Consider the following 57,671-nt stretch of genomic DNA (forward strand, 5'->3'; position numbering starts at 1 on the left):
CCCCCCCCCCCCCCCCCCCCCCCCCCCCCCCCCCCCCCCCCCCCCCCCCCCCCCCCCCCCCCCCCCCCCCCCCCCCCCCCCCCCCCCCCCCCACCTCTCGGCGGGGCGGCCGACGGAACACCGGCGCTCAGGCCGGTGATGGCGGGATGTCGGCCGCCTGGAGGAGGACGCTAAGCCTGGGCGTCACGGGGGTGAGTCCGGTTGGCTGGCATTGTTCGCTTTCGACCGCGGCCGGTGCGCGGGTGACCGCACCGCCGCCGCCTGCACACCGGGACCGGTCTGCCGTGACCGAAGCGGCGATTGCGGACGCCCTGCCTGAAGGGGCGTGCTATACGGCGGCTACGATCCAGCACTATGGACGTAGTAATCAATGTCTTCGTCGGCCTGCACATCATCGGCATCGCCTCCCTGCTGGGCGGCTTCCTGACCCAGATGAAGGCGATGGGCGCGGGTACCGCCCGCTTCGTGCCGGCCATGCTGCACGGCGCGCTGACGATGCTGGTCACCGGCATCGTGCTGGTCGGCCTCAACCAGGCCCAGGACCACTCCGTCAACAACATCAAGATCGCCGTCAAGATGGCCGTACTGGTGGTGATCCTGGCGCTGGTCTACGTCAAGCGGGACGAGGAGAAGGTCCCCGCGCCGCTGTTCGGCGCGGTGGGCGGGCTCACGATCGCCAACATCTTCATCGCGGTGCTCTGGACCTGACGGCGGCACCCGCTACTACGGCACACCGCGCGGTCACCGTGCTCCGGAATCCGGAGCCGATGGCCGCGCGGTGGCGTGTGGGGGGTTGCCGTGGGGGGTGGCCTTGCCGGCGCCCTGGGGCGCCTCGGGGGGGAGTGGTCCGCGGGGAGGCGGGGCCTGCCTCAGGCCGGGCGGACGCTCCCGTAGATCGGCATGTAGTAGATCGACTCCTCCCGGACGCTGGCGCCGGGCTTGGGAGCGTGGATCATCTTGCCGCCGCCGATGTACATGCCGACGTGGCTGATGTCGTCGTAGAAGAACACCAGGTCACCGGGCTGCAGATCCTTGGTCGCCACCCGCTGGCCGACCTTGACCTGGTCCCAGGTCGTCCGCGGCAGATCGACCCCGGCCGCCTTCCACGCCGCCTGCGTCAGCCCCGAGCAGTCATAGGAGTTGGGCCCGGTGGCGCCCCAGACGTACGGCTTGCCCATCTGGGCGCGGGCGAAGGCCAGGGCCTTCTCCGCCTTGGTGGCGTACGAGTCCCCGGTGGAGCCGCCGTCGCTGGTGCCGCCACCGGTCTGCCCGCCGGTCTCGCCGCCGGTCTGTCCGCCTGTCGAGCCGCCGTCCTGCTGCCGCTGGCGCTCCTGCTGCCGGCGCGCCTCCTCCTCGGCCTTGCGCCGGGCCGCCTCCTCCTTCTGGCGCTCCAGCTCCGCGAGCCGCGCCTTCTCCTGGGCGGTGAGCCGGGACAGCAGCTGCCGGGCCTCGGCCAGCTTCTCCTGGACGGACTGCTTGGACTCCTTCAGCGCGGCCTGCGACTTCTGCAGCTTCTCCAGGCTGCGGGTGGCCTCGGCCCGCTGCCGCGCCGCGGCCGCCGCCTGCTCCTGGTAGTCGGTGACCGCCTGCTTCTGGCGGCTGGTCAGCCGCTCCATGAGGTGGCTGCGGTCGACGAACTGCTGCGGGTCCTTGGCGAGCATCAGCTGCGCCGTCGGGTTCATGCCGCCGGTGCGGTACTGCGCCGAGGCGAAGGTGCCCAGTTCGCGCCGGGACTCGTTCATCCGCTGCGCGCGCTTGGCGGCGGCGTCGAGCAGACCGTCGACGGTGGCGCTCTGGTGGTCGGCGCGCTCCTTGGCGGCGTTGTACTTCTGGGTGGCCACCTCGGCCTGGTGGTAGAGGCCGTCGACCTTCTGCTTGACCTCTTCGATGGAGGGCCTGGGCGCCCTGGGGGCGGCGTCGGCGGACTGCGAGAGCAGGGTGACCGAGGCGAGCGCGGCGGTGGTGAGCCCGGCCGCCGTACGCCGGCTCCCGGGCGATATGAGAACGCTGGTGCGCGGCTTGCGATGGGACGCCAAGGCCGGCAACTCCTTCCGTGGACCGCCTACCGGGTTAGCTGTCGGGTTCGGGCGGTGTCGCTGACGGAAGGCTTGCCCTACGGTCCGTGCGGTCGCCGACGGCGGCTGCTGGATCGATTCACCCCGGTGGTGCTGGTGGGTCCCCGGCTCCGGGTGCCTGGTGGCAGGGCCGGACTCGGCGCGGGCGGCCCGTGCGGAAGCTGTCGACCGCGGGGAGGCGGGCTGCCCGAGCGAGGACGTTAGCCAATTCGTGTGGCTCCTGTGAAGGCTGATGTTCGATATGCCCGAAACCTTTTCGTGACCTGAACGCGCTGCGGGGGGTGTTGCGTCAGATGTCGGGTTCGGGTAGGCGTCCGGCACCCGTCGGTTCCGCCTCCGGCCGCCTGACCTGCCCCGGCGCGGACAATCGCGTACTCCCCGGCGCGCTGTCAGTGCGGCGGCCTAGACTCGGTGGGCGATGAGCAGCCTCTTTGACGACAGCTTTCTGGCGGACCTCGGCCCCAAGGGCGAGGAGGAGCACCCCCCGCCCCCCGAGGACGAGCACGAGCCGGTCCCGGAGGAGGTCCCCGCCGACCTCTTCGGCGGGCGGTTCGACGCGCCCGTGCACACCGAGGCGTACTACCGCGACGGTGCCGCCCGCCCGCCCGTCGACCCGGCCGCGCTGCTGGAGGGGCTCAACGACGAGCAGAAGGCCGCCGTGGTGCACGCCGGAGGCCCGCTGCTGATCGTCGCGGGCGCCGGCTCCGGCAAGACCAGGGTGCTCACCCACCGCATCGCGCATCTGCTCGCCGAGCGCCATGTCCACCCCGGCCAGATCCTCGCGATCACGTTCACCAACAAGGCCGCGGGCGAGATGAAGGAGCGCGTGGAGCAGCTGGTCGGCCCGCGGGCCAACGCCATGTGGGTCTCCACCTTCCACAGCGCCTGCGTGCGCATCCTGCGCCGCGAGTCCAAGAAGCTCGGCTTCACCTCCTCCTTCTCGATCTACGACGCGGCCGACTCCAAGCGCCTGATGGCGCTGGTCTGCCGCGATCTGGACCTGGACCCCAAGCGCTTCCCGCCCAAGTCCTTCAGCGCGAAGATCTCCAACCTCAAGAACGAGCTCATCGACGAGGAGACCTTCGCCCAGACGGCGGCCGACGGGTTCGAGAAGTCGCTGGCCGAGGCGTACGCGATGTATCAGGCGCGGCTGCGCGAGGCCAACGCCCTGGACTTCGACGACATCATCATGACGACGGTCCATCTGCTGCAGGCCTTCCCGGACGTCGCCGAGCACTACCGCCGCCGCTTCCGCCATGTGCTCGTCGACGAGTACCAGGACACCAACCACGCCCAGTACACCCTGGTGCGCGAGCTGGTCGGCAGGGGAACGGCCGACATCCCCGCGGCCGAACTGTGCGTCGTCGGTGACGCCGACCAGTCGATCTACGCCTTCCGCGGCGCCACGATCCGCAACATCCTCCAGTTCGAGGAGGACTACCCGGACGCCACGACGATCCTGCTGGAGCAGAACTACCGCTCCAGCCAGACGATCCTGTCCGCCGCCAACGCCGTCATCGAGCGCAACGAGAACCGCCGCCCCAAGAACCTCTGGACGGACGCCGGCGCCGGCCCCAAGATCACCGGCTATGTCGCCGACACCGAGCACGACGAGGCGCAGTTCGTCTCCGACGAGATCGACCGCCTGACCGACGCCGGCGACGCCAAGGCCGGCGACGTCGCCGTCTTCTACCGCACCAACGCCCAGTCCCGGGTCTTCGAAGAGATCTTCATCCGGGTCGGTCTGCCCTACAAGGTCGTCGGCGGGGTGCGCTTCTACGAGCGCAAGGAGGTCCGCGACGTCCTGGCGTACCTGCGGGTGCTCGCCAACCCCGAGGACACCGTCCCGCTGCGCCGCATCCTCAACGTCCCCAAGCGCGGCATCGGCGAGCGCGCCGAAGCGATGATCGACGCCCTGTCGTCACGCGAGAAGATCACCTTCCCGCAGGCGCTGCGCCGGGTCGACGAGGCGTACGGCATGGCGGCCCGCTCCGCCAACGCCGTCAAGCGCTTCAACGTCCTGATGGAGGAGCTGCGCACGATCGTGGAGTCCGGCGCCGGGCCCGCCACGATCCTGGAAGCCGTCCTGGAGCGCACGGGCTATCTCGCCGAGCTCCAGGCCTCCACCGACCCGCAGGACGAGACCCGGATCGAGAACCTCCAGGAACTCGCCGCCGTGGCCCTGGAGTTCGAGCAGGACCGCGGCGAGGGCAACCCGGGCACGCTCTCCGACTTCCTGGAGCAGGTCGCGCTGGTCGCCGACTCCGACCAGATCCCGGACGAGGAAGAGGAGGGCAGCGGCGTGATCACCCTCATGACGCTGCACACCGCGAAGGGCCTGGAATTCCCGGTCGTCTTCCTGACCGGCATGGAGGACGGCGTCTTCCCGCACATGCGGGCGCTGGGCCAGACCAAGGAACTGGAGGAGGAGCGCCGGCTGGCCTATGTCGGCATCACCCGCGCCCGCGAGCGGCTCTACGTCACCCGCTCGACGATGCGCAGCGCCTGGGGCCAGCCGTCGTACAACCCGCCCTCCCGGTTCCTGGAGGAGATCCCGGACGACTACGTGCAATGGCGCCGGACCGGTCCGGCGACGCCTTCGGCGTCCATGGGCGGCCTGACGTCGAGGAGCGGCGGATCCGGCGGCTTCGGCGGGGGCGTCGGCGCCACGCTCTCGTCGGCCCGCGCCAAGGGCCCGAGCGGCTTCGCGACCCGGCGCACAAAGGACCGCGAGGTGGTCTCGCTGGCCGTCGGCGACCGCGTCACCCACGACAGCTTCGGGCTCGGCACGGTCGTCGGCGTCAAGGGCAGCGGCGACAACGCCGAGGCGACCATCGACTTCGGCGGCGAGAAGCCCAAGCGGCTGCTGCTGCGGTACGCGCCCGTCGAGAAGCTGTAGGCGGGCGGGACGGGGGCCGGCGCAGGACGGGGGAGCGGCGCCGGCCCGACGCTGCGGGAAGGGCACGCCTGACGTTGCAGGAACGGTACGGCAGCGGTCAGTTCGGGTCGAGCCCGTGGCTGCGCAGCCACGGCAGCGGGTCGATCGCCGAGCCCCCGCCGGGCCGCACCTCGAAGTGCAGATGCGGTCCCGTCGAGTTACCGGAGTTGCCCGAGTAGGCGATCTGGTCACCGGCCTTGATCGACCCGGAGCGGATCTTGGTGCTGCTCAGATGGCAGTACCAGGTCTCCGTGCCGTCGGGCGAGGTCACGATCGCCATGTTCCCGTAGGCGGAGTTCCACTGGGTGCGGACGGTGCCGTCGGTGGCGGACAGGACCGGGGTGCCGTAGTCGACCGGGAAGTCGATGCCGGTGTGCACGGACATCCAGTTCACACCGGCCTGGCCGAAGAGCGCGCTCAGCCCGTGCTGGTTGACCGGCAGCACGAACTTGGGCCGCATCGCCTCCTTGCGGGCCGCCTCCTCCGCCTTGCGCTTGCGCTCCAGCGCCTGGCGCTCCTTGAGGTCGATCCGCTCCTGGGTGCGGCTGGCACGGTCGCGGAAGTCGTCGGCGCCGGCGCTGAGCCCGGCGAGCTGGGTGTCGAGCTTCTTGTTGGCCGCGGAGGGCTTCACGGCCCCCGGGTCGACCGCGGCCTGGGTGGTCGTCTCGTCCTTGTCGTCCCCGCCGATACCGGCGACGGACGCGGCCGCCACACCGCACACTCCCATGGCGGCGACGGACGGAACGGCGACGGTCAGCAGCGCCGACCGCTTGGCCGGACGCCGCCGGCCCCGGCCGCGGACGGCCTTCCCGGCCGGGGGACCGGTGACCCGGCGGCCGGCGGGGGCGGGGTCAGCGGGGGTCACCGGCATCGCCTGCGTCATGGCGTCCGCCACGGCGGCGGCCTCGTCCAGGCGGGCGCTGCCGTCGTCGTCGATGCCGCCGTCGACGCCGGAGCCGGCGTCGTGCGGTTCGGCCGCTTCCCAAGTGGCGGTTTCCCACTGGTCGGTGTCGCCCGGCGGCGGGCCGGCCTGTGCGGGGATTCCGGCGATCAGTTCCTGGTCGGCCGCCGGCCAGATCGCCGTGGCCTCATAGCTCTGGGTCTCGAAGCCCGAGGTGTCGAAGGTCGCGGCCTCGAAGGCGGCGGTCTCCTCGACGGCGGTGGCCTGCCGGCCGATGGTGTCGTAGCCACCGGCCGTCTCGTATGCGCCTGTTGTCTCGTACGTCCCGGTCGACATCCCGGTCGGATAACTGCCGGTGTCGTACGCGCCGGTGGCCTGGCTGCCGGTGTCGTATCCGCCGTGTCCGTACGAGGTGGCCTCGTAGGCGGCCGCCTCGTAGGCGCCGGACTCGTGCGCCGCGGAGGCGTAGGCGGCCGCCCCCGGTGCCAGGGTGTCGTACGCGGTGTGCGCATACGGGTCGTAGCCCGCGCCGCCGGTCTCGTAGGCGCCGGTGTCCCACTGTGTCGAGGGGAAGCTGCCGGTGTCGTAGATGCCGGTGGCGTAGCCGCCGCCCGTGGCCGTGGGGTAGGCCCCCGTGTCGTACGCGCCGGTGTCGTAGCTGCCCGTGCCGTACGCGCCGGCGCCGTACGCGGCGGTGTCGTGGGTGCCGGTGTCGTAGGAACCGCTGCCGTGCGTCCCGGCGTCGTAGGTGACGGTGCCATAGGCGCCGGTCGCATAGGAGCCGGTGTCGTACGTCCCGGTGTCGTAGGAGCCGGGGAGCGAGCCGAAGAGGGGGTCGCCGTCGCCGTAACCGGCGCTGCCGGTCCCGGAGTGCTGCTGCCCGTAGGCGTCGTAGGCGGGATAGTGCGCATACGAGGCGTCGGAAGCGGAGCCGGTCGGAAGAGGGCCTTCCGATGGGTGACGGTCGTTCACCAACTTCTCTTTCGCCTCGGCAGCAGGAGAATTAGCGGCGACTGTACCCGGCGGTACGCGACGGCGACAATCTTCCACGGGAACCGGGCTCGGCAAGACCGGGCATTTGGCCGCCTTTCGGCAGCCCGCATGCGACTTCTTGGCGCCCCGTTCGACGGGTGTTCGACTCCGAGTCATGTCGGAGGAGGCGGTCAGGCCACCGAAACGGCGTCCGCACCCGCCTCCCCGGCCGCCTCCGTGGAGCTCAGCGCCTCACGTACTCCGGCGGCGACGGCGCCGTTGACCGGTAGCGCGAGATGCCCGACACCAAGGACCCGCACGTTCTGCGCGATCAGATCCGGGTGATCGATTCTGGCTGTCGCGGCCGGCACCATCACCTGGTCCTCCTCGCTCCAGAAAGCCACCCACCGCGTCCGGCAGTGCGGAGCCGGGAGCGACAACTCCGCTATCACCTCGGAATCGGGGCGCATCTGCCGGACGAGCGGGTGCGCCGACATCAGGGGCGCGACGCGGGTGCCGGAGTGCGGTGTGCCGAGCGTGACGAGCATGCGGACGCGGGCGTCGCCGCCGAGCCGCTGTACGTAGTACCGGGCGATGAGCCCGCCGAGGCTGTGGCCCACCAGGTCCACCCGGCTGTGGCCGGTCCGTACGCACGCCTCCTCCACATGGCGGCCCAGCAGCTCGGCGGCCCGGCGCAGATCGCAGGTCAGCGGGGAGTAGTTGAGCGCCTCGACATGGCGCCAGCCGTGCCGCCTGAGCGAGCGGCGCAGCAGCACGAAGACCGAGCGGTTGTCGATGAAGCCGTGCAGCAGCAGGACGGGCGGACGGGCCCGGCCCTCCGTCGGCAGCAGCATGGGGGCATCGGCGGCGGCGGTGGGGCGGGGCAGCGGGCGCTCACGGGGGATGCCGGTCGGATAGAGGAGGAGATGGCCGGCGAGGACCGCCAGCTCCACGACCGTGCTGCGGGCCGGCAGGCGCGCGGAGCGCACCGGGAGCAGACGCGCGCACCGCAGGGGTGCGCGCACGGCGCGCGCGATCAGAAGGGGTGTACCGAGCAAGGGCAGGACCTGCATGGCCGACCTCCCGAACGGCATGCGGGAGGCGCCTTCGTCCCCCGTATGCCCTCGCGGGAAGCCGTGAGCTGCGAAGGCGAGCATGCGGCGTACTCGCCCTGATGCGCGCCCCGTGGCGCGGTGGCCCTGCTGCGGCTCCCCGGGCGCCCGGCCCGCGCACACCGCACCACGTGGCCGTGGTGTGACGACACGCGGAACGCGGCGCGTAGCGAACGTGTCCCACGTGTGATTTCCCCCTCCCCGGATGTCACGAAACAGCTGGGTAAGCGATGCTGGAGATAACGTTCGTTCACGCTCGTGGCCGCCGGATCGCGGTCGCGCGATCGATTGTCGGCTCGGCGGCACCACAGTGCCGTGCATGGCTTGGAGGCAGTGATGAGTGTGGCTCGGCAGGACGGGGCGCAAGCGGGGAGCCAGGGCGCGGCGGGCAGGTCGGGGCCGATCCGCGTGGTGGTGGCCAAGCCGGGCCTGGACGGGCACGACCGGGGGGCCAAGGTCATCGCGCGGGCGCTGCGCGACGCCGGTATGGAGGTGATCTACACCGGGCTGCACCAGACCCCGGAGCAGATCGTCGACACCGCCATCCAGGAGGACGCCGACGCGATCGGGCTGTCCATCCTCTCCGGCGCGCACAACACCCTCTTCGCGAAGGTCATCGAACTCCTCCAGGAGCGCGACGCGGCCGACATCAAGGTCTTCGGCGGCGGCATCATCCCCGAGGCGGACATCCCCCCGCTCAAGGCGCAGGGCGTCGCGGAGATCTTCACCCCGGGCGCGACGACCGCCTCCATCGTGGAGTGGGTCAACGCCAACGTGCGCTCGCTGGCGGTCTGAGCCGCGGCGCGGCGCAGCAAGAAGGCGGCGGCCGGCGGCCGGGGGGCGGACGATCACCGCGCGCCCCGGCCCTCGTCGCCCGGGGACGGCGCCGGGGCCAGCTCGGCACGCATCGTGGCGCGCAGCCGCAGCGTGCCGACCAGCCGCACGAACGCCTCGGACCAGTAGCCGCCGGAGCCCGGCGAGGCGCCCTCCGGCTCGTCCGTGACCGCGGTGAGCATGTCGAGCCGGTCCGCCGCGGCCGGGTCCAGGCAGCGCTCGGCAAGGCCCATCACCCCGCTGAAGCTCCAGGGGTAGCTCCCCGCGTCCCGGGCGATGTCCAGGGCGTCGACGACGGCCCGGCCCAGCGGCTCGGCCCAGGGGACCGCGCACACGCCGAGCATCCGGAAGGCGTCCGACAGGCCGTGCGCGGCGATGAACTCCGCCACCCACCGGGCCCGTTCCTCCTCCGGCAGCACCGTCAGCAGCTTGGTCAGATCCCGCGACGAGCCGGCCGGGGCGACCTCGGCGGCCTGGGCCGGCGCGGCCGGCGCGCCCAGCAGCGCCCGCGCCCACTCGGCGTCGCGCTGGCGCACGGCGGCGCGGCACCAGGCGTCGTGCAGCTCGGTCCGCCAGTCGTCGGCCACCGGGAGCGCGACGATCGCCACCGGGTCGCGGCCATCGAACCGCGCCCGCCAGCCCTCCAGCGGTGTCGCCTCCACCAACTGGCCCAGCCACCAGGCCCGTTCGCCCCGACCGGAGGGCGGTGCGGGCGCGACGCCGTCCCGCAGCATGCCCGCATCGCACTCGTGCGGCGCCTCGACGGCGATCACCGCCGTGCCGGCCGTGCGGTCCAGTCCGACGCAGGTGCGGGAGCGCCGCGCCATACGGGCCGCGAGCGCGGAACCGGGCAGCGCGGAGAGCAGCTCGGCGGCCGTGGCGCGCACATTGCGGCTGCGGTCGGACAGCGCCTCTTCCAGGAAGGGCTCGTCGGGCGCCGACAGGCCCTCGCGCAGCGAGTCGAGGAACATCAACCGGTCCTCCGCCCGCTCCGTCGCCCACGTCCTGCGCAGCAGGTCCAGGCCCTCCCGCGGGTCGCGGCGGCGCAGCGCCGTCAGCAGGGCGACCCGCTCGGCGAACAGGCCCTCCTCCCAGCGCCGCCGCACGCTCTCGGCGTCGTCGTCCCCCGGCAGCGCGGCCGGGCCCCCGCTCCCGCGAAGCGCGAACCGCCAGGCGTCGTTGAGCCGCGCCAGCCACAGGGCGCGCGGTCCCGCCAGGGCGAGCGCGGCGGGCCGCAGGTCCGTACGGGCCCGGGCGGCGTCGAGCAGCGCGGGCAGCAGCGCGTCGGGGGCGCGGTAGCCATGGCCGCCGGCGGCGGCCAGCCACTGGGGCAGCAGCTCGGTGAGATCGGGGGCCGTGCCGCGGCGGCTGCCGGCTGCTCCGCCGCCGCGGTCCGCGAGCAGCAGTGACAGCCTGCGGCGCGCGGCGGGCGGCAGCGGGGGCCGTGGATCGGCCGGGGCCGGAACGGGCCGCTCACCGGCCGGTGCGGGGCGCAGCGCGGCGCGCCGGCGCACCGTGCTCACCGCGGCCGCGTCCAGCAGCGCGGCCGCGGCGGTCTGCCCGGCCCGCACCGCGACCGGCGGCCGGCGCCGCTCGGTCCCGAGCAGCGCCGCACCGACCAGATCGGGCCAGGGAGCCGGGGCGGTCGCGGTGGGCGCGGGGGCCGGGGGCCGGGCGGCCGCGGCGGGCGGGCCGGCGCCGGCGGTGTCCGGGCTGGTGGCCGTGTCCGGGCTGGTGGTGGTGTCAGGGCTGGTGGTGGTCGTCATGCCCTTCCTCCAGGCATCGGTGGTGGATGGGGGGTACGGACGGGCTGGTGCCACAACGGGCGCGGCCGGCGCGGCCGCGGGCCGGCGTCACAGGGCCACCGGGGTCGGGTCCCAGGCCGTCAGCGGCAGAAAGCCGCGGTGGCCGCACTCGCCGAAGACCGTGAGCGGCGCACCGCCCGATATGGCGGTCAGCTGCCACAGGCCCGTACGGCCGAGGAAGCGCGGGTCCAGCGGGAGCGCCGACTCCCCGTCCGCGTCGGCCAGTTGCCAGCCCTCGCCGTCACGGCCCGGAACCGGCGTGACATCGGCGAGCACCACCGGCCAGGAATCCAGCCACGGGTCGTCGCGCAGCGCGTCGCCGTACGCGGCCAGGGCGGCGTCGACGCCGCAGCCCGGCGGCACCGGCCCCGGCGCCGTCGGGGCGTGCCGCTCGCCCAGGGCGGCGCGAAGCGGGCGGGCGCCCGGGTAGTAGGACAGGTCCGCATCGAGCACCAGGCCGGGCGGCAGGGTCACCTCCAGGGGCCGGCCCGCACCGCCGAAGGACAGATGCAGCGCCATCCGGCCGGTCCGCTCGCCCCGCAGATAGATGCGGCGGGTGGTCAACGCGCCGTCCTCACCGTCCTGCTGGGCGAGCACCAGCCAGCGGTCCCGCACCGTCGCCGCCTCCGGGCCGGTCAGCACCTCCGCCGCCTCCGTGGTCAGCCCGACGCGCGAACGGACCGTCGCCGCGAGCGGCGCGGGCAGCCGCTCGATGCCGAGGAAGCCCTGACCGAGAAGGTGCACCAGCGCGCACTCCTCCAGCAGCCGGGCCGGCCAGCCGGGGCCGGACCCGGTCAGCGACCCCAACTCACGCACCCGCGCGGCGAGTCCGGGCGCCTGGGCGTCGACCATGCGCGCGGCGGTCTCGTCCCAGGACCCTCCCCCCGAGCCCGAGGTGCCCCCGCCGGCGGAGGCCAGACCGGACCGCAGGAGATCCTCCAGCCGCTGCTCCAACTCCGTGGCGCCCGCGGCGATCCGACGCATCCGGCGCTCCGCCCGCCGCCCGGCGGCCTCCGCGTCGGCGGGCGCGCGCGACGCCGAGCCACCGCCCGACGGCGCACCCTCCGCCCGCCCGGCGCGCTCGCGGCGGCCGGCCAGCCACTCCTGTGCCCACTGCGGCGGCTCCCCGGACGCCACCGCCCCCTCCTCGCCCGCCCAGAGCAGCAGCAGCCCCAGCGCGTGCTTGCACGGAAACTTCCGGCTCGGGCAACTGCACCTGAAGGCAGGTCCCTTGATGTCCACGACCGCTTGGTAGGGCTGCTTTCCGCTGCCCTCGCACAGCCCCCACACCGCACCCCCGTCCGCGCCCGTCTCCGACCACGTCCCGGCCGCCGCGAGCCTGCCGGCGGCCCTGCCCGATGCCTCGTCAGGCGCCAGCGCGAGCACCTGATCCGTCGTCCAGCGTTCCCCCTGCGGATTCATGTCTCCGACGCTACGACGCACCACTGACAATCGCCGCAGAGCGCGCTGAGAAGATGATGAACGTGCAGGTCAGAGGCTACTTTTGGCGTCGTTGTCAGTGGCGTGGTGCAGGGTGGTTCACGCAAGCGGCCGGCGGGGTTTCGCGGTGTCGGCCGCAGTCCTTGCGACGAGGGGGAGCCATGTCCGAGACCACCATCGACACACCTGACGACCCGACCGCCCCCGCGCCGGCAGCCGACGGCGCGCAAGCGCTCCGGCCGCACGCGGAGGACACCTTCGCCGAGGAGCTGACGGCCCTCGCGGCCGCCGACGACCGGCCGCGGCCGGCGCGCTGGCGACTCTCGCCCTGGGCGGTGGCGACGTACCTGCTCGGCGGCACACTCGCCGGCGGCACGGTCATCACACCCAAATACGTCGGCCCGCGCCGGATCGTCGAGGTCGCCGTGACGACCCTGGCGACCGACCGCGCACTGCTGCTGCTCGGCGTGCCCGGCACCGCCAAGACCTGGGTCTCCGAGCACCTGGCCGCGGCGATCAGCGGCGACTCCACCCTGCTGGTGCAGGGCACCGCCGGCACTCCCGAAGAGGCGATCCGCTACGGCTGGAACTACGCCCGGCTGCTCGCCGACGGCCCCAGCCGCCGGGCGCTGGTGCCCAGCCCGGTGATGCGCGCGATGGCGCAGGGCATGACCGCCCGGGTCGAGGAGCTGACCCGTATCCCCGCCGATGTCCAGGACACGCTCATCACGATCCTGTCGGAAAAGACCCTGCCCATCCCGGAGTTGGGCCAGGAGGTGCAGGCCGTCCGCGGGTTCAACCTGATCGCCACGGCCAACGACCGCGACCGCGGCGTCAACGAACTCTCCAGCGCGCTGCGCCGCCGCTTCAACACCGTCGTGCTGCCGCTGCCCGCCACACCGGACGAGGAGGTGGACATCGTCTCGCGCCGGGTCGGACAGATCGGGCGCTCGCTGGAGCTGCCCGCCGAACCCGAAGGCATGGACGAGATCCGCCGGGTCGTCACGGTCTTCCGCGAACTGCGCGACGGCCTCACCGCCGACGGCCGCACCAAACTCAAGTCGCCGTCCGGCACGCTCTCCACGGCCGAGGCCATCTCGGTGGTGACGAACGGCCTCGCCCTGGCCACGCACTTCGGGGACGGCGTACTGCGCCCCGGGGACGTGGCCGCGGGCATCCTGGGCGCCGTGGTCCGCGATCCGGCCGCCGACCGCGTCGTATGGCAGGAGTATCTGGAGACCGTGGTGCGCGAGCGCGACGGCTGGAAGGACTTCTACCGCGCCTGCCGTGAGGTGGGCGCATGAGCGAGCGCGGCGGACGGACGGGCGGCGGAGGCGGGCCGGCGCTGCTCGGCGTGCGGCACCACGGCCCCGGATCCGCGCGGGCGGTGCGGACCGCCCTGGAGCAGTGCACACCCGCCGCCGTCCTGATCGAGGGCCCGCCGGAGGCGGACGCGCTGGTGGCGCTCGCCGCGCACGAGGACATGCGGCCGCCGGTGGCGCTGCTGGCCCATGCGCTGGACGACCCCGGCCGCGCGGCGTTCTGGCCGCTGGCCGAGTTCTCCCCCGAGTGGGTGGCGATGCGCTGGGCGCTGGAGCGCGGCGTCCCCGTCCGCTTCATCGACCTGCCGGCGGCGCACTCCCTGGCCGGCGACGAAGAGGACGGCGCTGCCCGGGCCGATGCCGACGAGGCGGACGGCGCCGCCGACGTACGGGCCGATCCGATCCGGGTGCTGGCCGAGGCCGCCGGATACGACGACCCCGAGCGCTGGTGGGAGGACGTCGTCGAGCACCGCCGGGACGGCGCGGGGCCCGGCGCGGACGCGCTCGCCCCGTTCGCGGCGGTGGCCGAGGCGATGGGGGCGCTGCGCGAGACGTACGACGACGGCGGACACCCCCGCGCTCCCGGCTCCGCCGCGGAGGAACCCCCGAGCACGGACGGACCCCCTCCCTCGGCGGGCAGCTCCACCGACCTGGTGCGCGAGGCCCATATGCGGCTGCGTCTGCGGGCCGCGCGCCGGGAGTTCGGCGACGACCTCGCCGTGGTGTGCGGGGCCTGGCACGTCCCGGCGCTGGCGCGGCGCACCACCATGGCCGCCGACCGCCGGCTGCTCAAGGGCCTGCCGAAGGTGAGGACGGCGGTGACCTGGGTGCCGTGGACACACCGTCGGCTCTCCCGCCGCAGCGGCTACGGCGCCGGCATCGCCTCCCCCGGCTGGTACGGCCATCTCTTCAGCGCCCCCGACCGCCCCGTCGAACGCTGGCTGACCAGGGTCGCCGGGCTGCTGCGCGAGGAGGACTACGCCGTCTCGTCGGCGCATGTCATCGAAGCGGTCCGGCTGGCCGAAGCGCTGGCCACGGTCCGCGGCCGCCCACTGGCCGGACTGACCGAGCTGGACGACGCCGTCCGGGCCGTCATGGGCGACGGCACCGACGCACCGTCCCTGCTGATCCACGAGCGGCTGGTGGTCGGCGAGGTGCTGGGCGAGGTCCCCGAGGACGCCCCCGCGGTCCCGCTGCAGCGGGACATCGCCCGCAGCCAGCGGGCGCTGCGCCTCAAACCGGAGGCCCTGGAGCGGGAGTTGGAGCTGGACCTGCGCAAGGAGACCGACGCCGGACGCAGCCGCCTGCTGCACCGGCTGCGGCTGCTCGGCATCCCCTGGGGCGAGCCCGCCCGCTCCCGCGGCAGTACCGGCACCTTCCGCGAGACCTGGCGGCTGCGCTGGGCACCGGAGCTGGCGGTGCGGGTCGCGGAGGCCGGTATGTGGGGCACGACCGTGCATGCCGCGGCCACCGCCAAGGCCGCGTCCGAGGCGTCCGGGGCGGCCACCCTCGCCGACGTGACCGCGCTCGCCGAGCGCTGTCTGCTCGCCCAGCTCCCCGACGCCCTGCCGGTGGTGATGCGCGCGCTGGCGGACCGCGCGGCGCTCGACGCGGACGTCGGCCATCTCGCGCAGGCGCTGCCCGCGCTCGTACGGTCCGTGCGCTACGGCGATGTGCGCGGAACGGACGCCGCGGCGCTCCGCGAGGTGGCGACGGGCCTGGCCGAGCGGGTCTTCGTCGGACTGCCACCGGCCTGCCTCGGCCTGGACGCGGACGGCGCCGCCGAGATGCGCGGTCATCTCGACGCCACGCACCACGCCGTCGCCCTCCTCGCCCCGCCCCCGACGCAGCCCGGTGGCCTGCGGGCACGCTGGGCCCAGGTGCTGCGCGCGGTCGGCGAACGGGACGCCGTGGCGGGGGTGATCCGCGGCCGGGCCACCCGGCTCCTGCTGGACGACGGCGAGTTGGGCGACGGGGGAGCCGAGCGGCTGATGGGGCTCGCCCTGTCACCGGGCACCGCGCCCGCCGACGCCGCCGGCTGGATCGAGGGGTTCGCCGGCGGCGGCGCCGGCGGGGACGGCGGCATGCTGCTGGTCCATGACGAACGGCTGCTCGCGCTGGTCGACGGCTGGCTGACGGGAGTGCCGGACGCCGCGTTCCCGGACGTACTGCCGCTGCTGCGCCGGACCTTCGCCGAGTACGACACCGGTGTGCGGCGCACACTCGGCGAACTGATCCGCCGCGGCCCCACGACCGGCGCGGGCGGGCCCGCCGGCGACGCCATGGCCGCGCCCGGCTTCGGCCCCGGCCTGGACCGCGACCGCGCCGCGGCGGTACTCCCCACGCTGCGCCTGCTGCTGGGGATCGAACAGCGCGGCTTCGACGACGACCGGGCGGACGAACGGGCCGACGACCGGGCGGACGGGAGACCGGATGACCGGGCGGACGGGAGACCGGGTGGCCGGCCGGTTGGGCAACCGGAGGGCCGGTCGGATGGGAGACCGGATGACCGGCCGGTTGGACAACCGGAAGGCCAGTCGGACAGCGGATCGGACAGGGGGCCGGACGGACGACCGGACAGGCGACCGGATCGGACCGGATCGCCCGAAAACCTTACGGGGGTGACGAGTTGAGCGAGATCGCAACGGGCCGTGAGCCCACCACCGAGCGCCTGCGCCGCTGGCGGCTGGTCCTGGGCGACGGCGGCGCGGACGGCACGGGATACGAGCCGCGGGGGCGCGACGCCGCCATGGACGGGGCGCTGGCCTCGCTCTACGGCCGGCAGCCGGGCGACGGGGGCAAGGGCGCCGACGGCGGTCGGCGCTCGGCCGGGCTGGGGACCTCGGCACCCAGCGTCGCGCGCTGGCTCGGCGACATCCGGACGTACTTCCCGTCCTCGGTGGTGCAGGTGATGCAGCGTGACGCCATCGACCGGCTGGGGCTGTCCGCGCTCCTGCTGGAGCCGGAGATGCTGCAGGCCGTCGAGGCCGACGTGCATCTGGTGGGCACCCTGCTCTCGCTCAACAAGGTCATGCCCGAGACGACGAAGCAGACCGCACGGGCCGTCGTCCGCAAGGTCGTCGAACAGCTGGAGAAGAGACTCGCGACCCGCACCCGCGCCACCCTGACCGGCGCGCTGGACCGCTCCGCGCGGATCAGCCGGCCCCGCCACCGGGACATCGACTGGGACCGCACGATCCGGGCGAACCTCAAGAACTACCTCCCGGAGCACCGCACGGTCGTCCCCGAGCGGCTGATCGGCCACGGCCGCGCCGCCCGGTCGGTGAAGAAGGACGTGGTGCTCTGCATCGACCAGTCCGGTTCGATGGCCGCCTCGGTCGTCTACGCCTCGGTCTTCGGCGCGGTGCTGGCCTCCATGCGGGCCCTCGACACCCGGCTGGTCGTCTTCGACACCGCGGTGGTGGATCTGACGGACCAGCTGGACGACCCGGTCGATGTGCTCTTCGGCACCCAGCTCGGCGGCGGTACGGACATCAACCGCGCCCTCGCCTACTGCCAGTCCCGGATCACCCGCCCCGCCGAGACCGTCGTCGTCCTCGTCAGCGACCTGTACGAGGGCGGTATCCGCAACGAGATGCTGGGGCGCGTCGCGGCGATGAAGGCGTCGGGTGTGCAGTTCGTGACCCTGCTCGCACTGTCCGATGAAGGCGCCCCCGCCTACGACCGGGACCATGCCGCGGCTCTCGCAGCCCTGGGCGCACCGGCGTTCGCCTGTACGCCGGACCTGTTTCCGGACGTGATGGCGGCCGCGCTGGAGAAACGGCCGCTGCCTATACCGGACATGGCGGAGCAACGGTGACCGATGCACCGGGAGGACTTGCGTGGCACCTGGCTCCTCGTGCAAGGATCAGGTCATCGCTCGATCGCCCGCGACGCGCGTGACATCGAGGCCGTGTGCCCGGATGTCCCCGTCCGTATGGGAAGGTCCCCTCCTTGTCTGCTGTGTTCGCCCTGCCTGCCGCCGTGCGCCTGCCGCGCACGGTAGCCGCGCGGCGCGCACTGCTGGCCGGGCTCTTCCTGGTGGGCTTCGTCGCCCTCGGCTTCGCCTTCGGTCCCGGCGCCCATGCCGACGACCGCACGAGCGCACCGGCCCTGACCGGGGAGGCTTCCCCGGCCCCGGCCGAGGCGTCCCTCCCGGACCGGGCCGCCACCCGGACCGGGTCGGCCGACCGGCTGTCCGGCTCCAAGACCGCACTCGAGCGGCAGGGCCAGGCAAGCCGGGAGGAGATCGCCGACGGTACGCACGACGCGTCCGCCGCGGTGGCCGAGGCCGTAGAGCCCGCCGCCGAGCAGACCGCGCCGGTCACCGGCCGGATCACCGAGCCGGTGAGCCGGATCGTGCGGGAGGTCGGGGACTCGGCCGGAGCCGCGCTGCCCGTAGACCTCCCGGCCGGTGAGCACGCGAACCGTCCCGGCGACGGCGCGGACCGGCAGCACGGCCGTACGCCGCAGGGCGTGCACCCGTCCGGTCAGCCGCGGTGCTCCGCGCCGGCCGACGGCGCCGCCTCGGCCCGGCTCGCGCACCTCTCCGACGGCCCGCACAAGCCGGCCGCCGAACAGCCCGTGACCGCCGTTCACGAGCAGCGGGACCCGGGCCACCAGGGCCTTCCGGGCCAGCTTCCGCAGGGCCAGGCATCGCCGGCCTCGCACACCGCCGGTGACGGCCACGGCCCCCGTGGTGGGGACCAGCACGCCGCCACCCCGGCGGACTTCATGAGCCTCCGGCTGCTGCCGGGTGGCGTTCGCACGGCCGATGGCGCTCCGACGCGCATGCGGGCCGAAGAAATCCTCGAATTCCCGGGCTAGGGCAGACCGCTCCGCGTCTGTAACTGGACCTGCCGCGCGGGGGCGGGACAGGTCTGCCCTTAAACCCCTCCTGAATTCGAAGGACTTCATCTCCATGCGCTCGAACATCCGCCGTTCCATCGTCGTCGCCGCTGCCGCCACCGGCCTGTGGGCCCTGGGCTCCGTCGCCGCCAACGCCGCCGAGCTGCCCGCCGTCCCGGACCTGCCCGCCACCGGCACGGTGACCGACACCGCGAACAAGACCGTCACGGACGCCACCGGCACCGCCCAGAAGACGGCCGGCGACGTGGCCGGCAAGGCGACCGGCACCCTCGGCGGCGGCCTGCCGACCCAGGACCTGCCCACCGGCAAGCTCGGTGACGTCACCGGCGCCGTGGACGGTGTGCAGAAGCTGGCCGGCGGCGCGGACCTGCCGAAGACCGGCGCCGTGCAGAAGGCCGCCGACCTCAAGCAGGCCAAGAAGGCCGCCAAGTCCGCCCAGAAGGCCGCCAAGAAGGCCGCGAAGAAGGCCGACCTCGGCCAGCTCGGCCGCCTCACGGACGGCAAGCTGCCCTCCGTTCCGTCGCTGCCCGCGACCCCGGGCGTCCCCTCCGCCGGCCTGCCCGAGGTGCCGCAGACCCCCGAGCTGCCCAAGACCCCCGAGCTGCCCAAGGCTCCCGGCTCCGCCGACAACCTGCTGGCCGCGCTCGCCGGTGCGGGTGTCCGTCCCGAGCAGCTGACGAAGCAGGCCCAGGGCGCGCTGGCCACCGTCCGCCCGGTCGTCGACAGCACGGCCGCCGACGTGCTGCCGCCCGTCGCCCAGCGGATCGTCGTCAAGGTCGTGCCGGTCGCCCAGGGTGCGGTCGGCGGTGCCGGTCGGCTCGCCGGTGACGCGGGCGCCCAGGCGACCCCGTTCGTGACCGTCGTCGGCGGCCAGGCGCAGCTGTTCGTGCAGGGCACCGCCGCCGACGCGGTGCCGTTCGCGAAGGGTGCGGCCACCGACGCGGTCGCCTTCGCGCAGGGCAAGGCCACCGGCGCGGTGCCGTTCGCGCAGGGCAAGGCCACCGGCGCCGTCGCGTTCGCCCAGGGCGCGGCGACCGACGCCACCCCGTTCGCGCAGGGCCTGGCCGCCGTGGTCGTGACCGACGCGCAGGGCACCGCCACCGAGGCCGCCGCCGGCGTGCAGGGCCTGACCCCGGTCAAGTCCCTGCCCGCCGACGTGTCCGACGTCGCCGCCGTGCCGGCCGTGCCCGCCGTGCCGGCTGCGCCCGCCGTTCCGGCCGTGCCCGCCGACCTGTCCGACGTGGCCGCCGTGCCGGCCGTGCCCGCCGACCTCGCCGACCTGACCAACGCCGCCAACGTCCCGGCGCTGCCGGTCCTCCCGGTCCAGGCCGTCTGACCCGTCGGCCGACCAGGCCGACACCACCGGCTCGTCGGCTGCGGCGGCGGCCGACGCCGGATCACCCATGAACAGCCGGGCGGACCTCTGTGGGGGAGGACCGCCCGGCCTTGGTGTTTGTATGCGCGAGAGCGCGCCGACTTGGCCGGCCGGGGGTGGGGCGGGTGCCCTAGGGGGCGGTCGAACGCATCCTGTAGGGGAAGCGAGGGCCCCCTGTGAGGCCACAACGTGGTGGTGCAGGGCGGCATTCCCGTGTTCACCCGGTGCACGAGCACGAGCCGCGGGCCACGACCCACGAGCCGCAACCCCCAAGCCACGACCCACGCAGCGCGACTCGCGAAGCACAGGCCACCATCCGCGGGCCGCAACCCCCAAGCCGGCGCATCCGCCGATTGGCCGGCCGGCTCTATGAGTTGGGTACTCGTAGTCGTTCCCAGCTGACTCGGCCGGGGAGGCCGTCGGCGTCCTTGCCGCGGAAGCCGAGCTTGCGTTGCCAGGAGGCGTACGACTTGCGGTGTGCCTCGCTCCACTCGGGGCCCGGGCGGCCCCTGTAGTGGCCGCAGCCCTCGGCCGCCAGCCGCTCGCCCATCGCCGCGATCACGGGGCTCGGCGCCCCCGGCCGGAAGAAGTCGCGGCCGGGGAACGGCTCGTACGGCGGATGCCGGGGCCTGGGCGGGACCCCCGGCTGTCCTGTCCCGTCACCACGGCCGTCACCAGGGCCGTCACCAGGGCCGCCACCGGCACTGCCACCGCGGCCGCCACCGGAGCCGCCACTGGAGCTGTCACCGGAGCCGTCGCCCGAACCGCCGCCGGAACCGCCCCCCACGCCGCCGCCGCCCGGCCCCGCGCCGCCCGGGGCGTCGTTGCCCGTATCGGGTTCGCCCTCCGGTGCCTTCGCCAGCCGCCGCTTGATCCGTTCCCGCATCCGGTCCATCACGATGCCGCGCGGATCGACCTTCCCCGGCTGCCACTCCTTGTGCCCGATCACCGAGCGCTCGCTCCAGCCGTGGGCCCGGCAGATCGCCGCCGCCACCTTCTCGATCGCGAGCTGCTGCTCCTTCGGCCACGGGTCCCGGCCGTCACCGAGGTTGATGCACTCAAAGCCGTAGAAGTGCCGATTGCCGTCGGCGTCCGCGGCGTCGTCCTTCGGCAGCGGGTGCTCCTCGGCGATCACCGCCTCCAGCACGTCGCGGTCGCCGAGTCCGGCGTGGTTGGCGCGGCCGTTGCCGACGAGATGGATCTCGCCCCGCTTGTCGATCACGCCGTGGCAGAGCGGTCCCGGAAGGTCGGGGTGCCCGTCGTAGCACAGGTCCACCGAGGCATCGAGGCCCTCGGTGACGGTGTGGTGGACCATCACCCCGTGCATCGGGCCCCATCTGCCCTTCGCGTTGCGGTGGTGCCGGCGCCAGTCGCGGACCTCGTGGACGACCAGGCCCTCGGCGCGCAGCGCCGCCAGCAGCTTCCCCGCGGTCAGCGGTGTGGCCATCAGCCGGCTCCGCCCTCGTCGACCGCGGCTTCGGCCGCGGCGGTGGTCTGCGACCTGCTGGGCGCCGGCTGCGCCGGGTCGCCCGCCGTGCCGGACGCGTCGTACCCGGCCCCGGACGTCTCGTCCGCCGGGTGGCCCGCCTGCTCCTGCGCCCGCGCCTCGTCCTCCGCGGCCAGCGCGTCGTCGTCCGCGGCCGGGATGTCCGCCGCCAGTGGACGGAAGGCCCGCCGCAGATCGGGTTCGGCCTGCTCGCCCGCCACCCACGCCAGCGGCGCGAAGTGCACCTCGATGCCGGACGGGGGCTCGAGCAGCGGACGGCGCGCCGCGTCCGTGGGCCACTCCACCTGGCCGGTGGCAGTACGGGCCGGGATCAGCCAGTAGTCGCCGGTGCGGTAGGTGCCGCGGGGCGCGAAGTACACCTCCACACCGTCCTCCAGCGGCAGCCACTCGCCCTCCTCGACCGGCAGCGCACCGTGCCGGAGCCGCTCGCCCCGCGCACCGCGCCCGACGCTCTTGCGGCCGCCCTCGTGGTGGTCCCAGCGGCGCAGGAACGGATGCAGCTCCGGCCGGCGCCCGACGCCGGCCGCCGGCTCGTCGGACAGCCGCACCCGGCGGCCCGGCAGGTCCAGCTCCTCCACCCGCAGCAGCGGCGCCGCCTCACCGCGGCTGCTGTAGGCGGTGTCCACGAACTCGACCCGGTCGCCGACGTTCAGATCCAGCCTGTCGTCGCCGCCCAGCGTCGCCAGCGCCACCCAGGTGCCGTCGAGTTCGTCGACCGGGAAGGTGACGGACCCGTTCTCCCTGGACCACTTGAAGGTGGCGTCCTTCGCGCCGCCGCCGTCGTGCACCTCGACCCGGTAGAGCTGGTTCTCCGGGCCCCGGTAGCGGGCGTCCGGGGCGACCAGACAGGGCTCGTCGTCGGCGTGGTCCGGGCGCTCGCTGCGCGCCGCGAGACCGGAGCCGGGAGCGGTCCGCTTCCGCGCCCAGTCGGCGAAGGCCTTGCGGATGTCCTTGATCGGCGGGGTGTGGTCCTCGATGCCCAGCTCCGCCGCGGGCAGCGGCAGCACCTGCCACACCACCTTCGTACGGGCCGCGGTGTCCGGCAGCGCCGAGCCCAGCGCCACCTCGCGCAGCGCCGGGTCCTCGGCGGCGGTGACCACCCGCTCCCACACCTTCAGATACGCCAGGTACGGGAAGGCGCTGGGCAGCCGGTCGGCCGGCCGCTCCGGGTCCCGGAAGCCGTCGGGCTGGTCCCAGTACGTCCAGGTGGTGGGCGGCGCGGCCGGTCCGCCGGCGCCGTCCGACTCGTCCTTGCCGTCGTCGTCGGCCGCGCCGTGCGCGGGCACCGGCACGCCGGGCCGCGGCCGGGTGGCCTCGCACAGGATGCCGTCGACGTAGTAGCGGCCGCCGCCGATGACCAGGTCGTCCAGGTCGCGGCCGCCGCCCCGCAGGGCGATCTTGAAGCCGGTGGCGCCGCTCGGGCCGCCGTGCTCGCCGATCAGGTCGGCGGCGAGCGTACGGGCCTGGAACAGCTGGATCGCGGTCTGCTCGTTGGCGTCCGCGTCCAGCTGTACGCGGCCCTGCTGGGCGACGACCGCGGAGTAGTGACGCTCCGGCCGGTGGGTCAGGCGCGAGAGATCAGCGTGCATGGAAGGGGTCCCCCTCGTACGGGATGCTCAAAAGGTCGGCGGTCGTCTCACGGCAAGGGCGCCGGGTGCGCCCGCGGTTCACGTCACGGACGGGCGGGCGGTCCACCGCGTGCGCGGGCGGGGTGCTCATGTCACGAACACCACCCCCGCGTCGCTGCCCGCCGGTGTGTACTCCGCCAGCCGGGCCCGCAGGCTGTCCTCGCGCTGCGGCTGGTACAGGTCGTGGTAGGCGCCCATCTCGGCGCCGTCCTCCGCGCCGCGCCGGATCTCCGGCGCGCAGCCGTCCGCCAACTGCCCGTACCAGGGCGTGCCGTAGCGCTCGCCGCGCAGCAGCGGCCGCACCCGCGCGGCGTCCGTGGGGCCCGCCAGGTCCGGCTGGCAGCGGTGGCGGCGCGGGGTGCGCGACCCCGGCGGTACGTAACTGAACCGCAGACAGCCGACACCGCGCCGGGCGACGTGCAGCCGGCCGGTGAAGACGCTGTTCTCGGCGAGCCGCACGGCGTGGGTGCGCACTTCGCCGATGACGGTGGTGCGGTGCGCGTACAGCACCGCGTGCGCATGCCGGCAGTCCGGCGCCGACAGTGCCTCGCGGTCGGACCCGGTGGCGTCCAGGATGCTGTCGCGCAGATGGATCGGCAGCGGATCGGTGCCCACTTCGTCGCCGATCACCTCGATGGTGCCCAGGATCGTCCGGTCGATCTCCACGCACGCCGTCGTACGGTCCAGCACCAGGCTCGGCTCCTCGGGGGAGTGCGGAGCGCACTCCGGCTCCAGCGACCAGCCCGGTACGAGCGTGCAGTGCCGCAGCACCAGCGCCCCCATCGGGCCGGTGACGTTCAGCCCGCGCCCGGTGACCAGCAGCCCGTCCAGCACCATCCGCGGCCGCTCGCCGACCGCGCAATCGGACTCCTGCGCCCGGATGTTGAGCGCGTCGGGCCGGTTGCTGTACCAGTCGAGCAGCCGGATGACGGGCCGGGTGCCCTCGGCGGCGCGCAGCTGAAGCCGGTCGCCGGGATCCAGGTCGAAGTCCAGCTGTTCCTGGTAGGCGCCGCTGTGGGTGATCTCGATGATCCCCTCGGGGCCGCACCGCCCGGACCGCCGGTCGTGCTGCCACGCCGCATAGGCGTCCATGATTCGCTGGAAGGCCTGGCCCGGCCCGACCCGGTAGACCGCGGCGTCGGGGGCGGTCGGGCGCTCCCGCTCGTACTCGCCGCCGCCCAGTTCGTCGCCGAATCCGTAGTGGTAGTCCACCCATACGCCCTGCCGGGGCGCCGAGCGCGCACCGAACGCCATCCGGCCCAGCTCCGGATCGACCGCGACCTGCCCGCGCTTGGGCCGGTAGCGCCAGTCGCCGAGGTCGGCGACGACGATGTCGGCGAGCGGGACCGGGGTGTCGTGCCCGTCGCGGCGGATGGTGAAGCTCTTGCCCGGCCCGTAGTAGTCCGCGAGCCGGTCGTGCAGCTGCCGGCGCCGGATCGCCGCCGGCACGTTGTCGAGGGTGGCGATGTGCGTCGCGGACGGCTCCGGTTCCGGGCGGGTCACCAGCGGGGTGTCGTTGCCCAGGATGGAGAACGTGTAGAGGTTGCGGGCCCGGTCGATGCAGTACGCCGGCGCCCCGGTCACCGCGTACGGCTTCAGCCGCCACACGAACAGGCCGACCCCGGCCGGGGTGTGACCGCCCTGCGTGTGACGGGAGTCGGCCCTGCGCACGTCCACCGAACGGGCCACCGTCGAGAACGGCCCGCCGGCCAGATCGAGCGCCGCACCGTCGCGCAGGTCCACCAGCCGCCCGCGCCCGCCCCGCCGCGCGTTGACCGCCTCGGTGCCCGACCCGTACAGCTTCACCGGCTGCTGGTGCGCCAGGAGCCGGGAGAACTCCACCGCCCGCGCCGGCCAGCCCGCCACCGACTCCGACAGCTCCTCCAGCAGCGCCAGGGTGCCCTTGCGCCGCCGGTTGCCGACCGTCGCCGCCACATCGCGGCGCGGTGCCAGCGCCTCGGCCAGCCGCCGCCGCGAGGAGTCCGGCAGCCCGCCGTCGCGCAGCCCGCCGGCCAGCACCCGCTCGTAGCCGGGCAGCGGGCGGTAGCCCACCAGGTCGCCGAGGTAGGGCAGCACCCACTCGGCGGCGCTCTCCACGAACCAGTCGTCGTAACTCTGGGCGACCCCGTCGCGCACCCGGTCCACCTGCTCGGCGATCACGGCCAGCAGCGCACGCAGCGGCTCGCCGTCTTCCGCGTCGCGCAGCCGGTGCCACTGCGGAAGCAGCTCCGCGAGCCCGTCCGGCTCCCTGGTCGTACTCATCGGGTTACCTCCGTGAGGATCAGCGTGTCCGCGACCCGCGGCGAGAACAGCGCCAGCTGCGCCGGGCGGATACCGCGGAAGACGCAGACCGCGCGGCCCTTCGCCAGCGGCCGGGTGTCGGTGATGTCGGGGTTCAGGCGCAGCAGCTCGGCCAGCGGGATGCCGTGGCGGGCGGCGACGGCGGTGAGCGTCTCGCCGCCGTCCGCCGTCACCTCGTGGATCCGCTCGTCGTACGCGGCGAGCCGGGACGGCACCGAAGTGCCCGGCGGATCGCCGAACTGCTCGGACAGCGCCGCGAGTTCGGTGGGGGAGACGGACGCCGGGACGCCGGTGAAGGCGTCCACGTCGACGTAGTCCACCCCCGGTACCGACTGGGCGGCGGCCAGCACCTCCGACAGCCGCGCCGGCTGCCCCAGCTCCCGCCCGTCATAGCCCAGCCGGTCCAGCACCGCCCGCCGCACCCGCGGTTCCACCAGCGGCCACGCATGATCCGCCGCCACCTTCACCTTCGCCACGCACAGCAGCAGCACCGGCTCGCGCACATCCACCCGGACCGGCAGCCGGGCGTCGCCGTACTCGGCCAACGAGGACCGCAGCGCCCGCAGCACCTCCGCGTCCGGCGCGATCGGGATGTCGTCCACCCCGGCCACCGTCACATGCAGCACCTTGCGCCGCCCGTCGAAGAGTTCGCGGGCCGAGGCCCGGCCGATGCCGGCCCGGGAGCGCGCGAAGTCCTCGTAGTCGGCGAGCGAGACCAGCCGGTCCAGCGCGGAGACCGACAGCGGGACGGTGCGCCGGGTCAGCCCGGGGCCGTCGGCGTCCGCGCCGCCGCTCGCCGGCTGCGGATTGGTCACGCCGGTCACGCCCAGCGGCCGCGTCACCGCCTGGGTGATCCGGTTCGCCGCGACGTTCGCCGCCCGCCCGGTGCCGAAGCGGTAACGGGCCCGGACGTTGTCGTGGCCGGTCGGCAGCCGGGCGCCGTGCACCCCGTCGCCGAACGTCACCGTCGTACGGCCTGCGCCGTTGCGCTCCGCGCCGCCGCCGGCGCTCGTCCCCACCACATACACCCGCTCCCGCGGCCCGCGCCCGGCCAGGCTGTCCACCGGATGCCACAGCAGCCCGTCGACCCGCACCTGGAGCTCCGGGGTGGCGCCCAGCGGACTGTCGTCCGGCAGCCACGTCAGCGGCGACTGCCACAGCGCGAACGTCTGGTTGGCGCGGGTCGCGTCCCCGCTGCCGATGGCCTCGTCGCGGCTCTCCCCGTGCGACGCGGGCACGACGTTGCCCTGGATGCGGACCGTCTCCCGCCGGTAGCGGTAGGCCAGATCGGCGGTGAGGGTCAGCACCGTGTGCACGTGGTCGCCCGGCAGGTCGGCGTCCAGCCGCTGGTCCACCGAGGCGATCACGGCGAGTTCGGTGGCGCGCAGCCCGGCACCGCCCGCGAGCCCCGGGATGTCGCTGCGCTCACCGGAGACGACGATCCGCCGCCCCGGCAGCAACCCGTCGTACAGCTCGGCGAGCTCCAGCTCGTTGCCGTGCACGTCCTCGCCCAGCGGCTCGTCCGCCATCCGCAGCGGCTCACCGCCCGCGTGCACGGTGGTGTCGCGGATCGCGGACAGCACCACGTCGTGCTCGTCCAGCCAGGGGTCGGCCAGCGTCAGTTCGGTGCCGCGCCCGGTGATGCCGAAGTTGGTGTACGCGGCGGTGCGCACCGCCGTCACCCGGGTGGTGACGAACGCCAGCTTCTTGTCGCCCGGTATGCCGTCCGGCCCGTCCGCGCCCTTACGGGGACGCCGGACGGCGACCCAGCTGCCGACCGTGATGCCGTCCTGCACCGAATCCAGCGCCAGCACATGGCGGTCGGCGGGCGCGGGGACCGTGGCGATGCCGATCTCCACGGCGGGCGGTTCGCTGCCCGGTGTGCGCCGCACCGTGACCTCGTACTCGCCGTGCCGGATCTGCCGCTGCTCGCCCGGCTCGAGATGCCAGGTCTTCGTCTCGCCGTTGTGCACCGCGACCTCGATCCGGCCCTCCTCGTCCGGCCGCGCCACGAACAGGGTCCGCTCGGGCAGACCGGGCAGCAGCCGGGCGGTGATCCCCGACTCCTGCGAATCGGTCGGGCGGCGGCCCAGCCAGCTCAGGTCGTGGTCCTGGCCGGTGCGCGTGGACAGCTCGACGCGGCCGGGCCCGAGGTCGAAGGGCTCGTCGGACGGCAGGTTCACGGCGCGCTGCGCGGAACTGCCGGTGTTCTCGACGTGCTGGAACTCGGCCTTGACCGGCACCTTGCCGGCCGTGTCGAACACGATCCGCATGCTGGTCAGCGCGCCGCCGGTCAGCGGCCAGTCCGACTGCCGGATCACCCGGCCCTTGTCGTCCTGCACGGGCTTGAGCGGCGCGGTCGACCCGAACGGCGCGGCGCTCACCCGCATCGCCAGCAGCTCCCGCAGCGCGCCCCGCCCCGTGGGCGCCGCCTGCCGCCACGCCGCGTACATCCCGTCGGCGAGCCGCGGATCCAGCGCGGACAGCAGCCGCGCGGTCAGATCCGAACCGGGAGCGAAGAGCCGGCCGGGGTCGCGGAAGGCGGCCCCCGCACCGGACGGCGGAGGGACCACGCGGGTGCGCAGGGCGGGGAGGACGGCGGCGAGGGCCCGCAGCGCCGGTGCGCCCCGCCCCTGCGCGGACTTCGGCTTCGGCGCGGTGGGCACCGTACGCGCCGGCTCCAGATCCCCGGCCCGCTCCCGCAGCTCCCCGACCACCGCCTCCAACCGCTCGAACCAGGCCGCGACCTCCTCGTACGGCGCGGCCAGCGCCTGCGCCTCGGCCAGCCGCTCGTGCGGCCCGGTGAGCCGCTCGGCGAAGGCGGCCGGGGAGGAACCGGCCGCCCCGTCCAGGTCCTTGCGCAGCGGGGCCAGCACCTGGACGTCGAACGTGTCGATCAGCTTGCTGACCGGCCGCGGGTTCGGCGTCTGCGGGGTGGGCGGACCGGGCTCGTCCGGATCGTCCGGGTCACCGCCGTCGGGCGGCTCGGTGATCCACTGCCGCAGCTCGTCGACCAGCTCCTTCAGGGTGGGCGGCGCGGACCGCGGCAGCCCGATCGCGGTGCGGTCCTCGTCCCGGTCGATCCGCACCTTCGCGACCGGCAGCAGCAGCTGCCGGTCCCCGCCGAAGTCGAAGAGCAGCTGGTCACCGGTCTGCAGGGAGGTGTTCGTGCCCGCCACGTACAGCTCCGAGCGCTGGGCGAGGTCCTCGGCGACCAGCAGGGCCGGCCGCCGCCTGCGCACCTTCAGCTCGTTCCACGCCCAGCGCGCGGTCAGCTCCTCGTCCGTCTCGAAGGTCTGCGAGTCCTCGCCGGTGGCGGCGGGCACACTGTGGCTGCGCGCGCCGCGCGGGACGACCACCGACGGGTCCTCGGCGCGCGGATCCTTGTCGAGGGTGTACGCGAGGTGGGTGTCGGCGGCGACGCCCGGCCGCGGCCGGTGCCCGACCAGCCGCCCCAGCAGGGCCAGCGACCGGTGCTCGTTGGCGGTCCGCAGATAGCCCTCCTGCGCGATCCGCTCGCCGTGGAAGGTCAGTACGTCACCGAGCACCGCCCAGGCGTCCAGCAGCCCGATCGCCGGATCGTCCGGCGTGCGCACGGTCAGGCCGCGCAGCGCCGGGTAGGCGGGCGAGGCGAGCCGGTCGAGCATCGCGGCGAGGAAGCCGCCGTAGTCGTCGACGCGGTAGTCCAGGGCCGGGCGGCCCGGCGGGTTGTAGAGGGCGTCGGGGGCGCGGCGCTCGTCGTGACCGCCCATCCCCCCGTCGCAGCCGCATCCGCAGGTGCTCATCGGGCACTCCCCAACTCAATGGTCAGCCGGCCGTTCTCGGGCCGCTCCGGGTCGTTGTCGCACACGGCGATCTCCAGCGGGCCGAGCCGCAGCACACCGTCCTCGAGCGCGCGGTCGTCGAGGTGTTCCTCGTGGACCAGCCGCTTCAGGCGGGTCACCCGTACGCTCAGCACGCCGGGGACGGCCGCGGCCACCGCCGTGAGGCGGCTGAGCCGCACCGGCTCCCCGAACGTCAGCGCGTCCGGATGGAAGAAGCCCAGACCGCCCCCCGGCAGCCGCCGACTGCCCAGCACCCGCGTCAACTCGGCCAGGATCTGGCCGTGTTGGTGGCCGGGGGCCGCACATACCTCGATCCCCAGATCGACCGGCACCGTCCGGGCCGGTTCGACGACCAGGTCGTGACCGATCCGCCGGTAGCTCTCCAGCGCGTACGCGACGGAGTCCAGCAGCCGGCGGCTCGGCTCGCCGGTCCGCACCGCGTCGACGGCCACATGCGCCTCCTGGACGCTGCCGGTCCAGCGGATCTCGGCCGCGGCCCGCTGCACACCCGGCAGCGCCGACGCCAGCTCCGCGTAGTCGGCGGCGGTCACCGCCCGCAGCCGGGTCCGCTTCAGGTCGAGCGGCGCGAGCTGCCGCACCTGCTCGACGGGTTCGGGCTCCGTACCGCCGGTGGCGGGCAGGGGGTTGCGGACGCCGGCGACCGGCAGGGGCGCGGCGGCGTCCGAGTCCTTGGCACTCCGGTCGAGCACGAGGTGGTTGATGGCCTCGGCGCCGACATTGCCCGCCGTGCCACCGCCCAGCCGGTAGTGCAGGGCCAGCCGGCTGCCGGGCCCGGGCCGGGCCCCGTAGCGCCCGTCGCCGAAACGCAGCGCGAGTCGCCCGTCGTCCTGGAGCTCACCGACGAAGTGCCGGTCGCGGGGGCCGCTGTCGAGCAGGTCGCGGCGCGGCAGCCAGGTCCGCTCCCCGTCGTCGAGACGTACCGCGGGCAGCGCGGCCCGCGGATCGGGCAGCTGGGTGGCCGCCGGTCCGTGCAGCACCGGCTCGTCCGGGTCCAGCCCCACGGCGTACGCCGGGCCCCAGCTGTGCGCGATCTCCCAGGCGATCCGCCGGTCCAGCACCGTACCGGCCCGGGCCCGCGCGCTCAGCACCTCCAGCCGCCGCAGCTTGGCCGCCAGCAGCTCGTCGGCACGGTGCAGCAGCTCCCGCAGGGCCCGCACCGGGTGGCGGCGCAGTTCGAGGCGTTCGAGGGTCTTCAGGCCGAACACCACGGTCAGCTCGGTGATCTCGTCCTCCGCCAGCCCGTCGTGGTCGCGGGCGCTGCGCCACAGTTCGACGAGCCGGTCCCGCACCCGCTCCCGTATCGCCGCCAGCCGGTCGGCCTGCCCCGCCGCCACCTGCGCGGGCTGCGGGAACGGCACGGTCTGGGCGACGGGGGAGCGGTGCAGCACCGGCCTGAAGCGCGGCACGACGCCCGGGTAGACGGACTGCGCGAGCAGCGTGCGCAGCGCCTCGGCCTGGGCGTGGACGGTGCCCGGCACCACTCGTTCACGCCGCTGCCCGGCCGGCTCCAGCCCGAGCCCGGCCCGCACGGTCGCCTCCTCGCCGACGACGGTGAACAGCTCCCGGATGTCGTCGGGGGAGAGCGGCTGATGGCAACCGGTCTTCTCCAGCAGGGCGTTGATCGTGGCCGCGGTGGCGTTGCCGTCGTCCTTGCGGTCGCCGCAGCCGAAGGCGGGCGGGTCGCAGGAGCCGAGGACGGCGGGGACGGGCGGGACGGTGACGGTCTCGGGGACACCCTCGTCGGTACCGCCGAAGACCAGCGACCGCCCGTGGTCGACCAGCACGACATTGCCGCGCGCTACGCTCACGTCGTCGACGGGCGCGCAGTCGGGCCCGCCCCGGGTGGACAGCGTCAGCGGGAACGCCAGCGCGTCCTCGGGCGCCCAGGTGACCTCCAGCACCGGCTGGTCGTCGAGCCGGTCGACGGCCGGGGTGACGGAGGCGAGGCGGACGGTCTGCCGGTGGGTGGGGTCCTGGTCGCCGGGCGTTCCGGTACGCGGCCCCTTGACCTCCTCGAACAGCAGCAGGTCTCCGGGGGAGAGGCGCAGGGTGCGGGTCTTGCACTCCGCGTCGCCGTCCGCCCACTCGTCGCGCAGCGTCGCGCCGGTGGCCCCCTTCGGCAGGGCGCGGACCTCGCCGCCCCAGGTCCACAGCCGGACGGCGTTGTGCTCGGGCCGCACCACCAGGGGTGTGGCGGCGACCGGCTCGAAGACCTCCACCGCACCGCGCTCGTCGAGCACCGCCAGGTCCCGGTCGTCGATGACGCTGCCGATCTCCGGCCGGTCGCGCGGCCCGAACGTCCTGGTGTCGACGGCCGCGAACCGGAACTCGCCCGGCAGCAGCGTCAGTTCCTCCGCCGCCTCCAGCGACACGAACGCCCGCGCGCTGCACCCGTCGTGCATCGGATAGTCGATCAGCCGGACGTGCCGCCGTACGGACACCCGCCGCCGGGCCGTGTCGAGATACGCCTCCGTGGCCACCGCGTCCTGCTGATAACTGATCTGGTCGGCGGTGTGGGCGAGCAGCTCGACCAGCGTCATCCCCAGGTCCGCCGGACTGCGCTCGACCCAGTCGGGAGTGGTCAGCCGCAGCCGGTCCAGCACAAGCCGGCGCAGGGTGTCGTAGTCGCGGGCCGTGTAGTCGATGACGGGCGCCGGCCGGAAGGTGTCCGGGCAGTCGCCCGGCCCGATGCCGCCGTCCTCGTCCGCGCAGTCGAAGGGACTCGGGCAATCGGGCCGGAAGGAGAACTCCTGGCTGAAGTAGCGCTGGTCGAAGCCCTCGTACGGCTCGGTGCCGGGCCGCCCGTAGGGATCGGTCCCGACGAGGGAGAGGCGGTAGCGCGACGTGTCCCCGGCCCGGTCCAGCGTCACCAGCAGCCGGTCGTCGAGCTCGGGATCCTCCTCCCGCTCGACGCGGACCTCCAGGGCCTCCAGGTCGGTGACCCGCCGCCCACCGTCAATACGGACGTTCTCCGGCCGCAGCCCGTGCGGCGCCTTGCCGAGAAAGGTGACGGTCAGCGTCACCCCGTCGTCGGCGACCTCCACCGCGTCGACGCCGTTGAGCCGCGCCGCCCTGACCCGCCCACGGCGACCCTCCCCGGTACCCGCCAACTCGCCTGCTATCGCGCCCTGTTGCTGCTGGCTCATCCCTCGCCCCGCCCCTCGAACACCTCATCGCGCCGGCTCGCGGTGGAGCGCACCACATAGCGCAGATACACCCGTACGACGTTCTCCTCGCTCACCACGTCCAGCGACTCGACCTCGATGAGGTCCCCCAGCCACCGCTGCAACGACGCCTGCACCGACAGCTCCACCGCCGACGCCAACTCCGGGCTGTTCGGCGTGAACACGAGATCCAGCAGCCCGCACCCGAAATCCGGCCGCATCACCCGCTCGCCCGGGCTGGTGAACAACAACTGCTCGATCAGGTCCCGCACATGGTCGTCGTGGTCGGCGTGCGCGGTGCGCCCCCGCCGGTCGATCCGGAACGGAAACGCGATCTCGGTACGTACCCTCTTCGCAGCCCTCATCGGCTGGACACCCCCTGGCCCTGATGGACGGACGTCACGACCGGTGGGCCCTGCGGCACCAGCCCGGCGCTGAAACACATCGCCGCCGTGGTGTCCAGCAGCACCGGCACCCCGTCGACGCGTACGGCGTGATTCCCGACGTCCGCCGTCCACCGCACGCTCGTGCACGGCTGCGGACACCCGCCGACGCGGTGCGTACATCCACTGACCGTGAAAAGGCCCGCGGCGGTGGCCACCGGCGCGTCATCGATCCGCACACCGCCGTGCGCGCCCGCGGAACCCGCGGACAGCACGCGCCCGCCATGCGGACAACTGATCGCGGTCCCGCCGTGCACGAGATTCCCGCTCGCCATCTCCCTGCCCCCTCCCCGTATGCCTTGTATGCCTCTATGCCTCTATGCCTCTATGCCTTTTATGCCTTCTGCTTCAGCGCTTCCTGGGCACCGTCAGCCGGCCGTCGTTGATATCGACCTGATCCCCGACCAGCGAAATCGAGGCGCCATGCCCGTTGTTGATATGCACACCCGTCGCATCGATCTTCACGTACGCCCCGCCGGGCGCCTCCAGCAAAATCCCATTGGTGGGCACATCCGACATCACAATCTTGTGCTTCTTCGGCGTCTGAATAACCACGGGATGCGCCGTCGGGGGATCGGTCTGCGCATCCTCCGGCAATTCCTCCCGACTCCCGTACCAACACCCCACCCAAATTGGATAACTGGGCTCGCCCTGCTCGAACTCCACCCACACACCCGCCCCGACCGACGGCACGACCACCTGCCCCGCCTGCGGCCCGGTGAACGGAAAACACGGCAGCGCCCACGTCGACGGCTCATCACCGAGCACATCCGGAACCTGGACGATCAGCCGTCCTCGCCCCATCGGGTCGTTGTTGTCCACCACCCGGCCGCGGAACTTGCCGAGAAAGCGGTTGCTGGGTGCACCGGCCATTACTCAAATCTCCTGGTTTCAGCGAGCGCTGCTCTACGGGCTTGCGGGCCTACGGCCGTACGGTCCCGCTACGGGCGATCAGGCCCTCCCGCGAGAGGGTGAAATTCTGCTGGTACGACCCGGGGCGCAGATTGGTCGTCACACTCTTCACGTAGTAATCGCCGTCATACGTCACGCCAGCACCCCGCACCCCGACCAACTCCCTTGGCCGCAACACATATCCATGCCGATTGACGTCCAACGACCCCGACCCCGAAATGGCATCCGCAGACGTCGCCGCCCGTCCCAACGCCTCCGCCTTCGCGATCGCCTCATCCCGCTTCGCGGTCCCGCCCAACGTCTTCCGCTTCAGGGCGGGGGAAGCCCGCAGCCCCAGCGGCGGCCGCAACGGACTGATATCCGGCTGCGCGAGCAACGGCGCCCGCCGCGTCACCGGATCCTGCACCCGAGCCTGAGGCTCTTCCCTGGCCGTCCCGTCGTAAGCGAACGTCAACTGATCCACAGTCGAGTTCACATCCATATTCACGTTCAGGGCGTGCTGCCGCTGCCCAAGCCGCTGCTCGGGCCCCCAGAACGCCGTCGACTTCCCCGGCACGGGCCCAGGATCGAGATAGAACGTATAACCGTTCGCCCTCGCCAACTCATTCACATACTGCAGATCCGTCCCGACCTGGTAATCAACCCGCAACTGCTCCCGCGGCGGCTGCGGAATCTGCTCCCGAATGATCCGGGCATCGATCCCGTAATCCGCGTACTTCCCCAGAATCCGCTCGATCCGCTGCGAGGGCGCCAGATTCGGATACCGGTCCGCCCGCTCCTCCAGATCCATCAGCAGCGTGAGGTCTTCGCCGGTGATGGTGAGGGTCGTCTGCCCCGGCTGATTACTGGCCCCCACCTCCTGCCGCACGATCAACCCGTCCAGCAGCACGAAGGGGGTTCCCTTGATACTCACCGCCACAATCACCCGAGTCTTGGGATCGAAGAACCCCTCCGGCAGCAACCGATCAACGATCGCCCCCTTCTTCGTCAGATCGAACGCGATCTGAAAACCGCTCCGCTCACCCGCCGTACTCGTGATCTGCGCCGACAACAACGCCTCGGTCACTTCCTGCGGCACGGGCCGCGCCGACTTCGGCCCCATATACAACGACACGTGAATGGGCCCCCGCCCAACGGGCTGGTCGTCACCCATTGCGCACCCCCGGCCCGCCCATCCCCCCGGTGAACCCACCGGGCAGCGGCACGGCTATCTCCTCGCCGGGCTCATCCGTCAACTCCCGCGGATCGAGTGCGGGATTGGCATCAGCGATCCGCCACCACTGCCCCGGATCCCCGAAGTACCGCTGCCCCAGCTGATCCGGCCGCTCCCCGCTGCTGACGGTGTGCGCCACGGCCTCCTCGGCCGCATCCTCCAGCCGCGGCAACAACCGCCGCTTCGCATACCTCACCTCGGTCCCATCGGGCATGCGATGCACCCCGATCTCCACCCCGGCGTACCGACTGCTCCGCGGATACGGATGCGCCCCGGGAACATCATCCAAAGCCCGCTCATACGGCTCAATCACGTCTCAGATCCCCCTCCCACCAAGCCCGAGCGCCGCAAAACTCCCGCCCCGGGCGGCCCGCGCCAACTGCTCCTTCTGCGCCAGGTGCGCGAGGTACAACTCGGCCCCGCGGTGCCCGGCCGGCAGATCACTCACGGTCAGGATCTTCATCCCGATACTCAGCGAGGCCCTGATCGGATTGAGATTGACGTCGAACGCCGACTCATTCACCGACAACTCGGTGAGCCGCACGGGCATGACGCGCTTGCTCCCCCAGGTGAAGAGGGTAAGGGGCATCTCAATGGGACTGATCTCAATGGTCCCCTTCTTACTGAGATGCGAGGCGGCCCGAAGCTGCGCGGTGGTGGGCTGCACGAGCATTTCCAGCACGGCGAGCTGGGGGTGAATCCCGTCGGGCGCCGCTACGTCCAGTTGGTCGGTGGCATCGATCTCCGCGGTGAACTTCCATGTCTCCTGCGCCGGCCCTTTGAGCCTCAGTGCCTCGTTCCTATCGCCACCACTCCCGCCTCCGCCGCCGTCTCCCTCACCTCCGGCGGCTTGTGGCGCCACGGACCGCTCCAACGTGTCCGGGTTGAACTGCAGCACGATGATCCGCCGCGGCGTCCCGAGATCGGGATCGACGATGACGATGCCGGAACGGATGGGCTTGGGGATGTCGGCGTAGCGGGTCACTGGCGGGCCTCCCAGCGGCGTTGGAGATCTGTGTAGTCGTGGTCGGGGAAGGTCTCGGGGAAGGCATCGAGCATGACCCGCAACCTGGCCGCAGTGGTGTGCAGTTCGGTCGAGGCCAGCTGTACATCCGCGTAGAGGTACTGCCAGTGGGCAGTGCCCTTCGTTACGAGAAGAGCGTCCAGGTAACCGGCGTAGTCGAGATCGAGTTGCTCGATGCGGTGCAGACCCGCGTCGTAGAACCACACTTCGGGACTTGCGGTGTCGGTGACGCGCAGGCCCGTCACATCCCCTGAACCGCCGTGCGGCATGGTGTCGATGATGCGGAGCGAGTCCAGGACCTCCCGGTCGCCGACCTCCAAGGTCCAGTCTTCCGGCGGAAAGATGGTCTCGGCCATGGCCTGGTGAATGTGATTCAAACAGAACTCGCCCACGAGGCGTGGCCCGCTGGTCGAGCGCCAGACAGCGTGTATCTCATTCGGGCGGAAGAAGTTGCGTCGCAGAGGCTCCGGATCGATGTGGTGGTGTGCTGCGATGTTGGCGAGAACGGTATCGACGTCACTGTGCAGTTCGTCAATGGGCGCGAATCGGTGGTAACTCAGCCTAATAGCAGGTGAGTTCGCTAGCTGATCTATGGCGTGCCTGCAACGGGCCTCGAATGAGTCAGGTGTGGTCATGTCCGGTTGTCACTTCTTCCGAGAGTCTTTCTGGACACTCCAGTCGATTTCTCCGGCAGCTTCCAACTCGGTGAGTCTTTGCATGATTTCGGTTACCTTTTCCGGTGTGATGCCGTACCCCTTCTCCGTCGCTGCCTTGTCCAGGCGCTTTTTTACCTCGCCGAGATTGCGGTATACGGGGTGCGGGGCGGGGGCTTCCTTCCCGTCGCGTTTGACCTTTGGGCGGCCTCCGTCAGGGGTGACCCCAGCGATGGGGCGCATATTTCGATACGAGAGGTTGGACGAGAACCGAGGTGTGCCAAGCCGTCTGCGCAAAATGCCCTCGCCGGCCGAGTTGATGTGCAGCTTGTTCTTTTCGCTCGCCTGGGGCTTGGGGATGTCGAACTGGGCATAGCTGTCGGCCTGTTCGAGGCGTCGCCAGTGCGACCTGCTCCTGCCGGAGAGTTCCGGCTTCACCTTCCGGTATTTTCCGTAGGTCGATCGGATGTAGCTCGGGAATCCGGGGTAATCGTCGTGATCAAATTTCGCCACCGAGTCGTACCAGATCATCGGTGGACTACTCTTGTTGATTGCGGCGTACGCATCGCCCTCGATCTCGTCGTAGAACTTGAGATTCGTGCGCGAACTGCGTGCCGGTACCAGGTTGTTGCCGCCTGCGAGCCCACCGAGTGCTTCGGGTAGCAGGTGCATGCGCACCCACGCCGTCTTGTCGGTCATTCCGCTTCCGGTGACGGTTGCCCATCCCAGCGGCTGGTCGTCGTTGGCTTCGAGGGGAATCTCGCCCGTACGTTTCACCACCTGGCTCAGGAATTCCCCGTTCGCATGCTTGGTGGGGATGTTCTTCCCTGCCGCGACATTGAGGCTGTCATCGCGCCGCTTGGGGATGGATGGGTCGGGCAGCCCATGCGCGTCAAGGTAGTCTTTCCGGTCCTGCGGGTCCGTTATGCCCTCAATGACTTTTCCGGGCGGGTTCAACGTGGCCCAGACCGCGAAGTCCGGGTTACCGACCTTCTCCAGTGTGGTCAGCCGGAAGATCCTGCGTAGCGCGCTGAGCACCCAGCGGTGCCCCGACTGAGTGATGCCCGGCCTGATCAGTCGCTTCAGGATTGGATGGATCCGCCGCACCGCTTTACTGAGCCGTTCCCGCTTGGAGTCCTTGGATTCTTCCTTATTCTTGCGCCGGTTCTTGCTCTGCTTCTTGTGGTCTGTGCGGGTCTTCTTTTCGTCGCGCATTTTGTCGCGCTTTTTCTTGAACCTGTCCCAGAGCTTCTTGGCGCCGTTCTTGACGGCCTTGCCGACCTTGCTCTTGCGGAGCTTCTTGCCGAGGGCCTTGCCCGCGTTCTTGACCTTCTTGAGTGCGGACTTGACGGCCTTCTTGACCTTCTTCAAGGCCCGCCCCAGTGGCGACTTGGGCTTCTGCTTCTTGGGGCGCTTCGGGGCCTCGACCTCCTTCTTCTTCGGTGCCTTGTCGGGCGTCTGGTCCTTCTTGCTGCTGGGACCGTCCTTGCCGCGAGCCTTGTCCTGTTTGTTGTCCGGGCCGCCCTTGTCGGGCTGCTTTCCCGAGCCGTCCTTGTCCGGCGTCTTCGCCGAACTGTCCTTGTCGTGTCCCTTGATCGGGCCAGTCCCGTCCTTGGCGTGTTTCGCCTCCGCCTCGTCCTCCCGCTTCTTCTTCATCGGATCCGGGGTCTTGCTGGACGGGCGCCCGTCGGGATGCGTCTTCGGCTGATGCTTCGGCTGGCCGCCGCCCGGTGTGCGGTCCGTTGACGCGCCGGGGCGGCCGGGGACGCGAGGCCCCTTGGGCTTCGCAGGCCGGGCGGGCTTACGGAGGGCCTGGGCGGCCTTTCGGGCGGCGGCCTTGGCGGAGTTGACGGCCTTGCCGGCGGCCTTGCGGGCGCCCTTGCCGGTTTTCTTGAGGCCCGCGGTGATCTTCTGGGCTATGCCTTTGAGGCGTTTGCCGACGCCCTTGGTCGCCGACTGGAGACGGATGAGGAGGAAGTTGCTGATGAAGTCCAGCAACGCCACCACGCCCGCCGCCACCGCTTCGGCGAAGAGGCAGGCGGCCGGGCCGGCCTTGACGGCCTTGAGGTAGGCGAAGAACTTGCTGAAGGCGGAGAGGATGGAGCTGATGCTCTGCCAGGCCGCCATCAGCCCCTGGACGATCGTCAGGATCGCGCCCGCCGCGGGGACGATCATCGAGACGACCTTTTCGATGACCAGGGACGCGATCATCATCGGGAGGGACGCGATGATCGCGTCCCAGGCCATCTTGCCGATCTGCTTCAAGGACATACAGCCCTTGACCAGGACGTTGATGACGGCCTTGCCGAGGCCCAGGATGCCTTCGACCTTGGCGTCGAACCACTGCTTGACGGCCGTCTTGATGGCGCCCCAGAGGTGTTCCTGGATGCCCGTCTTGGCGGCGCTGCCGGCCTTCTTGAGCCAGCCGCCCGGGTCCGGGGCGATGTCGGCGACCAGGGCCGCGAACTTTCCGAGGGCCTCGATCGCGGCCTCGGCGAACTTGATCGCGGCGGTGATCACGGCCTGGAAGGCCTTGATGACGCCCTTGATGCCGGCTTCGAGGACGTCCAGGAGCTTGTTGAGACCCGCGGCGAGTGCGTCGAGGAACGTGTTGACGGCCTTCTTCAGACCCTCGGCCAGCTTGTTGACCGTGGCGATCGCGGCGTCGCGGAGGCCCTCGATGGCCTTGCGGAACTTGTCGCGGAGTTCGGGGAAGGCGGCGAGGAGTACGTCGCCGATGGCGATCAGGGCGTCGGCGACGGCGGAGATGGCCTTGATGGCGAAGTCGCGGACCGCGTCGATCGCTTTGTTCGCGAACTCCTTGAACTTGTCGATGACGCTGTTGATGGCTTTGCGGGCGGCGTCGAAGACGGCGGTGACGGCGTCCAGGAGGCCCTTGAAGAAGTCGCCGACCGCGTCGAGGAGTTTGCCGAAGAGGCCGTCGGACTCGCCCTTCTTCTCCTCCTTCTTCTTCTTGGCGTCCTTCTCCGCCTGCTCGGCCTTGGAGTCGATGTCGTTGTTGTCGTTGTTCTTTCGGTCGTCGACCTCCTTGTCCTTGCCGTCCCGCTCCTTGGTTATCTTCTTGTTGCCGTCCTTGTGCTCCTTGTCCGTGTCCTTGTCGGCCTTCTCGATCTTCTTGTCCTGCTCGTCGCGCCAGCTCTGACGCTCCTTGCCGGCCTTCTCGGCGGCCCGGCCGCGCTCCGCCGTCTGCTGCTCGGCATTGCGCGCGACCTCGTTGTCGATCTCCTGCTGTTTTTCTTGTTTTGACTTCTGCTCGCCCTGCTGGTGTTCCTTCTCCTTGGCGGCCAGGTCGGTCTGCGACTGGGCCGCACCGCTCTTGAGCTCGCTGCCGCGTTCCTGCTTGGCGACGATGCCGACGTGCTGCTTCGGCCTGCCGCCGGCCGACCGCCGGCCGCCACCGCCGCCGCCCGCGCGTCCGGACGCCTTGCCGGTCAGCTGCTCCTTGGGGGCGTTGGGGAAGATCTTGTCCTCGCCCATCGGCTTGGACGCGTCCGCCCGACCGGTGTCCTGGATCTTGCCCTGCTTGTCCTTGAGCTTCTCCGCCTGCTTGTCCGTCCGCTGCGGATCGCTCTCGCCCTCCAGCTTGATCTTGGGGGCGGGGCCGACGGTCTTGTTGCGGAGTTCGGGGTCGGTGGTCGGCACCTTGTCCGCCGCGGCCTCGACGCTCTTGGCGTCGCCCTGCGTCAGCTTGCCGTCCTTGCTGGGCGGGAGCTCCGGGGTCTTGATGTTGTCGGTGGGCTTGGCGCCCTGGGCCTTCTCGCTGCCCTTGGCCCGCTGCTTCTCGCCCTGCTCCTCCGGCCCGACCCGCTCCAGCTTGCCGCTGACCGCGGTCTCCGGTGCCTCGGCCTCCGGAGGCGAGGACTGGGTCTGCGGCGCACCAGAAGGCCGCTCCCGCTTGGGCGGGTTGGCCTCCAGCCGCTTCTGCTCCTGGTTGATCTTCTTGTCCGCTGCCCCGTCCACACCGGGCATGGCGGCCTGCGCCTGGTCCGGCGAGAGCTTGCTGACGGTGCTGAGCGCGGCCTTCGGATCCTGCCCCGAGACGTCCGGCGGCTCTTCCTTCTTCTCCTCGGCGGCCTGCTCACCGCCGCCGCCCCCGCCGCACGAACCGCCCTTCTCCTCCTTCTCCGCCGCGGGCTCCGGCGGCGCACACCCACCGCCGTCCTTCTCCAGCGAAGCGTCCGGCTGTGCCTTGGCGCCCTCGGGTGCGGGCGCGCCCATCTTCCCGGGATTCGCGGTCTGTTCGGCCGCCGGGCTGACCGCGGCCTGGGCCGGGGAGGGCGCACCGCCGGGGCCCGCCGCGGACTTGGGCGCGGCGGCGGGTTCGGTGTCACCGACCGTGCCGCTGGGCGCCGCCCCCGGCCCGGACTCCTTGGGCACCGCGCTCTTCGGCGCCGGTGCCTCGCGCTCACCCCGTACGGGCTCCACCGTCCGCCGTACGGCAGGGGAGGGGTGCCGGTCCTGGGCGGGCGTCTTCTCGGTGTGCGCACCGGCCGGCGGCGCGAGCGAAGCAGCCGCCGGACCAGGACCGGGGCCGGCAAAAGCCCCCGAGGCAGCGGCACCAGCCGGCTTCTCCGCCGCCGCGCCCTCCGGCTGCCCCTTGGCCTCCTTCTTCTCCTCGTGCGCGTCCTGGTCCTTCTCCTCCTGCTGTTCGTCCTGCGCCTCCTTGGCGTCCGGCGCCTCCTCGCCGTCGCCCGACTTCTCGTCCCGCTCCGCGTCCTTGTCGGCCGCGTCCTGCTTGGCCTGTTTGGCACCGTCCTCGTCCTGGTCCTGCTGCTGCTCGGGGTCCTTCTTCTCCTCGGCCTCCTGTTCCGGCTGCGGCTTGTCCTCGCTCTCCGGGTCGGGGCCGACCTCCTGCTCGACCGGCTTCTCCGGCTGCAGGTCCTTCTCGCTGCGGTCGGGGGCCTCGGACGCGGGGCCGCGCTCGGGCTGCGGCGCCTCGCCCTCGACGGGGCCGCGCTCCTCGCCCGGCGCCTTGGCCTCGGCCTCCGGCGCCTCCTCGTCCTCCTCCTCGTCGGCGTCGTTCTCCCGCTCCTTCTGGATCTTCTCGGCCTTGGTGGGCGGGGGAGCCGGGAAGGACGGCATGCTCGCCGTGGGGTTCTCCGCCGTCGGTACGGAGGAGAGGTCGGGGTCACTGTCCGGCAGGTAGTCCTCGGGCTTCAGCTCCGCCTCGCCCTTGCCCGCGCCGCCGCCCCGCCTGTCCTCTTCGCCGCCGTGAACCTCCTTGTCCGCACCGGCCTCCAGCCCGATGGGCGCTTCCTCCTCGCGCGGCTCGCCCTCGTCCTCGTCCTTCTCGTGCAGACCGTGCTCGGACAGGGCGCTGTCGCGCTGTTCGGCCCGTTCGTCGACCTTCTCCGGGCGGACGGGCCCCTGCTGTTCCTTCTTCTTCTTGTCGAGCTCTTCCTGCTTCGACCCGTCCGCCGGCTTCTTCTCGTCGTCCTTGCGCTTGCGCTTGTCCGCCCCCGGCCGGTTCGCCTGCTCCGGATCCTGCTCCTCGCGCTCACGCTGCTCCTTGCGCTCCTCCTTGGTGCGCTCGGCGCCCTCCTGGCCCTGCTCGGCCTTCTGCGCGTCGGCCTGGTCCGCCTTGTCGCGCTCCTCGCCCTGCTTCTCCTCTTCCTGCTGCTGTTCCTTCTCGGAGTCCGCGAGCTCCTCGGCCCGTTCGTCCTCCTTCGCCTTGCGCTCGCCGGCTTCCTTGTCCTCGGCGGCCGCATCCCGCTGGGCCCGGGACTGCTCCTGGTCCCGCCTGCCGTCGCGCTCCTTGGCGTCCTTCTTCTCCTCGGCGGCGTCCTCGTCCCGCGCCTGCCGGGACTTCTTCTCGCCGCCCGTACGGTCGGCCGCCACCGACCGCTCCTCCAGGAGCAGATCGATCGCGTCCGGGACCGGCTCGGGCGTGCCGGACGGCTGGAGACCGAGCGGGCCGACCTCCGCCTCGTCCGTCAGGTCCAGCAGCCGCTCGTACTCGGGCGACAGCAGACGCACTTCGAGGCGGTCGAGGACGGAGTCCTGCAACTCGGGACCCATGCGGGCGAGCTGCATACGGACACGACCGGACAGGTCGGCCGGGTCGCCGCGCAGTGACCTCAGGACCCCATTGGCCAACCGGTCCACCAGCGTCGCCGGGTCCACCCGCTCCATACGGGCACGGTCGGCGTCGACCGTCGCGTACCGCAGCCAGCCGGGGGAGGCCTGCCCCTCCTCGACCTCGGCGGCCGGCTCCTCCTCCCCCCGTAAAGCCCCCTGCAGCGCCCCCAGCACCGAAGCCCGCGCCGCCGACTCCGCCTCCCGCTCGATCGCCTCCTGCGGAAGGCTGACCGAACCCAGGTCGCGGCCCGCCCGCAGCGCGCCCAGCCCGTGCGGGTTCTGGACCGTGTGCAGCAGCTCATGGGCCAGCAGGCGCTGCCCGTCGGCCGTTCCCGGGCGGTACGTCCCCTCCCGGAAGAAGATGTCCTGACCGACGGCGAAGGCGTCCGCGCCCATCAGCTCCGCGAGCTGCCCGGAGTCGCGGTCGGTGTGCAGGCGGACCTGGCTGAAGTCGTGGCCGAGCTGTTCTTCGAGCTCGCGGCGGACGCTCAGGTCGAGGGGCTGACCGGCGCCGCTGACGATGTCCTTCGGCTCCGGCGTACGGGATCTGGCGGAACGTTCGCGGCGCTTACGGCGCTTGTCTTCGGTCGCCGAACGGGCGTCCTGAGCGGTCTGCGAGGTACTCATCGCACCTCCCCCCGTCCGGTCAGACCCGCGTGCACCGCCCGTGCCAGCGCCTCGCCCAGCCGTACGGGAGAGGTCGTCGAGGGCAGCGGCGGCAGGCCGCTGAGGCTGTCCAGCGACGCGCCCGACCCGTCCGCCGCCAGCGGCACCCCCCGCTCGTGCACCAGGCGCGTCAACTCGGCCTGGAACGCGGCCGAGACGCGATCCGGATCGACCCGGGCGTCGAAGCCGTCCAGGACCAGTTCGCCGATGTCGATACGGAAGGAGCGCGGCGGCGGCTCGGCTGCCGGCTCCCGCGCTGCGTTCCCTGCCTCGTTCAGACCCATCCGTGGACCTCCGACGGCGCCAAGGAGCGTTCCAGCTTCAGGTATTCGGTACGGGCCGCCGCCAGCATGTGACGCATCTGGAGGCGGTCGCCCTCCTCGGCGGCGAGGAAGGCCCCCGACAGCGCGATGTTGCGGATCGAGCCGCCGGCGACGGTGAGCCGGGCCAACAACGCCGGATCGATGCCCTTCATGGGGGCCTGGGCGGGCAGGACGCGGCTCCAGATCTCCGCGCGCTCCTTCTCACCGGGGAAGGGAAAGTCGACGACGAAGCGGATACGGCGCATGAAGGCGGAGTCGAGGGCCTTCTTCATGTTCGTCGTCAGGACGGCCAGGCCGCGGTACGCCTCCATGCGCATCAGCAGATAGCTGACCTCCAGGTTCGCGTAGCGGTCATGGCTGTCCTTGACCTCGCTGCGCTTGCCGAAGAGCGCGTCGGCCTCGTCGAAGAGGAGCAGGGCGCCCCCGCGTTCGGCGGCGTCGAAGACGCGACTGAGGTTCTTCTCGGTCTCGCCGATGTATTTGCTGACGACCTGGGAGAGATCGATGATGAACAGGTCCAGGCCCAGCTCCTTGGCCATGACCTCGGCGGCCAGGGTCTTGCCGGTGCCGGAACCGCCCGCGAACAGGGCCGTCACGCCCAGGCCGCTGCGCAGCGCCTTCGCGAAGCCCCAGTCCTGGTAGACGGTGCTGCGCTGGCGTACGTGGGCGACGATCTCCTGGAGGATGCGCAGCTGCCGGTCGGCCAGGACCAGGTCGCCCCAGCCGGCGCGCGGCTCGATGCGGCGGCCCAGCTCGTCCAGGCCCATCCGGGCCTCGGTCAGGCCCGCCTGCCAGGCCAGTTCGGCGGCGTCGAGCACGTCCGAGTCCGGCAGATCGCGGCGTACGGCGGCGGCGGCCGACCGTACGACATGCGGCGGAAGCTGGAACTGGGCCACCAGGGACTGGATATGGCGATCGGTCACTTCCGGGACGTCCGCGAAGGCGTTCGTCCACAGCCCCAGCTGCTCCTCGTCGGAGAGCTTCGGGACGGTCACCCGCTCGCCGCGCGGGTGGCCGGTCTGCCGCGGGTCCGGACTCGACACCACCAGTGGTACGGCCGCGCCCGCGATGAACGCGTCGGCGGCGGCGTGCTGGTCGCGGTCCATCTCGCCGACCTCGACGAGCAGGGCGGCGGGGAGCAGTACGGCCTCGCGCTGCCAGAGGCGGGCGAGGCGGTCGCGTTCGGCGGCGTCGGTGGGTATGTCGTCGGCGGCCATGGAGTACAGGCCGAGACCGGAGCGGCGGGCCGCGGTCGCGGCGATGTCGGCGCGGGAGCGCAGATCGCCGCCGACCAGCTCCACCCGCAGCGGCGCATCCGGGCCGGCGCCCGCCCAGCCCGCGGCGACCCGGTGCGCGGCCGTGTCGTACGAGGGCGGCAGGGAGCCGGGCGCGGTGGTGCGGCGCAGCAGACCGTGCAGCTTGGCGTCCAGGTACGGCGAGCCGACCAGGAAGTGCAGGATGCGCTCGTCGAGGCGGAGGCGGGTGGTGGTCAGGCGGGTCTCGTCGTCCAGGTCGATCAGGCGCCAGCGGCGGAGGGGGGCGACGGGGGTCAGGGCGCTCCAGTGCGGGTCGCCGAGCGCGGCCAGGGCGAGGGCGAAGGTGGGGTAGGTGCGGCCGGGGTCGGTGCTCGCGGCGGCGCAGCGGGCGCCGGTGGTCGGATCCAGTTCCGCCGCCGCGGCGAGCAGGACGATCTCCCGCTCGAAGGGGCTCAGGCCGAAGCAGGCGGTCAGCGAGTCGAGAGTGGCGATGGCGGGGAGCGGGTGGCCGGGGGAGGGGAGGTCGGTCGCGGTTGCGGTTCGGGCCGGGGCCACGGAAGAGCCTGGGGCGGCCGTGGGAGCGTCGGCGGGGGCTTCGTCCGTTTCGTCGCCCTTGGTGGCGACCCGTGCGGCGTGCGCGTCCAGGCGGGCCAGTACGGACCGGACGGCGGCGGCCAGCGCGCCGCCGTCCGTGCCGTCGGCCGAAATGCCCGCCCCCGCTCCCTTGCCGCTGCCGCCGCTGCCGCCGCCGCTGCCCATGCCCTCGACTCCCCCCTTTTCCCGCACCCTGACTCAGCTCTCCCTGCCGGCATCCGTACGGTCCGAACCGCCCTTGTCGCCGGGGCCTGTGTCGGAGCCGGTGCCGGAACCGGAGCCGGAGCCGGAGCCGGTGCCGGAACCGGACCGTTTGGCCTGCTGCGCGGCGGCCGTACCGGTCGACTTCCGGGCCCGGGTGGTGCGTGAACGTGTGGGGGCGGCACCGGGCTTGGTGTCGCCCCGCGGCTTGGCGTCGCCCCCCGGCTTCTTCTCGGAGGCAGGGGGCTTCGCCGTCGAAGCCTTCGCCGTCGAAGGCTTCTCCTGTGGTGCCTTCTCCTGCGGAGTCTTCGTCGCAGCGGCCTCGGGCGCGGGGGGTTCGGGAGCCGTGGCCTTCACCGCAGGCGCCCCGGGCCCGGCAGGTCGGCTGCCACCGCCGTCCCCGACGGCCGGCCGCTCCGGCGCCCCCGCCGCCCCGAACGGCAGCACCGTCACCTCCGGCCGCTCCACCGGCTTCGCCGGCTTCGGCTTCTGATGGCCGTCGAGCAGGACCAGCGACGCCTGGTACACGACCGACAGCGAGTACGGCGTGTTGTGGAGCATCCCCCAGAGCTTGGAGGTCTCGTCGACGTCCATCTGGGTCGGGGTGAAGCGGACCTTCTGCGGCGACTCGGCGAGGTCGCTGCCCGCCAGATACGGCCGCTGCACCGCCTCCTCGATCAACTCCTGGGGCAGTACGGGTATTTCGTGCAGGGTGCGGACCACGCTCCCGATCAGCCGCTGTCCGACCAGCTCGGTCTCCTCGCCGTATGCGCTGATCACGTAGTGCAGGTCGAGCGCGGCCGCCGGCCGCTTCAGCAGCGTGCCGTCGGAGGCGCGGGTGACCAGGTCGTTGTTGCGCATCGAGGGGTTGTGGGTGACCTGGTAGGCGAAGACCGTGATCGTGGGGTCGGTCGGCGGATCGGCCGGCGGCTTGCGGGTCTCCACCGAGACCGCCATGTCGATCTCGGGGTGCAGATTGTGCTCGATCAGCAGCGCAAGGGCCTGGGTGACCGTCGCGACGGCGAGTGCGTTGCTCATGAAGTCCGTCCCCCTGAATTCCCTGAAGTCCCCGCCGGCCGGATCGCCCTGTGCGTCCCTGAAGTCCCCGCCGGCCACATCGCCCCGTGGGTCGCTGAAGGCCAGGCCGGCCACATCGCCCTGTGCGTCACCGTCATCGTCACCGTCAGCTCGTCCTCTCCCCGCGCGCCAGATAGTCCGCGAGGCTCAGCGACGGCTCAGTGCGCTGCGGGTGCGCCGGCCGCCCGCCCGCCGCGGGTCGCTCCGCACCTGCCGCACTGACCTCAAGGCGACCGATCTGTACGTGCACCACCCGTTCGGCACCGCGCTGCCCGGCCTGCCCGCGCCGCCCGGCGGCCGTGGCCCGGGTGGCGTTGCGGGCCGCCGGCACCGCCTCGGTACGGGGACGCAGCACCGGGGCTGGAGCGGAGGGAGAGACGTTCTCGCCGGGCGCGGGCGGCGGGGCCGCCGTCCGGCGGACGGAACCGTCCTCCCCGGGCGCCCGCACTCCCCGCTGCGGCCGTACGACCTCCGCCGCCGTACGCGGCCCGGTTTCCACCACCGCCGCGGGCCGCAGCAGCGGTGCCGCCGGCCGCGCCACCGGATCGACGAGGTCCGCGGGGGCGTCCCGCCCGGCCTCGGCGCGTACCACGGTCTGCCGCTCCGTGGTCCTGATCTCCCGCTCGTACCGGACCTGTTCACCCCCGAAGGGCGAGGTCCGAGGCGCCTGCGGATACAGCGGAGCCGGTTCGTCGGCCTCCGCGGGCGCGCCGCGCAGCGCCTCCACGCGCTCGAACGGGCCCGGAAGCCGGGGCTGTACGAGCATGCGCCGGGCTCCGTCCGCACGGCCGCCGCCGGGCACGCCGTAAGCGGCGCCCCCGGCCGCCGGCGCATGTCGCGCCAGCAGCCGGTCGAAGTAGTCGGCCAGGTCAGGCATCTGCGCACAGCTCCAGGTAGTAGCGGCGCCGCAGCGGGCTCAGCGCCAGGATCTCCGGCTCGCTCCAGCCGTAGGCCGAGGCGAGCAGATGGACGTCCAGGAGCACATCGCGCGCCCAGGCGTCCAGTTCGGTCCACAGGTACGCGGCGATGTCCAGCTCCGCCGGCGTGGCCGCACCGCACTCCGGGCAGGCGATGTTCAGCGTCACCTCGGCGGCCGGGTCGGCTTCCTCGGCCGCCTCGGCGAAGCGTTTGAGCACCGGCTCGGGCAGTGCGGCCATCTCCTCCTCCGCGACCGCCCGGCCGCCCCGCCGGGCCGACAGCGCGCACCGGGCGCCCAGCAGCCGCCGGGCGTCCGCGGCACCGTCGGCCTGGGACGCGACCGCGCAGAGGTCGGCGACGGCGGCGAGATCGGCGGGGCTGGGCAGCCGGAAGCGCACCACCCAGTCGCCCTCCGCCACCCGCAGACCGCCCTCCGGCAGCCGCGGCCGGGCGCCCATCGCCGTCGCGTCCAGCTCGAACTCCATCGCCTCGCCGCAGTCCGGATCCGCGCAGTCGAGCGTGACCTGCATCCGGTCGCCGAACAGCGCCCGGCGCAGCGCGAAGAGATCGGCCGCCCGCTCCCCGAGCGGCACCGACAGCAGTGCGTCGGTGCCGGCCCCCGGGCGGGCCGCCCGGTGCAGCAACAGGGCCCGGCCGCCGCCCTGCTGGGCCAGCCCTGCTTCCCAGGTGGCCAGCAGTTCAGCGGGCCCGGTGACCGCCATTCCTCACCTCGTCCGGTGCTTCGGTGCTGTGGTGGCTCGCCGTCGACGCCGCCTCACGCCGGATGCGTGAACGACGGCTCCTCCGGCTCCGGGACCTCGTAGTCGCGCTCCCAGCCCTCGCACTCCAGCTTCAGGCTCTGGATGGCGACGGCGTTGGCGTTGGCGTCCAGCTCGCCCAGGACCTGGTACTCGCTCGGCCAGGAGCGGTAGATCTTGTGCGAGACGGCGACCTGACCGGCCTCGTTGAGGACCTGGATGACGATGTCCTTGCGGAAGTCGGCCAGCGAGACCTCGGAGCCCAGGCCGGCGCCGACCTGCCAGACCTTGTTGGCCCAGCGGTCGAACTCCGGGTCGTGGGTGACCCCCCGCTCCAGGGTGATGCCCTCGAACTCGGAGCGCCCCGGGGACTTGCGCGGTGAGCTGGGGTCGCCGCCGTGCCGGTGCTTGACGACCTCGGTGGTGCGCTTCAGCGGGCTGATCTTGCTGACGCCCGCGACCGTACGACCGTCCCACAGGACCAGGAACTTGAAGTTCTTGTACGGGTCGAAGCGATGGGCGTTGATCTGGAACTCAGCCATCGGATTCCTTCACTTCTCCTTTCCTGCTTCCGGTACGCCGCTAGAGGTCGAACTGCCCGGCCATCTGCTGGATCTTGACGATCACGAACTCGGCGGGCTTGACGGGCGCGATGCCGACCACGACGTTCACGACCCCGTTGTCGATGTCCGCCTCCGTCGTGGTGTCCTTGTCGCACTTGACGAAGTACGCCTGGCGCGGAGTGCCGCCCTTGAACGCACCCTTCTCGAAGAGGGAGTGCAGATAGGCGGAGGCGTTGAGGCGGATCTGCTGCCACAGCTGCTCGTTGTTGGGCTCGAAGACGACCCACTGCAGCCCGCGCAGCAGGCTCTCCTCGACGTGCAGGGCCAGGCGCCGCACAGGTACGTACTTCCACTCGCTGTCCAGCGCGTCGGCGCCCTGCAGCGTACGGGCGCCCCACACCAGCGGGCCGGCCATCGGCAGCGTCCGCAGGCAGTTGATGCCCAGCGGGTTGAGCAGCCCGTTCTCGCGGTCGGTGAGCCTGACCGTCAGGGCGTGCACGCCCGCCAGCCGGGCCTCGGTTCCCGCCGGCGCCTTCCACACCCCGCGTTCACCGTCCGTACGGGCGATGACGCCGGCGACCGCGCCGGACGGCGGGAAGGAGCGCAGCCGGCCGGAGAGCGGGTCGGTGAGCTGCAGGTGCGGGAAGTACAGCGCGGAGTGGTTGCCGCGGACCGGGTCGAAGGCGGTGATACCGGCCCGGGCGGCGTCGACGCTGCCCCAGGCGGCGGGCGCGTCGACGAGCAGGAAGATCCGCCGCTCCTTGCAGACGCGCTCGGCCGCGGACAGGACGGTGACGATGTCCTGGGTGTCGGGGTACGAGGCCAGCTCGGGCAGCGCGAGCAGGTTGACGTCGGGCACGTCGCGCAGCGCCTGGATGCCGCTCTTGCGGGCCTCGCTGCCGATGATGTCCCGCGGACCGGGCGGATCGCCGTCCTCGCCGCCGCACAGCGGGAAGACGGGCGGGTTGACGGAGGCCTCCAGGCCGAGGTCGTTGGCGCACTCGCCCAGGAAGCGGACCACGTCGTCGGGGTCGGTCGAACCGGCGACGACCTGGATGCGGCGGCCGAAGGCGGTGACCTCGACGCCCGCGAAGGCGTGCTTGCCGGGGGCGTCCGGCAGCGCGCGCAGCTTGTGCTCCAGCAGCAGCGCCAGCTCGGTGACGTTGCAGGGCGCCTCGCCGTCGCAGTCCGGGTCGTAGAGCGTGAACTCGCGCTCCACCTCGCCGATCTTGACGGTGAGGTCGACGGCCAGGTCGGGAAGCTCGTGGTGGAAGGCCTTGGAGACGGTGCCGGACGGGTCCGGGCGGCCCTCGCCGACGACCTCGACGCGGATCAGCGCGGACCCGGCGTTGATCACCGTTTCGGCGTAGCGGCCGTGGTCGGAATCCATGGACAGGCCGGAGAAGGACTCGCGGGCGGTGCCGCGGGAGTCCAGGACGTGCAGGTTGAAGGTCTCCTCCGGGCAGGGCGTGTCGTGGTCGACGGCCACCCGCAGGCCCGAGCCCCACACGCCCGGCTCCTTGGCGTGCACCTCGAGCACCGGGCACTGGCTGTGGCCCTCGGTGGACTCCAGGGTGACGTGCGCTTCCTTGCCGCTGCCGGCCTTGGCGACCCGTACGACCACGGCGACCGTGCCGCCGTTGCCGAAGAACTGGTGGACGGCGTAGGCGACCGGGCTCTGCGAGGTCAGCCCGCCGAAGCGGCGCTCGAAGTCGGCGAAGCTGGTGATCCGCACCGGCTGGTTGAGCGGGCCGCGCCGGGTGTGACCGACGAAAGCGGTCACCGAAGTGGTGACGGTGGTGATGCTGCGGATGCTGCTGGGAAGCTCTTCGACATAAACGCCGGGATAGGTCGTATGTGTCGGCATTCCCCCTCCAATCCCTTCAGGCACCAGGTGTGACGACACCAAGAAATCGAGAAAGCTGGGAGGGGTGGTGGGAAGAAGGGGGAGGGGCGGCGGGTACGGAAGAGCCCGCGGCCGCCCGCTGCCCGCGGCCGCGCATCCCCCCGCTACCCATCAAGTTCCCCCGTCTGCACCCGGTGCCGAGCGGTCCGTCGACCGGCCTGCACGGGACCAAGCCCGAAGCTTGTGACTCCTGATGCGTATGTGTGTGTGAGTGCTCAACGCAGTTTCTGCTGTGGGGAGTTGACGGGTCAAGAGACCTTTCAGGACACCACCTGCGGAGGTGTTGTGACGGTGCCGCGCGGGTTTCTCCGCAAGCGGATTGCCTCATCCGCGGAACCGGAACCGCGTGAGATCGGGCGCCCGGGGACGTATCAGGAGGAGCTCTCGAACGCCATCCGAAGCGGAGGTGTACGACGGGCGGCGCCGGAGCCCGCGCCCTACCAGAAGGGTCACCGAAAACCGGCCGCCAACATGCGGAAATCCCACGGAGGCGTAAGTCGGCCAAAAGATCTGTGACCGTAATCACCGCCAGAGTGTGATCTGCGATTTAGGGCCGCAGGTCCAGCGGCGATAACCTGCGAGACGGACATGCCGCGTATCCGGACACCGTGTACGCCTCCCTCAGTGACAGCGCCGTCACGTTGCCCTTCGCGGCACGCCCATCGCAGACAACGAACCGCGATCACTACGGCGATTCTGAGAAGACAAGGGACGGACGCGCGTGGACCTGTTCGAGTACCAGGCGAGGGACCTCTTCGCCAAGCACGGTGTACCGGTGCTGGCCGGTGAAGTCATCGACACGCCTGAGGCGGCCCGCGAGGCGACCGAGCGGCTGGGCGGCAAGTCCGTCGTCAAGGCGCAGGTGAAGGTCGGCGGCCGCGGCAAGGCCGGCGGTGTGAAGCTCGCCGCCACGCCGCAGGAGGCCGTGGACCGCGCCGGGGACATCCTCGGCATGGACATCAAGGGCCACACGGTCCACAAGGTGATGATCGCCGAGACCGCCCCGGAGATCGCCGAGGAGTACTACGTCTCGTACCTCCTCGACCGCACCAACCGCACCTTCCTGGCCATGGCCTCCGTCGCCGGCGGCATGGACATCGAGGAGGTCGCGGAGAAGACCCCCGAGAAGCTCGCCAAGATCCCGGTGGACGCCAACGAGGGCGTCTCCAAGGAGAAGGCCCAGGAGATCGTCGCCGCGGCGAAGTTCCCGGCCGAGGTCGCCGACAAGGTCGCCGACGTCCTGGTCACGCTGTGGAAGACCTTCATCGCCGAGGACGCGCTCCTCGTCGAGGTCAACCCGCTCGCCAAGGTCGCCAGCGGCGAGGTGATCGCCCTCGACGGCAAGGTCTCCCTGGACGCCAACGCCGAGTTCCGCCAGCCGGAGCACGAGGCGCTGGAGGACAAGGACGCAGCCAACCCGCTCGAGGCTGCGGCCAAGGCCAAGGGCCTGAACTACGTCAAGCTCGACGGCCAGGTCGGCATCATCGGCAACGGCGCGGGTCTCGTCATGAGCACCCTGGACGTCGTCGCCTACGCCGGTGAGAACCACAACAACGTCAAGCCCGCCAACTTCCTCGACATCGGTGGCGGCGCCTCCGCCGAGGTCATGGCGAACGGCCTGGAGATCATCCTCGGCGACCCGGACGTCAAGTCCGTGTTCGTCAACGTCTTCGGCGGCATCACCGCCTGCGACGAGGTCGCCAAGGGCATCGTCCAGGCCCTGGAGCTGCTCAAGTCCAAGGGCGAGGACGTCTCCAAGCCCCTGGTCGTGCGCCTCGACGGCAACAACGCGGAGCTGGGTCGCCAGATCCTGTCGGACGCCAACCACCCGCTGGTCCAGCGCGTGGACACCATGGACGGCGCGGCCGACAAGGCCGCCGAGCTGGCTGCGAAGTAAGGGACGAGGACACTTAAACCATGGCTATCTTCCTCACCAAGGAAAGCAAGGTCATCGTCCAGGGCATGACCGGTGCCACTGGCATGAAGCACACCAAGCTGATGCTCGGTGACGGCACCAACATCGTCGGTGGTGTCAACCCGCGCAAGGCCGGCACCTCCGTCGACTTCGACGGCACCGAGGTCCCGGTCTTCGGCTCGGTCAAGGAAGCGATGGAGAAGACGGGCGCCGACGTCTCCGTCCTCTTCGTGCCGCCGGCCTTCGCCAAGGCCGCCGTCGTCGAGGCGATCGACGCCGAGATCCCGCTGGCCGTCGTGATCACCGAGGGCATCGCGGTCCACGACTCCGCCGCCTTCTGGGCGTACGCGAAGGCCAAGGGCAACAAGACCCGGATCATCGGCCCGAACTGCCCCGGCCTGATCACCCCCGGCCAGTCCAACGCCGGCATCATCCCGGGCGACATCACCAAGCCCGGCCGCATCGGTCTGGTGTCGAAGTCCGGCACGCTGACCTACCAGATGATGTACGAGCTGCGCGACATCGGCTTCTCCTCGGCCGTCGGCATCGGTGGCGACCCGGTCATCGGCACCACCCACATCGACGCGCTCGCCGCGTTCGAGGCCGACCCCGACACCGACCTGATCGTGATGATCGGCGAGATCGGCGGCGACGCCGAGGAGCGGGCCGCCGACTTCATCAAGGCCAACGTCACCAAGCCGGTCGTCGGCTACGTCGCGGGCTTCACCGCGCCCGAGGGCAAGACCATGGGCCACGCCGGCGCCATCGTCTCCGGCTCCTCCGGCACCGCCCAGGCGAAGAAGGAGGCCCTGGAGGCCGCCGGCGTCAAGGTCGGCAAGACCCCGTCGGAGACCGCCCGTCTGGCCCGCGAGATCCTCGTCGGCTGACCCGCGCCTCCCGTCGCACCGCCGGACCCGTCCCGCGGCGCAGTGCACACGGACACGGGCCCGTACCCCTGGTGGGTACGGGCCCGTACCCGTACCGGGCGCGCCTGCCCCCCCCCGCGGCCTCACCGGGCCTCGGGGGTCAGGCGCGCCTCCCGGACCGTGACCGCGGGGGGCTTCGTGGTCCCCGGCCGCCGGCCGTGCGACGGGGCGTAGTGGTCCGGCGCGGCGATCCCCACGAACAGGGTGAGCAGCGCGAACAGCCCGGTCAGCGCGAGCGTCGCGCGGGTGGTGCGGCGGGCGCTGCGCTCGCCGCCGGCCCGCGTACGCCGCGCGGCCGCCGCCGGGGTCGCCTGCTGATCGGCCAGCACCCCGGCCTGCTCCGCCATCAGCCCGGCGAGCCGGGGCCGCAGGGCCTCGCCCGGCCAGCCCTGCTCCACCGTCGGCCGCCCCGCCGGCACCAGTTCCGGCAGCCGTGCGGCGACCCGCCGGCGGGCCTGCGTCAGCCGCCCGGCCGCGGCCGCGGCACTCGCCTCGGTCTCGGCCGCGGTCTCGTCCAGCCCGAGCCCGACCCCGTCGTGCAGCAGCAGTGTCCGCCGGTGGACGGCGGGCAGGTCCAGCACCGCTTCCAGGAGCGCACGGTCCGCCGCCGGGACGGCCCCGGGCAGCCGCTGCGGTTTCCGTACCGTCCGCAGCCATGGCACCAGCCGGTGCCATGGCGTCAGCGCGTACTCGTACACCGCCGCCCGCACCCACCCCGCCGGATCCGGGTCCACCGCGACCGTCGGCCACCGCTGCCAGGCGAGCCGGAAGCCCCGCTCCACCGCCCGCCGTGCGAGCGCGGGCCGCCCGGTGAGCAGATACGCCTGCCGGGCCAGCGCCGCGGCATGGCGGATGTGGAGATCGTCGAAGGCGGAGGCGGCCGGGGTCTGCTCGCGCGGAGTCGTGGACGGCGGAAATGTGGACGGCGGGGTCGTGGACGGCGGAGTCATCAGGTCTCCTTCGTGGATACCCCCACATTTATGTGGAGGAGGAAACGAAGCTCCCGCGGGAGCGGGGCAAGGGAAGCCGATTCGCCGCCAGGGCGGATCGGCGTATACCGAAACCGCTGGTGAGGGACACCAAAGAGCAATCCGGCTCAACTGTCAGTGCTCCCAGGTAGGTTCGGATGCATGACGACAGAAGCGAGTACGGAGGCGGCTGGGCATTGCCGGTACACCTACTGTCTGCGCCTGTCGTCCACGGCACGGCGGCAGCTTGAAGCCGAGTGGGACCGGGCGCGATGGGTTTGGAATGAGTGCGTCGCCAAGTCCAAGGCCGTCCACCAGCACGACCGGGCGACCGGCGAGAAGACGACGTGCGGGCCGGTGCGGCTCGCGGCGATGCTGACTGAGGCCCGCGCCCGGACGCCGTGGCTTGCCGAGGGCGCGTGTGTGCCTCAGCAGCAGTTGATACGCGACTTCGGTAAGTCCCGCGCCAAGGCCCTCAAGGACATCAAGGCCAGGTTGCCGATGCGGCAGCGTGCCGGGATGCCGAAGTACAAGAAGAAGCGCGAGGCGCTGCCCACCCTCGAATACACCCGGCGCGGTTTCCGCCTCAAAGACGGCCGCCTGCATCTGGCGGGCGGCATCGTGGTGCGTCCGGTGTGGTCGCGGGACCTGCCCAAGCCGCCGTCCTCGGTACGGGTGTATCGCGACAGCGTGGGGCACTGGTGGGCGTCCTTTGTGACAGCCGCCGTGACCGAGGAACTGCCCACCACCGGCCGCGTGATCGGTATCGACTGGGGCGTCAAGGAGACTGCCACCACCACATCCGACGACCACGACCTTCCCCACCCGCAGCACGGGCGCACCGCGGCGCAGAAGCTCGCCAGGTACCAGCGGATGATGGCCCGCAGGAAGCCGAAGAAGGGGCAGCCCGGATCGAAGGGGTACCGCGAGGCGAAGGGGCAGACCGCCAAGCTGCATAAGAAGGTGGCGCGGCAGCGTCAGGACACCGGCCGCAAGTGGGCCAAACGCGTGGTCCGCGACCACGACGCCGTTGCGGTGGAGGACTTCCGCCCGCGCTTTCTGACGAAGACCACCATGGCCCGCAAGGCCGCCGACGCAGCGATCGGCGCCACCAAGGCGGCCTTGGTCGAGATGGGCCGCAAGCACGGGCGTGCCGTGCACCTGGTCAACCCCGCGCACACCACGATGGACTGTGCGCATTGCGGAGCGAGAGCCAAGCACCGCCTACCTCTTTCCGAGAGAACGTATACCTGCACCGCGTGCGGAGCCGTCTCGTCCAGGGACAAGAACTCCGCCCGCGTGATGCTCGTCCGGGCTGGTCTCAACCCGGCTAGTGTTGATCTTGTAAGCCCTGTCACCTGCTAGGCGTCAGGCGAAGTGAGCTAGGAATCCCCCTGCTTTAGCTGGGGGAGGTTTCAAGGACAGCAGTGTGGAAAGCCGCGCCGACGGATCCCCACCGACACACGCGACATGCGCGACACGTCGATCATTTGCCCAGTACAGGGATGAAACCGGTGTTGTTGGCAGCATGACCGCGTGAGCCAGTTGACCGACCGGGGCACCACGTTGTCCTCGCAAGGCCGGATCGCCGCCCAGCGGTCCTCCGCGATCGGCGCCGCCTTCCTCGGTGGGGTGACGGCCGCCGGTCTCGGCCTCGGCGCGCTCGCGGTCGCCGTACTGCTGCTGTGGATCGCCTCGCCCTACCCCGGCAGCGATCCCTCCAGGGCGCTCCACCTCGCCGCCGACCTGTGGCTGCTGGCGCAGGGCGGCGACCTGGTGCGCACCGCGACGCAGGCCGGTACGCCCGCCCCGGTCGCCGTGACCCCGCTGCTGCTCGCCGTACTCCCGGTCTGCCTGCTCCACCGCGCCGCCCGCCACACCCTGGCGACCGCCGCCGGCGACACCGGGCCGCCCGCGGTCTGCGGCGCCACGGGAACCGGCGGCGTCGGCCTCGCCGTACCGGCCGCGCCGCGCACCCTGCTCGGCGCGCTGCTCACCGGATATCTGCTGGTCGCGGGCGCCGTACTGCTCTACGCCTCGACCGGGGGGCTGGCCGCCGAGCCGCTCAGCGTCCTGCTGTGCGTACCGGCCTTCGCCGTCGCGACCCTGGCCGGTACCGCCTGGTCGCTCCTCGGGCCCGCCGGCGCCGATCTGCTGCCCGACCGGGTCCGGCGGATCTGGGGCAAGGTGCCGGACCGCCCGCGGGCCGTGCTCCGCGGCCCCCGCTTCGCCGCCGCCCGCCGGGCCGCCGCCACCGCGGCCATCGCCCTGCTCGCCGCCGGCGCGCTGCTCACCCTCCTCGTCCTCGGCCTGCACGCCGGAGGGGTGTACCGGGACCTGGTGCGGCTGGCGCCGGACTGGCAGAGCCGCGCCACGGTGCTGCTGCTGTGCCTCTTCCTGCTCCCGAACGCGGCCGTCTGGGGCGCCGCGTACGGCCTGGGCCCCGGCTTCACGCTCGGCGCGGGCAGCGCGATCGGCCCGCTGGGCGCCACGGCGCACCCGGCGCTGCCGCTCCTCGGCGGCCTCTCGGCCCCCGGTCCGGGCACCCCGCTGACCTGGGCGGCGGCCGTGGTCCCGGTGGCCGCCGGCGTACTGCTGGCCCGCTACGTGGCCCGCGCGGCGGCGTCGCCCGCGCCCCCGGCGGTGGGCGACCCGTGCTCCGCCGGCCCCGGCGGCCCCTGGTCGTGGTGGACGACGGCCTGCGCGGCGGCCCTGGCGGCCGGTGTCTGCGGCGCCCTCATGGCGGCACTCGCGGCCCTGGCCGGCGGCGCGCTGGGCACCGGCGCGCTCGCCGACTTCGGCCCGAGCTGGTGGCGCACGGGCCTGGCGGCCGCGGGCTGGACGGCGCTGATCGGGGTCCCGGGCGCGGTCGGGCTACGGGTCTGGTGGCTGCGCGGCCGACGGGGGACGGACCACAAGGCGGTGTCCGGGGACGCGGGCGGCACGGCATCCGAGGCCGATCCGCCGGAGGCGACCGGGGCGGCGAAACCGGCGGCCCGGGAGTGCGAGGTGGCGTCCGGCGCCGAGACGGATGCCGACCGGTGACCTCTACTCCTGCACGCTCAGCAGCGGGCGCAGCTCCTTCGGCAGCAGGTTTTCGCAGGACTTGCTGGCGGACTGGGTCAGGGCGTCGTTCACGCAGGTGAAGTAGTCGCGGTAGACGATCTG

39 protein-coding genes and 1 riboswitch (1 of these 40 running past the window's edge) are annotated in these 57,671 nt (G+C 72.4%); of the genes, 12 read left to right on the forward strand and 27 right to left on the reverse strand.

Going from position 1 to position 57,671, the window contains the following annotated elements:
• Positions 1-354: 354 nt before the first annotated feature.
• Positions 355-708, forward strand: a complete 354-nt coding sequence (locus AC0680_RS20280) for a hypothetical protein (protein WP_478630537.1) — start codon at positions 355-357, stop codon at positions 706-708.
• A 161-nt stretch (positions 709-869) separates the two neighbouring features.
• On the opposite strand, the gene AC0680_RS20285 is transcribed toward AC0680_RS20280, so the two are convergent.
• Positions 870-2,036 (reverse strand): C40 family peptidase, encoded by a 1,167-nt coding sequence (locus tag AC0680_RS20285; RefSeq protein ID WP_478630540.1) that lies wholly within the window; start codon positions 2,034-2,036, stop codon positions 870-872.
• A gap of 7 nt (positions 2,037-2,043) precedes the next feature.
• A riboswitch (cyclic di-AMP (ydaO/yuaA leader) is annotated at positions 2,044-2,212 on the reverse strand.
• A 281-nt stretch (positions 2,213-2,493) separates the two neighbouring features.
• Here AC0680_RS20285 and pcrA point away from each other — a divergent pair.
• Positions 2,494-4,974, forward strand: coding sequence for a DNA helicase PcrA (gene pcrA, locus AC0680_RS20290; RefSeq protein WP_478630542.1), 2,481 nt, complete (start codon positions 2,494-2,496; stop codon positions 4,972-4,974).
• 97 nt (positions 4,975-5,071) lie between these two features.
• On the opposite strand, the gene AC0680_RS20295 is transcribed toward pcrA, so the two are convergent.
• Entirely contained in the window at positions 5,072-6,886 is a 1,815-nt protein-coding gene (locus AC0680_RS20295) for a M23 family metallopeptidase (RefSeq protein ID WP_478630544.1), read from the reverse strand.
• A 191-nt stretch (positions 6,887-7,077) separates the two neighbouring features.
• Positions 7,078-7,959 (reverse strand): esterase/lipase family protein, encoded by an 882-nt coding sequence (locus AC0680_RS20300; RefSeq protein ID WP_478630547.1) that lies wholly within the window; start codon positions 7,957-7,959, stop codon positions 7,078-7,080.
• A 375-nt stretch (positions 7,960-8,334) separates the two neighbouring features.
• Here AC0680_RS20300 and AC0680_RS20305 point away from each other — a divergent pair, with 375 nt between their 5' ends.
• Positions 8,335-8,793, forward strand: coding sequence for a cobalamin B12-binding domain-containing protein (locus tag AC0680_RS20305; RefSeq protein WP_384487115.1), 459 nt, complete (start codon positions 8,335-8,337; stop codon positions 8,791-8,793).
• A gap of 53 nt (positions 8,794-8,846) precedes the next feature.
• On the opposite strand, the gene AC0680_RS20310 is transcribed toward AC0680_RS20305, so the two are convergent.
• Complete coding sequence (locus tag AC0680_RS20310; RefSeq protein ID WP_478630550.1) at positions 8,847-10,598, reverse strand: DUF5691 domain-containing protein; 1,752 nt, start codon at positions 10,596-10,598, stop codon at positions 8,847-8,849.
• A gap of 87 nt (positions 10,599-10,685) precedes the next feature.
• Positions 10,686-12,059 (reverse strand): SWIM zinc finger family protein, encoded by a 1,374-nt coding sequence (locus tag AC0680_RS20315; RefSeq protein ID WP_478630553.1) that lies wholly within the window; start codon positions 12,057-12,059, stop codon positions 10,686-10,688.
• Positions 12,060-12,238: 179 nt separating this feature from the next.
• On the opposite strand from AC0680_RS20315, the gene AC0680_RS20320 reads away from it, so the two are divergent.
• From AC0680_RS20320 to AC0680_RS20340, 5 genes are all read left to right on the forward strand, one after another.
• Positions 12,239-13,381, forward strand: a complete 1,143-nt coding sequence (locus tag AC0680_RS20320) for an ATP-binding protein (protein WP_478630555.1) — start codon at positions 12,239-12,241, stop codon at positions 13,379-13,381.
• Positions 13,378-16,032, forward strand: a complete 2,655-nt coding sequence (locus AC0680_RS20325; RefSeq protein WP_478630558.1) for a DUF5682 family protein — start codon at positions 13,378-13,380, stop codon at positions 16,030-16,032. The genes AC0680_RS20320 and AC0680_RS20325 overlap by 4 nt, the downstream gene beginning before the upstream one ends.
• The gene (locus AC0680_RS20330; protein WP_478630560.1) at positions 16,029-17,219 is read left to right on the forward strand and encodes a VWA domain-containing protein; all 1,191 of its coding nucleotides are present in this window, start codon (positions 16,029-16,031) and stop codon (positions 17,217-17,219) included. The genes AC0680_RS20325 and AC0680_RS20330 overlap by 4 nt, the downstream gene beginning before the upstream one ends.
• A gap of 134 nt (positions 17,220-17,353) precedes the next feature.
• Positions 17,354-18,226: a hypothetical protein gene (locus tag AC0680_RS20335; protein WP_478630563.1), complete on the forward strand. Its 873-nt coding sequence runs from the start codon at positions 17,354-17,356 to the stop codon at positions 18,224-18,226.
• 94 nt (positions 18,227-18,320) lie between these two features.
• Positions 18,321-19,604, forward strand: a complete 1,284-nt coding sequence (locus AC0680_RS20340) for a hypothetical protein (RefSeq protein ID WP_478630565.1) — start codon at positions 18,321-18,323, stop codon at positions 19,602-19,604.
• A 406-nt stretch (positions 19,605-20,010) separates the two neighbouring features.
• Here the strand turns inward: AC0680_RS20340 and AC0680_RS20345 are convergent, their stop codons facing one another.
• The 20 genes from AC0680_RS20345 to AC0680_RS20440 all read right to left on the reverse strand — a co-directional run bounded on the left by AC0680_RS20345 (position 20,011) and on the right by AC0680_RS20440 (position 50,655).
• On the reverse strand, positions 20,011-21,090 hold the full coding sequence (locus AC0680_RS20345) for a peptidoglycan-binding protein (protein ID WP_478630568.1): 1,080 nt from the start codon (positions 21,088-21,090) through the stop codon (positions 20,011-20,013).
• Complete coding sequence (locus AC0680_RS20350; protein ID WP_478630570.1) at positions 21,090-22,739, reverse strand: DUF6519 domain-containing protein; 1,650 nt, start codon at positions 22,737-22,739, stop codon at positions 21,090-21,092. The genes AC0680_RS20345 and AC0680_RS20350 overlap by 1 nt, the downstream gene beginning before the upstream one ends.
• A 126-nt stretch (positions 22,740-22,865) precedes the next feature.
• Positions 22,866-25,040 carry a hypothetical protein gene (locus AC0680_RS20355; protein WP_478630573.1) on the reverse strand — a complete coding sequence of 725 codons (2,175 nt, stop codon included), beginning with the start codon at positions 25,038-25,040 and terminating at the stop codon, positions 22,866-22,868.
• Entirely contained in the window at positions 25,037-28,864 is a 3,828-nt protein-coding gene (locus AC0680_RS20360) for a putative baseplate assembly protein (protein ID WP_478630576.1), read from the reverse strand. The genes AC0680_RS20355 and AC0680_RS20360 overlap by 4 nt, the downstream gene beginning before the upstream one ends.
• Positions 28,861-32,070 (reverse strand): putative baseplate assembly protein, encoded by a 3,210-nt coding sequence (locus tag AC0680_RS20365; protein ID WP_478630578.1) that lies wholly within the window; start codon positions 32,068-32,070, stop codon positions 28,861-28,863. Before AC0680_RS20365 ends, AC0680_RS20360 begins: the two co-directional genes overlap by 4 nt.
• Positions 32,067-32,453 carry a GPW/gp25 family protein gene (locus tag AC0680_RS20370; RefSeq protein WP_478630581.1) on the reverse strand — a complete coding sequence of 129 codons (387 nt, stop codon included), beginning with the start codon at positions 32,451-32,453 and terminating at the stop codon, positions 32,067-32,069. The genes AC0680_RS20365 and AC0680_RS20370 overlap by 4 nt, the downstream gene beginning before the upstream one ends.
• Positions 32,450-32,806: a hypothetical protein gene (locus AC0680_RS20375; RefSeq protein ID WP_478630584.1), complete on the reverse strand. Its 357-nt coding sequence runs from the start codon at positions 32,804-32,806 to the stop codon at positions 32,450-32,452. Before AC0680_RS20375 ends, AC0680_RS20370 begins: the two co-directional genes overlap by 4 nt.
• 73 nt (positions 32,807-32,879) lie before the next feature.
• The gene (locus tag AC0680_RS20380) at positions 32,880-33,404 is read right to left on the reverse strand and encodes a phage baseplate assembly protein V (RefSeq protein WP_478630586.1); all 525 of its coding nucleotides are present in this window, start codon (positions 33,402-33,404) and stop codon (positions 32,880-32,882) included.
• A gap of 49 nt (positions 33,405-33,453) precedes the next feature.
• A complete protein-coding gene (locus AC0680_RS20385; protein ID WP_478630588.1) occupies positions 33,454-34,596 on the reverse strand; it encodes a hypothetical protein in 1,143 nt (380 codons plus the stop codon).
• On the reverse strand, positions 34,589-34,969 hold the full coding sequence (locus AC0680_RS20390) for a LysM peptidoglycan-binding domain-containing protein (RefSeq protein ID WP_478630590.1): 381 nt from the start codon (positions 34,967-34,969) through the stop codon (positions 34,589-34,591). The genes AC0680_RS20385 and AC0680_RS20390 overlap by 8 nt, the downstream gene beginning before the upstream one ends.
• A 3-nt stretch (positions 34,970-34,972) precedes the next feature.
• Positions 34,973-35,641, reverse strand: a complete 669-nt coding sequence (locus tag AC0680_RS20395; protein ID WP_478630591.1) for a hypothetical protein — start codon at positions 35,639-35,641, stop codon at positions 34,973-34,975.
• The gene (locus tag AC0680_RS20400; protein ID WP_478630594.1) at positions 35,638-36,036 is read right to left on the reverse strand and encodes a hypothetical protein; all 399 of its coding nucleotides are present in this window, start codon (positions 36,034-36,036) and stop codon (positions 35,638-35,640) included. The genes AC0680_RS20395 and AC0680_RS20400 overlap by 4 nt, the downstream gene beginning before the upstream one ends.
• 288 nt (positions 36,037-36,324) lie before the next feature.
• A complete protein-coding gene (locus AC0680_RS20405) occupies positions 36,325-43,059 on the reverse strand; it encodes an eCIS core domain-containing protein (protein ID WP_478630596.1) in 6,735 nt (2,244 codons plus the stop codon).
• Entirely contained in the window at positions 43,056-43,382 is a 327-nt protein-coding gene (locus tag AC0680_RS20410; protein ID WP_478630598.1) for a hypothetical protein, read from the reverse strand. The genes AC0680_RS20405 and AC0680_RS20410 overlap by 4 nt, the downstream gene beginning before the upstream one ends.
• Positions 43,373-45,436, reverse strand: a complete 2,064-nt coding sequence (locus tag AC0680_RS20415) for an ATP-binding protein (protein ID WP_478630901.1) — start codon at positions 45,434-45,436, stop codon at positions 43,373-43,375. Before AC0680_RS20415 ends, AC0680_RS20410 begins: the two co-directional genes overlap by 10 nt.
• Positions 45,437-45,469: 33 nt before the next feature.
• Positions 45,470-46,510, reverse strand: a complete 1,041-nt coding sequence (locus tag AC0680_RS20420) for a Pvc16 family protein (protein WP_478630599.1) — start codon at positions 46,508-46,510, stop codon at positions 45,470-45,472.
• Between the two features lie 145 nt (positions 46,511-46,655).
• Positions 46,656-47,426: a hypothetical protein gene (locus AC0680_RS20425; RefSeq protein ID WP_478630602.1), complete on the reverse strand. Its 771-nt coding sequence runs from the start codon at positions 47,424-47,426 to the stop codon at positions 46,656-46,658.
• Positions 47,419-48,189: a T4 family baseplate hub assembly chaperone gene (locus AC0680_RS20430; protein WP_478630604.1), complete on the reverse strand. Its 771-nt coding sequence runs from the start codon at positions 48,187-48,189 to the stop codon at positions 47,419-47,421. Before AC0680_RS20430 ends, AC0680_RS20425 begins: the two co-directional genes overlap by 8 nt.
• Positions 48,190-48,242: 53 nt before the next feature.
• On the reverse strand, positions 48,243-48,767 hold the full coding sequence (locus AC0680_RS20435; RefSeq protein WP_384425300.1) for a phage tail protein: 525 nt from the start codon (positions 48,765-48,767) through the stop codon (positions 48,243-48,245).
• Positions 48,768-48,807: 40 nt separating this feature from the next.
• Positions 48,808-50,655, reverse strand: a complete 1,848-nt coding sequence (locus tag AC0680_RS20440; protein ID WP_478630607.1) for a phage tail sheath family protein — start codon at positions 50,653-50,655, stop codon at positions 48,808-48,810.
• Between the two features lie 760 nt (positions 50,656-51,415).
• On the opposite strand from AC0680_RS20440, the gene sucC reads away from it, so the two are divergent.
• Both sucC and sucD read left to right on the forward strand, forming a co-directional pair.
• Complete coding sequence (sucC, locus tag AC0680_RS20445) at positions 51,416-52,591, forward strand: ADP-forming succinate--CoA ligase subunit beta (protein ID WP_478630610.1); 1,176 nt, start codon at positions 51,416-51,418, stop codon at positions 52,589-52,591.
• Positions 52,592-52,611: 20 nt separating this feature from the next.
• On the forward strand, positions 52,612-53,496 hold the full coding sequence (sucD, locus tag AC0680_RS20450; protein ID WP_393497186.1) for a succinate--CoA ligase subunit alpha: 885 nt from the start codon (positions 52,612-52,614) through the stop codon (positions 53,494-53,496).
• A 122-nt stretch (positions 53,497-53,618) separates the two neighbouring features.
• Here sucD and AC0680_RS20455 read toward each other — a convergent pair whose 3' ends face one another.
• Complete coding sequence (locus tag AC0680_RS20455) at positions 53,619-54,485, reverse strand: SigE family RNA polymerase sigma factor (RefSeq protein WP_478630614.1); 867 nt, start codon at positions 54,483-54,485, stop codon at positions 53,619-53,621.
• 180 nt (positions 54,486-54,665) lie between these two features.
• Between AC0680_RS20455 and AC0680_RS20460 the strand changes: the two genes are divergently transcribed.
• A complete protein-coding gene (locus AC0680_RS20460; protein WP_478630617.1) occupies positions 54,666-55,868 on the forward strand; it encodes an RNA-guided endonuclease InsQ/TnpB family protein in 1,203 nt (400 codons plus the stop codon).
• A gap of 171 nt (positions 55,869-56,039) precedes the next feature.
• Positions 56,040-57,548, forward strand: coding sequence for a cell division protein PerM (locus tag AC0680_RS20465; RefSeq protein ID WP_478630620.1), 1,509 nt, complete (start codon positions 56,040-56,042; stop codon positions 57,546-57,548).
• Positions 57,549-57,551: 3 nt separating this feature from the next.
• Here AC0680_RS20465 and AC0680_RS20470 read toward each other — a convergent pair whose 3' ends face one another.
• Positions 57,552-57,671 carry the final stretch of a hypothetical protein gene (locus tag AC0680_RS20470; protein WP_478630623.1) on the reverse strand. Its footprint extends 804 nt past the window's final position, so 120 of the gene's 924 nt are visible here — the last part of the coding sequence; its start codon lies beyond the right edge, outside the window; its stop codon occupies positions 57,552-57,554.

The organism is Streptomyces sp. NPDC043738 (genome assembly GCF_056436545.1).

What these genes read in the sequence shown, in the direction of transcription:
- AC0680_RS20280 (WP_478630537.1), top strand. Translation starts at nt 355, where the DNA reads ATGGACGTAGTAATCAATGTCTTCGTCGGCCTGCACATCATCGGCATC.
- pcrA (WP_478630542.1), top strand. Translation starts at nt 2,494, where the DNA reads ATGAGCAGCCTCTTTGACGACAGCTTTCTGGCGGACCTCGGCCCCAAG.
- AC0680_RS20300 (WP_478630547.1), bottom strand. Translation starts at nt 7,959, where the DNA reads ATGCAGGTCCTGCCCTTGCTCGGTACACCCCTTCTGATCGCGCGCGCC.
- AC0680_RS20305 (WP_384487115.1), top strand. Translation starts at nt 8,335, where the DNA reads ATGAGTGTGGCTCGGCAGGACGGGGCGCAAGCGGGGAGCCAGGGCGCG.
- AC0680_RS20310 (WP_478630550.1), bottom strand. Translation starts at nt 10,598, where the DNA reads ATGACGACCACCACCAGCCCTGACACCACCACCAGCCCGGACACGGCC.
- AC0680_RS20315 (WP_478630553.1), bottom strand. Translation starts at nt 12,059, where the DNA reads ATGAATCCGCAGGGGGAACGCTGGACGACGGATCAGGTGCTCGCGCTG.
- AC0680_RS20320 (WP_478630555.1), top strand. Translation starts at nt 12,239, where the DNA reads ATGTCCGAGACCACCATCGACACACCTGACGACCCGACCGCCCCCGCG.
- AC0680_RS20325 (WP_478630558.1), top strand. Translation starts at nt 13,378, where the DNA reads ATGAGCGAGCGCGGCGGACGGACGGGCGGCGGAGGCGGGCCGGCGCTG.
- AC0680_RS20340 (WP_478630565.1), top strand. Translation starts at nt 18,321, where the DNA reads ATGCGCTCGAACATCCGCCGTTCCATCGTCGTCGCCGCTGCCGCCACC.
- AC0680_RS20345 (WP_478630568.1), bottom strand. Translation starts at nt 21,090, where the DNA reads ATGGCCACACCGCTGACCGCGGGGAAGCTGCTGGCGGCGCTGCGCGCC.
- AC0680_RS20350 (WP_478630570.1), bottom strand. Translation starts at nt 22,739, where the DNA reads ATGCACGCTGATCTCTCGCGCCTGACCCACCGGCCGGAGCGTCACTAC.
- AC0680_RS20355 (WP_478630573.1), bottom strand. Translation starts at nt 25,040, where the DNA reads ATGAGTACGACCAGGGAGCCGGACGGGCTCGCGGAGCTGCTTCCGCAG.
- AC0680_RS20360 (WP_478630576.1), bottom strand. Translation starts at nt 28,864, where the DNA reads ATGAGCACCTGCGGATGCGGCTGCGACGGGGGGATGGGCGGTCACGAC.
- AC0680_RS20365 (WP_478630578.1), bottom strand. Translation starts at nt 32,070, where the DNA reads ATGAGCCAGCAGCAACAGGGCGCGATAGCAGGCGAGTTGGCGGGTACC.
- AC0680_RS20370 (WP_478630581.1), bottom strand. Translation starts at nt 32,453, where the DNA reads ATGAGGGCTGCGAAGAGGGTACGTACCGAGATCGCGTTTCCGTTCCGG.
- AC0680_RS20375 (WP_478630584.1), bottom strand. Translation starts at nt 32,806, where the DNA reads ATGGCGAGCGGGAATCTCGTGCACGGCGGGACCGCGATCAGTTGTCCG.
- AC0680_RS20380 (WP_478630586.1), bottom strand. Translation starts at nt 33,404, where the DNA reads ATGGCCGGTGCACCCAGCAACCGCTTTCTCGGCAAGTTCCGCGGCCGG.
- AC0680_RS20385 (WP_478630588.1), bottom strand. Translation starts at nt 34,596, where the DNA reads ATGGGTGACGACCAGCCCGTTGGGCGGGGGCCCATTCACGTGTCGTTG.
- AC0680_RS20400 (WP_478630594.1), bottom strand. Translation starts at nt 36,036, where the DNA reads ATGGCCGAGACCATCTTTCCGCCGGAAGACTGGACCTTGGAGGTCGGC.
- AC0680_RS20405 (WP_478630596.1), bottom strand. Translation starts at nt 43,059, where the DNA reads ATGAGTACCTCGCAGACCGCTCAGGACGCCCGTTCGGCGACCGAAGAC.
- AC0680_RS20410 (WP_478630598.1), bottom strand. Translation starts at nt 43,382, where the DNA reads ATGGGTCTGAACGAGGCAGGGAACGCAGCGCGGGAGCCGGCAGCCGAG.
- AC0680_RS20415 (WP_478630901.1), bottom strand. Translation starts at nt 45,436, where the DNA reads ATGGGCAGCGGCGGCGGCAGCGGCGGCAGCGGCAAGGGAGCGGGGGCG.
- AC0680_RS20420 (WP_478630599.1), bottom strand. Translation starts at nt 46,510, where the DNA reads ATGAGCAACGCACTCGCCGTCGCGACGGTCACCCAGGCCCTTGCGCTG.
- AC0680_RS20425 (WP_478630602.1), bottom strand. Translation starts at nt 47,426, where the DNA reads ATGCCTGACCTGGCCGACTACTTCGACCGGCTGCTGGCGCGACATGCG.
- AC0680_RS20430 (WP_478630604.1), bottom strand. Translation starts at nt 48,189, where the DNA reads ATGGCGGTCACCGGGCCCGCTGAACTGCTGGCCACCTGGGAAGCAGGG.
- AC0680_RS20435 (WP_384425300.1), bottom strand. Translation starts at nt 48,767, where the DNA reads ATGGCTGAGTTCCAGATCAACGCCCATCGCTTCGACCCGTACAAGAAC.
- AC0680_RS20440 (WP_478630607.1), bottom strand. Translation starts at nt 50,655, where the DNA reads ATGCCGACACATACGACCTATCCCGGCGTTTATGTCGAAGAGCTTCCC.
- sucD (WP_393497186.1), top strand. Translation starts at nt 52,612, where the DNA reads ATGGCTATCTTCCTCACCAAGGAAAGCAAGGTCATCGTCCAGGGCATG.
- AC0680_RS20455 (WP_478630614.1), bottom strand. Translation starts at nt 54,485, where the DNA reads ATGACTCCGCCGTCCACGACCCCGCCGTCCACATTTCCGCCGTCCACG.
- AC0680_RS20460 (WP_478630617.1), top strand. Translation starts at nt 54,666, where the DNA reads ATGACGACAGAAGCGAGTACGGAGGCGGCTGGGCATTGCCGGTACACC.